General features: G+C 68.6%; 49 protein-coding genes and 1 pseudogene (2 of these 50 cut by a window edge). 32 read left to right on the top strand and 18 right to left on the bottom strand.

The window, feature by feature from the left end:
* From nrfD to fdnG, 3 genes and pseudogenes are all read right to left on the bottom strand, one after another.
* Positions 1 to 572, bottom strand: partial view of an NrfD/PsrC family molybdoenzyme membrane anchor subunit gene (gene nrfD, locus MHY20_RS02615; protein ID WP_239374416.1) — the 5' portion only. Its footprint begins 544 nt before the window's first position; only the first 572 of its 1,116 coding nucleotides appear in the window; its start codon is at positions 570 to 572; its stop codon lies off the left edge, out of view.
* Positions 569 to 1,588, bottom strand: coding sequence for a 4Fe-4S dicluster domain-containing protein (locus tag MHY20_RS02610; protein WP_239374453.1), 1,020 nt, complete (start codon positions 1,586 to 1,588; stop codon positions 569 to 571). The genes nrfD and MHY20_RS02610 overlap by 4 nt, the downstream gene beginning before the upstream one ends.
* 314 nt (positions 1,589 to 1,902) lie before the next feature.
* A pseudogene (gene fdnG, locus MHY20_RS02605) lies at positions 1,903 to 5,040 on the bottom strand (formate dehydrogenase-N subunit alpha); the annotation flags it as partial.
* 186 nt (positions 5,041 to 5,226) lie between these two features.
* Between fdnG and MHY20_RS02600 the strand changes: the two are divergent.
* Complete coding sequence (locus MHY20_RS02600) at positions 5,227 to 6,183, top strand: nucleoside hydrolase (RefSeq protein WP_239374413.1); 957 nt, start codon at positions 5,227 to 5,229, stop codon at positions 6,181 to 6,183.
* A gap of 78 nt (positions 6,184 to 6,261) precedes the next feature.
* Here MHY20_RS02600 and MHY20_RS02595 read toward each other — a convergent pair whose 3' ends face one another.
* Positions 6,262 to 8,064: a DEAD/DEAH box helicase gene (locus MHY20_RS02595; protein WP_239374450.1), complete on the bottom strand. Its 1,803-nt coding sequence runs from the start codon at positions 8,062 to 8,064 to the stop codon at positions 6,262 to 6,264.
* Between the two features lie 517 nt (positions 8,065 to 8,581).
* Here MHY20_RS02595 and aspS point away from each other — a divergent pair.
* A complete protein-coding gene (gene aspS / locus MHY20_RS02590; protein ID WP_239374410.1) occupies positions 8,582 to 10,378 on the top strand; it encodes an aspartate--tRNA ligase in 1,797 nt (598 codons plus the stop codon).
* Positions 10,379 to 10,454: 76 nt separating this feature from the next.
* On the opposite strand, the gene MHY20_RS02585 is transcribed toward aspS, so the two are convergent.
* On the bottom strand, positions 10,455 to 11,105 hold the full coding sequence (locus tag MHY20_RS02585; protein WP_183375290.1) for a DUF3043 domain-containing protein: 651 nt from the start codon (positions 11,103 to 11,105) through the stop codon (positions 10,455 to 10,457).
* Between the two features lie 134 nt (positions 11,106 to 11,239).
* On the opposite strand from MHY20_RS02585, the gene MHY20_RS02580 reads away from it, so the two are divergent.
* The 6 genes from MHY20_RS02580 to MHY20_RS02555 all read left to right on the top strand — a co-directional run bounded on the left by MHY20_RS02580 (position 11,240) and on the right by MHY20_RS02555 (position 16,754).
* Positions 11,240 to 12,610: a dipeptidase gene (locus MHY20_RS02580; RefSeq protein WP_239374408.1), complete on the top strand. Its 1,371-nt coding sequence runs from the start codon at positions 11,240 to 11,242 to the stop codon at positions 12,608 to 12,610.
* Positions 12,607 to 12,873 (top strand): hypothetical protein, encoded by a 267-nt coding sequence (locus tag MHY20_RS02575; protein WP_183374150.1) that lies wholly within the window; start codon positions 12,607 to 12,609, stop codon positions 12,871 to 12,873. The genes MHY20_RS02580 and MHY20_RS02575 overlap by 4 nt, the downstream gene beginning before the upstream one ends.
* A gap of 128 nt (positions 12,874 to 13,001) precedes the next feature.
* Positions 13,002 to 13,364: an iron-sulfur cluster assembly accessory protein gene (locus MHY20_RS02570; protein ID WP_239374406.1), complete on the top strand. Its 363-nt coding sequence runs from the start codon at positions 13,002 to 13,004 to the stop codon at positions 13,362 to 13,364.
* A gap of 325 nt (positions 13,365 to 13,689) precedes the next feature.
* On the top strand, positions 13,690 to 14,598 hold the full coding sequence (gene coxB, locus MHY20_RS02565) for a cytochrome c oxidase subunit II (RefSeq protein ID WP_183374154.1): 909 nt from the start codon (positions 13,690 to 13,692) through the stop codon (positions 14,596 to 14,598).
* Between the two features lie 95 nt (positions 14,599 to 14,693).
* Positions 14,694 to 16,331, top strand: a complete 1,638-nt coding sequence (gene ctaD / locus MHY20_RS02560) for a cytochrome c oxidase subunit I (RefSeq protein ID WP_239374447.1) — start codon at positions 14,694 to 14,696, stop codon at positions 16,329 to 16,331.
* 6 nt (positions 16,332 to 16,337) lie between these two features.
* Positions 16,338 to 16,754, top strand: a complete 417-nt coding sequence (locus tag MHY20_RS02555; RefSeq protein WP_183374155.1) for a cytochrome c oxidase subunit 4 — start codon at positions 16,338 to 16,340, stop codon at positions 16,752 to 16,754.
* A gap of 93 nt (positions 16,755 to 16,847) precedes the next feature.
* Here the strand turns inward: MHY20_RS02555 and trpD are convergent, their stop codons facing one another.
* Entirely contained in the window at positions 16,848 to 17,921 is a 1,074-nt protein-coding gene (trpD, locus tag MHY20_RS02550; protein WP_239374404.1) for an anthranilate phosphoribosyltransferase, read from the bottom strand.
* A 285-nt stretch (positions 17,922 to 18,206) separates the two neighbouring features.
* On the opposite strand from trpD, the gene MHY20_RS02545 reads away from it, so the two are divergent.
* The 4 genes from MHY20_RS02545 to MHY20_RS02530 are packed head-to-tail and all read left to right on the top strand — an operon-like array spanning position 18,207 to position 22,511.
* Complete coding sequence (locus MHY20_RS02545) at positions 18,207 to 18,914, top strand: heme-copper oxidase subunit III (protein ID WP_239374402.1); 708 nt, start codon at positions 18,207 to 18,209, stop codon at positions 18,912 to 18,914.
* Positions 18,915 to 18,966: 52 nt separating this feature from the next.
* Positions 18,967 to 19,767: a cytochrome c gene (locus MHY20_RS02540; RefSeq protein ID WP_183374161.1), complete on the top strand. Its 801-nt coding sequence runs from the start codon at positions 18,967 to 18,969 to the stop codon at positions 19,765 to 19,767.
* A complete protein-coding gene (locus MHY20_RS02535; RefSeq protein WP_239374400.1) occupies positions 19,764 to 20,855 on the top strand; it encodes a Rieske 2Fe-2S domain-containing protein in 1,092 nt (363 codons plus the stop codon). The genes MHY20_RS02540 and MHY20_RS02535 overlap by 4 nt, the downstream gene beginning before the upstream one ends.
* A gap of 6 nt (positions 20,856 to 20,861) precedes the next feature.
* Positions 20,862 to 22,511: a ubiquinol-cytochrome c reductase cytochrome b subunit gene (locus MHY20_RS02530; protein WP_239374398.1), complete on the top strand. Its 1,650-nt coding sequence runs from the start codon at positions 20,862 to 20,864 to the stop codon at positions 22,509 to 22,511.
* Between the two features lie 81 nt (positions 22,512 to 22,592).
* On the opposite strand, the gene MHY20_RS02525 is transcribed toward MHY20_RS02530, so the two are convergent.
* From MHY20_RS02525 to MHY20_RS02510, 4 genes are all read right to left on the bottom strand, one after another.
* Positions 22,593 to 22,874, bottom strand: coding sequence for an Lrp/AsnC ligand binding domain-containing protein (locus MHY20_RS02525; protein WP_183374171.1), 282 nt, complete (start codon positions 22,872 to 22,874; stop codon positions 22,593 to 22,595).
* A 141-nt stretch (positions 22,875 to 23,015) separates the two neighbouring features.
* Positions 23,016 to 24,653 (bottom strand): DEDD exonuclease domain-containing protein, encoded by a 1,638-nt coding sequence (locus MHY20_RS02520; RefSeq protein ID WP_275436441.1) that lies wholly within the window; start codon positions 24,651 to 24,653, stop codon positions 23,016 to 23,018.
* A gap of 6 nt (positions 24,654 to 24,659) precedes the next feature.
* Positions 24,660 to 26,474 (bottom strand): AMP-dependent synthetase/ligase, encoded by a 1,815-nt coding sequence (locus MHY20_RS02515; protein WP_183374173.1) that lies wholly within the window; start codon positions 26,472 to 26,474, stop codon positions 24,660 to 24,662.
* A gap of 83 nt (positions 26,475 to 26,557) precedes the next feature.
* Positions 26,558 to 27,307 carry an alpha/beta fold hydrolase gene (locus tag MHY20_RS02510; RefSeq protein ID WP_239374393.1) on the bottom strand — a complete coding sequence of 250 codons (750 nt, stop codon included), beginning with the start codon at positions 27,305 to 27,307 and terminating at the stop codon, positions 26,558 to 26,560.
* Positions 27,308 to 27,345: 38 nt separating this feature from the next.
* On the opposite strand from MHY20_RS02510, the gene MHY20_RS02505 reads away from it, so the two are divergent.
* Together MHY20_RS02505 and MHY20_RS02500 are read left to right on the top strand one after the other, a co-directional pair.
* Positions 27,346 to 28,206 carry a lysophospholipid acyltransferase family protein gene (locus MHY20_RS02505; protein WP_239374390.1) on the top strand — a complete coding sequence of 287 codons (861 nt, stop codon included), beginning with the start codon at positions 27,346 to 27,348 and terminating at the stop codon, positions 28,204 to 28,206.
* An 81-nt stretch (positions 28,207 to 28,287) separates the two neighbouring features.
* Positions 28,288 to 29,691, top strand: coding sequence for a 3-deoxy-7-phosphoheptulonate synthase class II (locus MHY20_RS02500; protein ID WP_239374387.1), 1,404 nt, complete (start codon positions 28,288 to 28,290; stop codon positions 29,689 to 29,691).
* Between the two features lie 96 nt (positions 29,692 to 29,787).
* Here MHY20_RS02500 and pknB read toward each other — a convergent pair whose 3' ends face one another.
* Positions 29,788 to 31,830, bottom strand: coding sequence for a Stk1 family PASTA domain-containing Ser/Thr kinase (pknB, locus tag MHY20_RS02495; protein WP_239374384.1), 2,043 nt, complete (start codon positions 31,828 to 31,830; stop codon positions 29,788 to 29,790).
* A 118-nt stretch (positions 31,831 to 31,948) separates the two neighbouring features.
* Here pknB and MHY20_RS02490 point away from each other — a divergent pair, with 118 nt between their 5' ends.
* Entirely contained in the window at positions 31,949 to 32,266 is a 318-nt protein-coding gene (locus MHY20_RS02490) for an Rv2175c family DNA-binding protein (RefSeq protein ID WP_183375300.1), read from the top strand.
* Here MHY20_RS02490 and MHY20_RS02485 read toward each other — a convergent pair.
* Entirely contained in the window at positions 32,248 to 33,393 is a 1,146-nt protein-coding gene (locus MHY20_RS02485; RefSeq protein WP_239374381.1) for a polyprenyl synthetase family protein, read from the bottom strand. The two genes, MHY20_RS02490 and MHY20_RS02485, sit on opposite strands and share 19 nt — an antisense overlap.
* A 130-nt stretch (positions 33,394 to 33,523) precedes the next feature.
* On the opposite strand from MHY20_RS02485, the gene MHY20_RS02480 reads away from it, so the two are divergent.
* From MHY20_RS02480 to MHY20_RS02460, 5 genes are all read left to right on the top strand, one after another.
* Complete coding sequence (locus MHY20_RS02480) at positions 33,524 to 34,768, top strand: hypothetical protein (protein ID WP_183374185.1); 1,245 nt, start codon at positions 33,524 to 33,526, stop codon at positions 34,766 to 34,768.
* 48 nt (positions 34,769 to 34,816) lie between these two features.
* Entirely contained in the window at positions 34,817 to 36,022 is a 1,206-nt protein-coding gene (locus MHY20_RS02475; RefSeq protein ID WP_239374378.1) for a homoserine O-acetyltransferase, read from the top strand.
* A 35-nt stretch (positions 36,023 to 36,057) separates the two neighbouring features.
* Positions 36,058 to 36,492 (top strand): universal stress protein, encoded by a 435-nt coding sequence (locus MHY20_RS02470; RefSeq protein ID WP_183374189.1) that lies wholly within the window; start codon positions 36,058 to 36,060, stop codon positions 36,490 to 36,492.
* Positions 36,493 to 36,840: 348 nt separating this feature from the next.
* Positions 36,841 to 38,271 carry an RNA polymerase sigma factor gene (locus tag MHY20_RS02465; RefSeq protein WP_239374444.1) on the top strand — a complete coding sequence of 477 codons (1,431 nt, stop codon included), beginning with the start codon at positions 36,841 to 36,843 and terminating at the stop codon, positions 38,269 to 38,271.
* A 15-nt stretch (positions 38,272 to 38,286) separates the two neighbouring features.
* Positions 38,287 to 38,793, top strand: a complete 507-nt coding sequence (locus tag MHY20_RS02460; RefSeq protein ID WP_183374191.1) for a GNAT family N-acetyltransferase — start codon at positions 38,287 to 38,289, stop codon at positions 38,791 to 38,793.
* A 96-nt stretch (positions 38,794 to 38,889) separates the two neighbouring features.
* Here MHY20_RS02460 and MHY20_RS02455 read toward each other — a convergent pair whose 3' ends face one another.
* Positions 38,890 to 39,108, bottom strand: coding sequence for a hypothetical protein (locus tag MHY20_RS02455; RefSeq protein WP_183374193.1), 219 nt, complete (start codon positions 39,106 to 39,108; stop codon positions 38,890 to 38,892).
* Between the two features lie 172 nt (positions 39,109 to 39,280).
* Here MHY20_RS02455 and MHY20_RS02450 point away from each other — a divergent pair, with 172 nt between their 5' ends.
* The 3 genes from MHY20_RS02450 to MHY20_RS02440 are packed head-to-tail and all read left to right on the top strand — an operon-like array spanning position 39,281 to position 43,118.
* A complete protein-coding gene (locus MHY20_RS02450; RefSeq protein WP_183374195.1) occupies positions 39,281 to 41,419 on the top strand; it encodes a DNA topoisomerase IV subunit B in 2,139 nt (712 codons plus the stop codon).
* Positions 41,416 to 42,201 carry an imidazole glycerol phosphate synthase subunit HisF gene (gene hisF, locus MHY20_RS02445; RefSeq protein ID WP_183374196.1) on the top strand — a complete coding sequence of 262 codons (786 nt, stop codon included), beginning with the start codon at positions 41,416 to 41,418 and terminating at the stop codon, positions 42,199 to 42,201. The genes MHY20_RS02450 and hisF overlap by 4 nt, the downstream gene beginning before the upstream one ends.
* Positions 42,198 to 43,118, top strand: coding sequence for a metallophosphoesterase (locus tag MHY20_RS02440; RefSeq protein WP_239374375.1), 921 nt, complete (start codon positions 42,198 to 42,200; stop codon positions 43,116 to 43,118). Before hisF ends, MHY20_RS02440 begins: the two co-directional genes overlap by 4 nt.
* Before the next feature lie 10 nt (positions 43,119 to 43,128).
* On the opposite strand, the gene MHY20_RS02435 is transcribed toward MHY20_RS02440, so the two are convergent.
* Positions 43,129 to 45,603 carry a DNA topoisomerase IV subunit A gene (locus tag MHY20_RS02435; RefSeq protein ID WP_239374372.1) on the bottom strand — a complete coding sequence of 825 codons (2,475 nt, stop codon included), beginning with the start codon at positions 45,601 to 45,603 and terminating at the stop codon, positions 43,129 to 43,131.
* A gap of 69 nt (positions 45,604 to 45,672) precedes the next feature.
* On the opposite strand from MHY20_RS02435, the gene MHY20_RS02430 reads away from it, so the two are divergent.
* The 3 genes from MHY20_RS02430 to MHY20_RS02420 are packed head-to-tail and all read left to right on the top strand — an operon-like array spanning position 45,673 to position 50,104.
* Complete coding sequence (locus MHY20_RS02430) at positions 45,673 to 48,354, top strand: GNAT family N-acetyltransferase (RefSeq protein WP_239374369.1); 2,682 nt, start codon at positions 45,673 to 45,675, stop codon at positions 48,352 to 48,354.
* A gap of 44 nt (positions 48,355 to 48,398) precedes the next feature.
* Positions 48,399 to 48,959 (top strand): DUF5998 family protein, encoded by a 561-nt coding sequence (locus tag MHY20_RS02425; RefSeq protein WP_183374204.1) that lies wholly within the window; start codon positions 48,399 to 48,401, stop codon positions 48,957 to 48,959.
* On the top strand, positions 48,956 to 50,104 hold the full coding sequence (locus MHY20_RS02420) for a nucleotide pyrophosphatase/phosphodiesterase family protein (RefSeq protein WP_183374206.1): 1,149 nt from the start codon (positions 48,956 to 48,958) through the stop codon (positions 50,102 to 50,104). Before MHY20_RS02425 ends, MHY20_RS02420 begins: the two co-directional genes overlap by 4 nt.
* Before the next feature lie 29 nt (positions 50,105 to 50,133).
* Here the strand turns inward: MHY20_RS02420 and sepH are convergent, their stop codons facing one another.
* Positions 50,134 to 51,537 carry a septation protein SepH gene (gene sepH, locus MHY20_RS02415; RefSeq protein WP_239374366.1) on the bottom strand — a complete coding sequence of 468 codons (1,404 nt, stop codon included), beginning with the start codon at positions 51,535 to 51,537 and terminating at the stop codon, positions 50,134 to 50,136.
* A 262-nt stretch (positions 51,538 to 51,799) separates the two neighbouring features.
* Between sepH and MHY20_RS02410 the strand changes: the two genes are divergently transcribed.
* A complete protein-coding gene (locus MHY20_RS02410; protein ID WP_183374210.1) occupies positions 51,800 to 52,102 on the top strand; it encodes a DUF4193 domain-containing protein in 303 nt (100 codons plus the stop codon).
* A 113-nt stretch (positions 52,103 to 52,215) separates the two neighbouring features.
* On the opposite strand, the gene MHY20_RS02405 is transcribed toward MHY20_RS02410, so the two are convergent.
* Positions 52,216 to 52,671 carry a DUF3093 domain-containing protein gene (locus MHY20_RS02405; protein WP_183374212.1) on the bottom strand — a complete coding sequence of 152 codons (456 nt, stop codon included), beginning with the start codon at positions 52,669 to 52,671 and terminating at the stop codon, positions 52,216 to 52,218.
* A gap of 77 nt (positions 52,672 to 52,748) precedes the next feature.
* Between MHY20_RS02405 and dut the strand changes: the two genes are divergently transcribed.
* The 4 genes from dut to MHY20_RS02385 are packed head-to-tail and all read left to right on the top strand — an operon-like array spanning position 52,749 to position 55,043.
* Positions 52,749 to 53,231, top strand: coding sequence for a dUTP diphosphatase (dut, locus tag MHY20_RS02400; protein WP_183374214.1), 483 nt, complete (start codon positions 52,749 to 52,751; stop codon positions 53,229 to 53,231).
* Positions 53,228 to 53,986 (top strand): DUF3710 domain-containing protein, encoded by a 759-nt coding sequence (locus MHY20_RS02395; RefSeq protein ID WP_183374216.1) that lies wholly within the window; start codon positions 53,228 to 53,230, stop codon positions 53,984 to 53,986. Before dut ends, MHY20_RS02395 begins: the two co-directional genes overlap by 4 nt.
* The gene (locus tag MHY20_RS02390) at positions 53,986 to 54,348 is read left to right on the top strand and encodes a hypothetical protein (protein WP_239374364.1); all 363 of its coding nucleotides are present in this window, start codon (positions 53,986 to 53,988) and stop codon (positions 54,346 to 54,348) included. The genes MHY20_RS02395 and MHY20_RS02390 overlap by 1 nt, the downstream gene beginning before the upstream one ends.
* Positions 54,345 to 55,043, top strand: a complete 699-nt coding sequence (locus MHY20_RS02385; protein WP_183374218.1) for a DUF3159 domain-containing protein — start codon at positions 54,345 to 54,347, stop codon at positions 55,041 to 55,043. The genes MHY20_RS02390 and MHY20_RS02385 overlap by 4 nt, the downstream gene beginning before the upstream one ends.
* Here MHY20_RS02385 and MHY20_RS11710 read toward each other — a convergent pair.
* Both MHY20_RS11710 and MHY20_RS02375 read right to left on the bottom strand, forming a co-directional pair.
* On the bottom strand, positions 55,031 to 55,738 hold the full coding sequence (locus MHY20_RS11710) for a TrkA family potassium uptake protein (RefSeq protein ID WP_183374220.1): 708 nt from the start codon (positions 55,736 to 55,738) through the stop codon (positions 55,031 to 55,033). The two genes, MHY20_RS02385 and MHY20_RS11710, sit on opposite strands and share 13 nt — an antisense overlap.
* On the bottom strand, positions 55,735 to 56,412 hold the full coding sequence (locus MHY20_RS02375) for a TrkA family potassium uptake protein (protein ID WP_239374362.1): 678 nt from the start codon (positions 56,410 to 56,412) through the stop codon (positions 55,735 to 55,737). Before MHY20_RS02375 ends, MHY20_RS11710 begins: the two co-directional genes overlap by 4 nt.
* A 118-nt stretch (positions 56,413 to 56,530) precedes the next feature.
* Between MHY20_RS02375 and MHY20_RS02370 the strand changes: the two genes are divergently transcribed.
* A protein-coding gene (locus MHY20_RS02370; protein WP_239374360.1) for an APC family permease crosses the window boundary here: on the top strand, positions 56,531 to 57,671 show its 5' portion. It continues 977 nt past the right edge of the window; only the first 1,141 of its 2,118 coding nucleotides appear in the window; it begins with the start codon at positions 56,531 to 56,533; the stop codon falls past the right edge of the window.

Here is a 57,671-nt window from a genome sequence, read left to right as displayed (position 1 = left end):
GCCACACCGGAGGTGTCGGCGGCGGTGCGCAGCATCGGGCGCAGCGGCCCCAGCGGCAGCACCTCACCGAGGACGTCGTCCGCCTCGGAGACGGCGGCGATGCCGGTCACAGTGCCGTATGCCGACAGGATCCACGTGCCCCACGACATCGGCGATGTCGGCTTCACCGTGCGCATCATGTTGAGGAAGCGCTCGGGGCGGCCGAGGTCGGCGATCAGGCACACCGTGCCGGCACCGACGGCGCCGAGGGCAGCGAAGCGGGCGTTGCGGCGCAGGTCGTCCAGATCGAACATCTGCGCACCGAACGCCAGCAGGCCCGAACCGCCGGCGACACCGCCGAGGAACAGGTACGCGCTGATCTCGTCGCCCCACGGGGCGGCCTTCACGATCGGCCGACCGTAGTACGAGGTGAACTCGACGTCGTCGACCATGCTCATCTCGCGCCCGCCGTCGTCACCTCCGCGGCGGCGACGACGCAGCATGTCACTGGCGGCGCCGCTCAGGCGGTCGCGGCGGCGCTTCCGGCGCGGCTGCTCCGGCGGACGGTATGCATCGAAATCGGAATTCGTCACTTCCTGCCTCCCAGGAACGCCAGGGCCGCCACGGCGACCATGCCGGCCGAAGCAGCGGCGTAGCTCGCCATGATCTGACCAAGGTGCTTCGTCGGAACGACCGGGTCCGGCGGAAGGCCGTACGTCTCCGGTTCGTCCAGCAGCAGGAACACCGCGCCGGTGCCGCCCACGCCGTCCTTCGGGTTCGCGCCGTACAGACGCGCCTCAGTCATGCCCTTCGCATGCAGTTCGGCCACGCGCTGACGCGCCTTGTCCACCATGTCGGTGTGGTCACCGAACTTGATGGATGTTGTCGGGCAGGTCTGCGCGCACGCAGGGGTCTGCCCGTCCAGCAGACGGTCGTAGCACAGGGTGCACTTGTTGGCGGTGCCCATGTTCTTGACGTCGTCGTGGTCCCCGGGCTCGGACTTCGGCGAAATGGTGCCGTCGTCACGGCGCTGGATCACGCCGAACGGGCAACCCGCCACACAGGTGCCGCAGCCGTTGCAGATGTCGTTCTGCACCACCACGGTGCCGAACTCCGTGCGGAACAGCGCACCCGTCGGGCACACGTCCAGGCAGCCGGCGTTCGTGCAGTGCTTGCAGACATCGGAGCTCATCAGCCAGCGGAAGTCGGGCGTATCCGGGGGAGTGGTGTCCACATTCCCACCGGCGATCGCCGCATCCGCCCTCTGCTCGGGAGTCATCGTGGACTTCGGGCCGATCGACGGCATGCCGAGCGACACCAGGCGCCTGCCCGACTCACGGGCCTTCGCCACCTCGTCCTCGCCCTGTTCGATGAAGGCGACGTGGCGCCAGGTGTTGGCACCGAGTTCACCGGTGTTGTCGTGCGACTGCGAGAGGTATTCGTAGTCGCCGTCCTGCGGGTTCTGGTTCCACTCCTTGCACGCCACCTCGCACGCCTTGCAGCCGATGCAGATGGACGTGTCGGTGAAGAACGCCTTGCGATCCTTGGCGTCGTGAAGGGACCAGCGAGCGTTCTCGATCGGGTCCTCAGCTCCGTAGAGCTTGGGCATGAGAGCAGTCATCGGTCCTTCCTCTTCTCGGTGTCGCCGGACGTCGAGCCGGAGCTGCTGGCGGTGGGGTCCTCGCTGCCGTTCGGAGCCGCGTTCGTCTCCTTGGTGTGCTTCGAGGACTTCGACTCATCGGAGTCACCGCCGGTGGAGCCGGAGGACTCCGTCATCGCGCCCGAGCCCTTCTCACTGTCGTCCCCGCCGGACTGCTTGCCGGCGAAGATCGTCGCGCGGCCCCGGTTGGAGCCGTCCACCACGGTCTGCTCCGCCTGCAGCGGGTTCTCCGGCTGCGCGAAGGAGCGGTCCAGCTGCACCATGCCGGTGTCGACAGTGATGCCGGCGTCCGCACGGTACTTGTCGATCAGATCCAGCAGATCCTCACCCCGCGGGCGTCGACCCGGGCGGATGGCTGCCGCGTTGTGCTTGGAGTCCTGGATCTGGACGTTGTCGTCCAGGGTCAGGCCCAGCAGATCGTTCGCGCTGTCACCGGAGACCACGGCCTCGTCGCCCTGCGCCCAGTGGTACGGGATGCCGATCTGGTGAACCGTGCGGCCCAGCACCTGCAGCGGCTTCACGCGGCGGGTCACCATGACGCGCGCCTCGATCGCCGAGCGGGGCGAGATGATCGTGGCCCATTCGCCGTTGACCAGGCCGGCCTCTTCGGCGAGCTCGGGGGAGACCTCGCAGAACAGCTCCGGCTGCAGCTCCGACAGGTACGGCAGGAAGCGGCTCATACCGCCGGCCGTGTGGTGCTCCGTCAGCCGATACGTGGTGAACACGTACGGGTAGACGTCGTTGCCGGCCTCCCGCACGTGCGGGGCGTACAGGTTGTCCTCGCGGGAGAACAGCACTCGGGTCGGGCTGGACTGGATCGGGTAGAGCGGGTTGCCCACATGGGACTCCGGCGGCTCGTAGTGGGTCGGCATCGGGCCGTCCACCATGCCCTTCGGAGCGAACAGCCATCCCTTGCCGTCGGCCTGCATGATGAACGGGTCGTTGCCGCTGAGGCCCTTCACACCCGTCTCACCCGGCTCGGCTCGGTGGCTCGGTGCGAGCGTGGGCGGGAAGTCGGGAACGTCGTACCCGGTCCACTTGCCCTGCTCCTCGTCCCACCAGACGAGCTTCTTGCGCTCCGACCACGGACGGCCCTCCGGGTCCGCCGAGGCGCGGTTGTAGAGGATGCGGCGGTTGGCAGGCCATGCCCAGCCCCACTCGAGGGCCATCTCGTCCTGCTCCTGGCCCGGCTTGCGGCGACGCGCCTGGTTGACGCCGTCGGCCATCACGCCGGCGTAGATCCAGCAGCCGCCGGCGGTGGAGCCGTCGGCCTGCATCTCGCCGAAGGCGTTCAGGTTCTGGCCCTTCTTCTCACCCGACAGGTGATAGCCGTTGATCTCCCGCAGGACGTCCTCGGCATCGGGCTCACCGTGCTCATCCACGCTGTAGTCCCAGGTGAGGTCCTGGATCGGCTTGTCGCGCGGATCGGTGGAGTCCTTCAGGCGCTCCTTGATCATCAGGCCCAGCTTGTGGAAGAACTCCAGCTCACTGGTGCAGTCGCCCGGCGGGGTGACGGCCTGGTCGCGCCACTGCACCATGCGCTGCGTCTGCGTGAACGAGCCCGCCTTCTCCGTGTGGTTCGCGGCCGGCATGAAGAAGACCTCGGTGTCGATCTCCTCGGTCTTCAGCTCACCGGTGGCGATCTCCTGCGAGTCCTTCCAGAAGGTCGCGGTCTCGATCATGGAGAAGTCGCGCACCACGAGCCACTTGAGGTGGCTGAGCGCCATGCGCTGCATGCGGCCGTTGGCGGAGCCCACGGCCGGGTTCTGGCCGAGGATGAAGTAGCCGTCGACCTTGTCCTCGAGCATCGCCATGGTGGTCTGGTACGTGCCGTGTGCGCCGGAGAGCTTGGGCAGGTAGTCGAACGCCCAGTTGTTCTCCTTCGTTGCGGCATCGCCCCACCACGCCTTCATGAGGTTGATGAGGTAGGTCTCGCCGTTGGCCCAGAAGCCCTTCTGGTCCTTGTTGCCCACAGCCTTCACGTACTCCTCGTACGTGTCGTGCTTGCCTGCGGTCGGCATCGCGATGTAGCCGGGCAGGATGTGGAACAGGGTCGGGATGTCCGTGGAGCCCTGAATGGTGGCGTGACCGCGCATCGCCATGATGCCGCCGCCCGGGCGGCCCATGTTCCCCAGCAGCAGCTGGATGATCGAGGCGGTGCGGATGAACTGCGTGCCGATTGAGTGCTGGGTCCAGCCCACGGCGTACACGAAGCAGCTCGTGCGCTCGCGACCCGAGTTGTCGGTGAGGGACTTCGCGAGGTACTCGAAGTCGTCCTTCGAGATGCCGCAGGTCTCCTCCACCAGCTCGGGGGTGTAGCGGGCGTAGTGGCGCTTGAGGATCTGGAACACCGTGCGCGGGTGCTGCAGGGTCTCGTCGCGCTCACCGGAGTCGTCGTACTGCCAGGACGACGGATCGTACGAGCCGGTCTCCGGGTCGTAGCCGGAGAAGAGGCCGTCGAGGTCCTCAGTGTCCCGGAAGTCCTCACTGATCAGCTGGGCGGCATTGGTGTACGCCGTGACGTACTCCTTGAACCACAGCTCATTGGTGATGATGTAGTTGATGATCGCGCCGAGCAGGACGATGTCCGAGCCCGCACGGATCGGCACATGCTTGTCCGCCAGAGCGGACGTGCGGGTGAAGCGCGGATCCACGTGGATCACGCGGGCGCCGCGCGCCTTCGCTTCAGCGACCCACTGGAAGCCCACGGGGTGGGCCTCCGCCATATTGGATCCCTGGATGACGATGCAGTCGGCGTTCGCCATGTCCTGCTGGGACTGAGTGGCGCCGCCGCGGCCGAACGAGGACCCCAGACTGGGGACCGTGGCACTGTGTCATATGCGTGCCTGGTTCTCCATCTGGATCGCCCCGGCTGCGGTGAACAGCTTCTTGGCGAGGTAGTTCTCCTCATTGTCGATCGTCGCGCCGCCGAGCGAGGCGATGCCGAGCGTGTGACGAAGGGTGCGCCCCTGATCGTCCTTCTCGCGCCAGTGGTTGCGGCGGGCTTCGATGAAGCGATCGGCGATCATCTCCATCGCCGTGTCGAGGTCGAGCTTCTCCCACTTCGTGGATCGGGGAGCCCGGTAGAGCATCTCGGTGATGCGCCCCGGTGAATTGACCAGCTGCTCCGATGCGGCGCCCTTCGGGCAGAGACGGCCGCGCGAATGCGGCGAGTCGGGGTTGCCCTCGATCTGGATGACCTTGTTGTCCTTGGTGTAAACGCGCTGGCCGCAGCCGACTGCGCAGTACGGACACACGGAGTGAGCCATCGAATCCGCAGTCACGGTGCGAGCTGTCAGGTCCTCAGAGACCTGCGACTTCACCGCCGGGCCGCGGCCGAAGAGGTCACCCGATGTCAGCTGCCGAACGGCGGGCCAATTGAGCGGGGTGATTCTAGCCATGACCCGAGCCTACTCCGTGAACGTCGGAATACAACGCCCAGACGCACATCGGCGGGTGTTGCCCACGCCATCCCGAATTATGTGCGCTCGCATTTGCGGAAATGGGCGTCCACCTCGGGTTTTCGTCGGCCGACGGAGGCCGCCGTAGACTGGGTCGGACCCAATCGAGCAGATGGAAGGAACCGCGTGAGCGCGCACAAGATCTACCTGGACTGCGACCCCGGCATCGACGACGCCCTCGCGATCGGTTACCTGCTCGCTGCGGAGGACGTGGACCTGCTCGGCATCGGCACCGTCAGCGGCAACACCAACGCCGCACAGGGCGCCACGAACGCGCTCGCCCTCCTCGAACTCGCCGGCCGCACCGAGGTGCCCGTCGCCGTCGGCTCCAACGACTTCCTCCACGGCAACTACGACGGCGGCGCGCCGCACGTGCACGGCGCGCGCGGCACCGGCGCAGTGGAGCTGCCCGCCCCGTCGGCCTCCCCGGTGGAGGAGAGCGCCGTGGACATGCTTCTGCGCCTCTCCCACGACCACGCCGGGGAGCTGCACATCATCGCCGTCGGTCCGCTGACCAACATCGCCCGCGCGGTGGAGAAGGACCCGACCCTGCCGCGGCGCGTCGCACGGGTGACGATCATGGGCGGAGCAGCCCTCGTTCCCGGCAATGTCAGCCAGGCCGCCGAAGCGAACATCAAGCATGACCCCGAGGGTGCGCAGGTCGTGTTCGGCGCCCCGTGGGACATCACCGTGGTGCCGCTGGACGTCACCCTCACCAACACGTTCGAAGAGGAGGACCGGCAGGCGCTCGCCGCCTCCGGGCAGTTCGGCCGCCATGTCGCCGAGATGCTGGACTACTACTTCCAGTTCTACGTCGGCTTCTACGGCCGCCGCGCTGCCGCCCTGCACGACCCGCTGGCCGCCGCGATCGCCGTGGAGGGCATCAGCGCTGCCGTCGCCCCCATCGTGCGTGTGCGGGTGGACTGCACCACCGGGACTCAGCGCGGTCGCGTGATCTGCGACCTGCCCTCCGATGTGCCGGTGGAGTCCATTCCCGACACCCCAGGTGCGAACGTCGCAGTCGTTCTGCGCACTACCAGCGACCTGGCTCCGCAGCTGCGCGAGGCGCTCGTCTCCCTCTGACGCCCGCGCTCCGCAGACCGGGGCGCACGACGACGGGGCGCCCTTCCAGCAGGAGGGCGCCCCGTCATCTGTGTGCGATCAGAATCGGCGGTCGCGGCCGCGTCCGCCGAAGTTGCGGTCGCGCCCACCGCGGAAGCCGCGGTGTCCGCCCTTGCCGCCGCCGGGGCCGCGGTCCTCAGCGATGCGCATCTGCTTGCCGGCCACACGGGCGCGACCGATCGCCGCGAGCTGGTCCTCGCTCACGCCGTTGCGCAGTTCGACCAGGGAGAACGACGGGAAGATATCGATCTTGCCCACGTCCTTGCCGTTCAGGCCGCCCTCGCCGGCGATGGCCCCGACCACGGCCTGCGGGCGCACCCCGTGGTTGCGGCCCACGCTGATCCGGTAGGAGGTGAAGCCGGGGCTCGTGGTGCGCGGGCCGCGGCTGCGGTCGCGCGGACCGCCGTCACGGCTGCCCCGATCGCCGCGATTCGCGCGATCACGGTCGCGGCCCTGGTCGCGGAACGACGCACCGGTGAACTCCTCATCGTCGCGGCGGGGGCCGTCATCGCCCACCACCATGGCGCCGAGGACAGCGGCGAGCTGCTCGGCAGAGATGTTGGTGCTCTCCAGGTGTTCGGAGATCAGCTCGTGGTAGAGGCTAAGTCGGCCGGCGTCCAGGCGGGTCTGCACCTCGCCGAGGACGCGCTGCATCTTGTGGCGGGACACGTCCAGCGGGGTCGGAACCTGGACCTCGGTGAGCTCCTGGCGCGTCACGCGCTCGATGTTCTTCAGCTTGCGGCGCTCGTGCGGCGCCACGAAGGTGATGGCCTTGCCGGTGCGGCCGGCGCGGCCGGTGCGGCCGATGCGGTGCACGTACGCCTCCGGCTCACCGGGGACGTCGAAGTTGACGACCAGGCCGATGCGCTCCACGTCGAGGCCGCGAGCGGCGACATCGGTGGCGACCAGGACGTCGAGGGAGCCCTCGCGCAGGCGGCCGACGATGCGCTCGCGCTCCTTCTGCGCGACGTCACCGGAGATGGTGGCGGCGACGATGCCGCGTCCCACCAGGGCGGTGCCGACCTCTTCAGCAGCGCTGCGGGTGCGGACGAACACGATCGCAGCGTCTGCATCGCTGGTCTCGATGACCCGTGTGAGCGCACCGGTCTTGTGCTTGAACGGCACCACCGCGTAGCTCTGCTCCACGCTGGTGACGGTGGTGGACTGGCGCGCCACGGCGACGCTGACGGCGCTGGGCATGTGCTCGTCGGCCACACGCTTGATCGCTGGCGGCATGGTGGCGGAGAACAGCGCCATGCGCTTCTCCTCCGGGACGAATCCGAGGATCTCGTCGACGTCCTCGGCGAAGCCCATGCGGAGCATCTCGTCGGCCTCATCGAGCACGAGGGTCTGCAGGTCGCCCAGGCGAAGGTTGCCGCGCTTGAGGTGGTCGATGACGCGGCCGGGCGTGCCGACCACGATCTGCACACCGCGCTCCAGCGCCTTCTCCTGCGGGCCGTAGGGGGAGCCGCCGTAGATGGACAGCACGCGCACGCCCGGCATGTTGCGGGCGAAGTCCTGGATCGCATCGCCCACCTGCATGGCGAGCTCGCGGGTCGGTGCCAGGACCAGACCCTGCGTCGCGGTGGACGAGGGGTCGGTGTGCGCCAGCATCGGCAGACCGAACGCGGCGGTCTTGCCGGTGCCGGTCTGGGCCACGCCGATGACGTCCTCGCCGTTCAGCAGCGCCGGAATGGCCTTCTCCTGAATGGGGGAGGGGGTGACGAATCCGATCTCGGTGACGGCGTCCAGAAGGGCCGGCGGAAGGCCGAGGTCGGCGAAGGTCACGGCCGCATCCTCGGTGGTGGCGGTGGGGTCGGTGGTGTCGATGTTCTCGTTCATACGCTCCTGCGCTTCTTCGATGGACGCGGGAGCCGAACAAAGGGCCTCAGGGGACCCTGCGGAGTCCGCCGATGCGGGCTGGGCGGCTGAATGCGTCGCTGTGGTGGGGGTGGTGTCGTTCGCGGTGGCGGCGGTGGTGGGCAGGTCAAGGGCAGCGCAGGGCTGCTCGAGTGCGGTCAAAGGCTTCCAATCGGGGCAGTGAACGCCCGATCCCAGTAGTCCGCGCGCTCTCGTCGTTCACTTGAGACTCGCGGCGTTCGAAGCGCCGCACGAGCGGTTCGGTACCAGGAGGCGAACCGCGACCCATGGCGTCATCCTCGGTGGTCACCGAGCAGGAGGCCGCCGATCAAGTGCTTCCTCCACACTACCGATCGGACAGCCGTGCGGATAGGCACTCGGGTGGCGACATCCCTCACGTCCTCCGCCGGCCGGTCGACGGAGCCCGACCTCGGCCCGGGGCGGAGGATACGATGGACGCACTCGTACCCTCATACACGCACAAGGCGAAGGATTCTGCATGCTGCGCTCTCACAACGCCGGTGAGCTCCGCGAGGAGCACATCGGACAGACCGTCACCCTGGCCGGCTGGATCGGTCGTCGCCGCGACCACGGCGGCGTCGCTTTCCTCGACCTGCGGGACGCCTCGGGCGTCGCTCAGGTCGTGGTCCGCGAAGAGGACGCCCACCACCTCCGCAGCGAATACGTGCTGAAGGTGACCGGCACGGTCGAGAAGCGCCCCGAAGGCAACGAGAACGATGCCCTGCCCACCGGCACCATCGAAGTCATAGCGGACACGGTCGAGGTGCTGAACCCGTCGGCCGCACTCCCGTTCCAGCTGGACGAGCACTCCGACGTCGGTGAAGAGGCCCGCCTGCGCTACCGCTACCTCGACATGCGCCGCAGCGGCCCCGCGAAGATCCTCCGCCTGCGCTCCGCCGTCAATCAGGCAGCGCGCACCACCCTGATCGACCAGGGCTTCGTCGAGGTCGAGACCCCGACCCTGACCCGCTCCACCCCCGAGGGCGCCCGCGACTTCCTCGTCCCGGCGCGCCTCGCACCCGGCTCCTGGTACGCCCTGCCGCAGTCGCCGCAGCTGTTCAAGCAGCTGCTGATGGTCGGCGGCATGGAGCGCTACTTCCAGCTCGCCCGCTGCTACCGCGACGAGGACTTCCGCGCGGACCGCCAGCCCGAGTTCACCCAGCTCGATGTCGAGATGAGCTTCGTGGACCAGGACGACATCATCGCCCTCACCGAGCAGCTGCTGCAGAACATCTGGGCCACCATCGGCGTCGAGGTCACCACCCCGATCCCGCGCATCACCTACGCGGAGTCGATGCGCCGCTACGGCTCCGACAAGCCGGATCTGCGCTTCGACCTTGAGATCACCGAGATGACCGAGTACTTCCAGAACACGCCGTTCCGCGTGTTCCAGGCCCCGTACGTCGGTGCGATCGTGATGGCCGGCGGTGCCTCCCAGCCCCGCCGCCAGCTCGACGCCTGGCAGGAATGGGCGAAGCAGCGCGGTGCGAAGGGCCTCGCCTACGTCCTCATCCAGGAGGACGGCACCCTCGGCGGACCCGTCGCCAAGAACCTCTCCGATGAGGAGAAGGCCGGCCTCGCCCAGAAGACCGGCGCCCAGCCGGGCGACTGCGTGTTCTTCGCCGCCGGTGACGCCAAGGGCTCCCGTGGCCTGCTCGGCGCCGCCCGCAATGAGATCGCCGAGAAGCTCGGCCTGATCGACGACGACGAGTTCGCGTTCGTGTGGGTGGTGGACGCGCCCATGTTCGAGCCGGCCGGTGACGCCGTCGCCGCCGGTGATGTGGCCGTCGGCTCCGGCGCCTGGACCGCCGTGCACCACGCGTTCACCTCCCCGAAGCCGGAATTCCTCGACACCTTCGACACCGATCCGGCGTCCGCCCTCAGCTACGGCTACGACATCGTCTGCAACGGCAACGAGATCGGCGGCGGCTCCATCCGCATCCACCAGGAGGATGTGCAGAAGCGCGTCTTCCAGGTGATGGGCATCTCCGAGGAGGAGGCGCAGGAGAAGTTCGGCTTCCTGCTGGAGGCGTTCAAGTACGGCGCCCCGCCGCACGGCGGCATCGCCTTCGGCTGGGACCGCATCGTGGCCCTCCTCGCCAAGGTCGACTCCATCCGCGAGGTTATCGCGTTCCCGAAGACCGGCGGCGGCTTCGACCCGCTGACCGAGGCACCCGCTCCGATCACCGCTCAGCAGCGGAAGGAAGCCGGCGTGGATGCCAAGCCGAAGAAGAAGGACGAGGCGGAGGCTGCTGCGGAGAACGCCGAGGCCTGAGAAGCCGTCGCACAGCAGAAGAGCCGGTCCCCGAGGAGGGACCGGCTCTTCTGTTCGTCCGGACGAACGCTGCGGCTCAGGCGCGGGGCGCTTCGCCGCGCTTGATCATCGGGCGCGGCATCCGCAGGCGGCGGATGTTCGTGGCGCGCAGCAGCGCGTAGCTCACCATCCCCGGCGGCACGGAGCCGAAGCGGTCCACCATGGCGCGGCGCACCTTCGAGCGCAGCAGGATGAGGTCGAGCACCGCGACGATCACACCCGCCCACAGCACGATGATCAGCGTCAGCCCCACCTTCGAGTACAGGGCCGGGCTCACCAGCTGCAGGATCAGCGGCAGCGTCAGCGTCACCAGGGCGAACGGCAGCAGCCACTCGGCCACGTTGAAGCGGGAGTCGACCACATCGCGGGCCAGGCGGCGCTCCGGTCCGGCATGCGCCAGCGGGTAGTTCGCCTCGTCGCCGGTCATTAGCGCCCGGTTCTGCTTGCTGCGGGCCTCGTTGACGCGCTCCCGGTTCCGTCGGCGCGCCTCCTTGCGATCCGAGGGCACGAGCGGACGCTGGCGGGCGGCCTGCGCATCGCGGCGCTTCGGGGTGGGGCGGCCCTTGCCCCCGGACTTCGCCGGCTTCTCCGCGGCGACGGGGGTGGGCACTGACTTCTCGGCGCCCGCAGGAGCGGCGCCCACGGCGGTCGAGCCGCCGCGCTTCTTCTTCTCACGACTGGTGTTCATCACGCCGCCCAGTGTAGGCGAGAAGGAGCGGGACCCGGGCAGGGCGGGGGAGTGACTGCGACCAGCGCGATACGGTGGAGCCAGTGCGCCGCTGCACAGGCGGCACCCGTCGGACGAAGGAGAACATCCCAGCCATGACCGTCACCGCGGACCCGAAGCTCACCGCCCGCATCGCGGAGCTGATGCCCGAAGCCGTCGAGGACCTCAAGAGCCTCGTGCGCATCCCCTCGATCGCCTTCGACGGGTACGACCAGTCCCATGTGGCCCGGAGCGCGGAGGCGGTCGCCGGCCTGCTGCGCGAGGCCGGCATGCCCGAGGTCGAGATCGACAGCGTCGACGGGGGAGCGCCCGCTGTGCTCGCCCGGCGTCCCGCCGCGGACGGCATGCCGACCGTCATGCTCTACGCCCACCACGACGTTCAGCCCGTCGGTGACGAGAACGCCTGGACCTCCGCACCGTTCGAGCCGGAGGAACGGGACGGTCGCCTGTACGGCCGCGGAGCCGCCGACGACAAGGCCGGCATCATGGCCCACGTCACCGCCCTGCGTGCCCTGCGCGAGGAGCTCGACGAATCCGGTGTGGGCGTCACCGTCTTCATCGAAGGCGAAGAGGAGTGGGGCTCGCCCACCTTCCGCCCCTTCATCGAGAAGCACCGCGACGCGATGGAGTCGGACATCATCATCGTCGCCGACTCCTCCAACTGGAAGATTGGGCAGCCCTCGCTCACCACCAGCCTGCGCGGCCTGGTGGACGCCGTCATCGACGTCCGCGTGCTCGACTTCCCGGTCCATTCCGGCATGTTCGGCGGGCCGATCCTCGACGCCCCCACCCAGCTGGGACGGCTCATCGCCACCTTCCATGACGCCGACGGGTCCGTTGCGATCAAGGGTTTGTACCAGGCCGAGGAGCCCGACGTCGACATGGACGAAGCGGACCTCCGTCGCGACGCGGGCGTGCCCGACGGCCTCGGCCTGTCCGGCACCGGCTCGCTCACCGGTCGACTCTGGACCAAGCCGGCCCTCTCGATCATCGGGATCGACGCCACCCCCGTGCAGCAGGCGTCCAACACGATCATCGCCTCCACCCGCGCGAAGGTATCGCTGCGCCTCGCGCCCGGACAGGACCCGGAGGCGGCGATGGAAGCGCTGATCCAGCACGTCAAGGAGAACACCCCGAACGGCGCGGAGGTCACCGTGACCCCCGGTGAGATGGGCAAGCCGTTCCTCGCCCCCGCCGACAGCGCCGGCATGAAGCTCGCCCGCGCCGCCTTCGAGGCGTCCTGGGGCGTGAAGCCGGTCGACACCGGGCTGGGCGGCTCCATCCCGTTCATCGCCGACCTGCTCGAGGTGTTCCCGGAGGCGGAGGTCCTCGTCACCGGTGTGGAGGACCCGGATTCGCGAGCGCACGGCATCGACGAGTCGCTGCACCTCGGTGACTTCGAGCACGTCTGCCTCGCCGAAGCGCACATCCTGCGCGGCGCCGCCGCAGCCGGTGGCGGCCGATGAGCAGCCCCCTGCGCGACGAGGACCGCACAAGTCAGCCGGTGCACCCGGCGACCGTCCCGTTCACCTTCGGCGGGCTCGTCCTCGGCTTCCTGCTCGGCTATATCATCGGCCCGTGGGGCGCAGTGATCGGTGGCCTGGTGGCTTTGGGCGGGGTGATGCTGGCCGCCTCGAAGCCGGGGGTGCGCAACCCGGTGCTGATGGGGCTCGGAGGCATGGTGATCGGGTACACCGGCATCATGCTCGTCGCCCTGTTGAATATGTAAAAGATCGTGTTGCACAATTAGCACACACGGCTGTTCCCCATCCTGCGCCGGGACCCTCGGTCCCGCCGACCGCAGTGCTCCGGCGTAGGGTGGGAGGCACGTACTGTCGATCACGGGAGGATCCCTCTATGACCACCACGGCTGGCGAGCAGAAGACCGCACCGGCGCACGGCGTCGAACTGACCGATGTCGCTGCTGACAAGGTGAAGTCCCTCCTCGCGCAGGAGGGACGCGACGACCTCCGCCTGCGGATCGCTGTGCAGCCAGGAGGCTGCTCCGGTCTGATCTACCAGCTCTACTTCGATGAGCGACTCCTCGACGGTGACGCCACGGTCGACTTCAACGGCGTTGGGGTCGTGGTGGACAAGAACTCGGTGCCGTTCCTCATCGGTGCGACCATCGACTTCTCCGACACCATCGAGAAGCAGGGGTTCACCATCGACAACCCGAACGCTGGGAGCTCCTGCGCCTGCGGCGACTCCTTCGCCTGATCGCACGTGGGTGCGCTGCGCGCCCTTCTCGTCTGCACGAATGCGGCGCTCCCATCGCGGGGCGCCGCATTCGGCGTTCTCGGCCGAGGTGCGCCGACGCCGCTGACGGCGGGCATCTCACATTTTTGCGGCACGCGGGGCCTGGAGTCTGCATCGTGCTCAATCTCGCGTATGATGATCGAGCGGAACCATGCTGTCCGCTGGGAAGCGCCGGATCAGTGCGTCCGGCGGGCGAACAGCAGGAACCGATGCCCCTTATACGTCGAGTCGACCGCCTCGCCCCGCTCCTCGGGCGGCTGACGGTCGGTGATTGGAAGGTCAGCCTGTGATTCCCCAAACCACGGAACGCAGCCGCAGGGCTCCGAAGGCGCTCGCTGCCACAGCCCTCGTGTCGCTAGCGCTGGTGGGCTGTACAGCCGAGCAGAAACGTGGATTCCTCCCGCAAAGCACCCCTGAAGAGGTGACTGACCAGACCGGCCGCATCATTTCGATGTGGACCGGATCCTGGATGACGCTGCTGGCTGTCGGCCTCCTCGTGTGGGGCCTGGCCATGTGGTGCGCCATCGCCTACCGCCGGAAGAAGCACGACAAGGGCTTCCCGGTGCAGCTGCGCTACCACGTGCCGATCGAGCTCACCTTCACGCTGATCCCCGTCGTCATGATCATGACGCTGTTCTACTTCACCCAGCGTGACATCAACGAGATCGAGAACCTGAAGGCCGATCCCGATTACACCGTCAACGTCGTGGCCAAGCAGTGGGCGTGGGACTTCAACTACGTGGATGATGACGTCCACGAACCCGCCGGCGTCCAGTCCTTCCGCACCGGCGAGCCCGGCGCCGAGAAGGATCTGCCGGTCCTCTACGTTCCAGTCAACAAGACCGTCGAGTTCCAGCTCGACTCCCGCGATGTCGTCCACTCCTTCTGGGTCGTCGACTTCCTCTACAAGAAGGACATCTTCCCGGGGCACACCACCGTCTTCCAGGTGACGCCGACCGCTGAGGGCACCTTCCCCGCCAAGTGCGCGGAGCTGTGCGGCGAGTACCACTCGGACATGCTCTTCAACCTGAAGGTCGTGTCCCAGGAGGAGTTCGACGCTCACATGAAGGAACTGCGCGAACAGGGCTACGAGGGGCAGCTCAGCAACGACCTCAACCGCATGCAGAAGGATTGGAACATGCGGGACAAGAACCAGGAGACGATCCAGAATCGTCGTGAGGATGGTGCGAAGTGACCACGCAATCAGCACCTCGGGCAGCGACCGGTTCGCACACTCCCGAGCAGACCCAGTTCAAGCCCGCGCGCGCTGAGACCTCGCTCGGCAAGCAGATCATGGGCATGCTCACCACCACCGATCACAAGCTGATCGGCATCATGTACATGGTGATGGCGTTCGCGTTCTTCTGCTTCGGCGGCGTGCTCGCCCTGCTGATCCGCGCTGAGCTGTGGGAGCCCGGCCTCCAGGTCGTCGTCTCCAAGGACCAGTACAACCAGCTGTTCACCATGCACGGCACGATCATGCTGCTGATGTTCGGCACCCCGCTGTTCAACGGCTTCGCCAACTACCTCGTGCCGCTGCAGATCGGCGCCGTGGACATGGCGTTCCCGCGCCTGAACATGTTCGCCTTCTGGGTGACCGGCTTCGGTGCGCTCATCGCCTGCGCCGGCTTCCTCACCCCGCAGGGCGCGGCATCCTTCGGCTGGTTCGCCTACGCCCCGCTGAGCGATACGACCTTCTCCCCGGGCCTCGGCGGAGACCTGTGGGTGTTCGGCCTGGCCATGCAGGGCTTCGGTACGATCCTCGGCTCGGTCAACTTCATCACCACGATCATCTGCATGCGCATGCCGGGCATGACCATGTTCCGCATGCCGATCTTCACGTGGAACATCCTCATCACCGGCATCCTGGTGCTGATGGCGTTCCCGCCGCTGGCCGCCGCCCTGTTCGCACTCGGCGCCGACCGCATCTACGACGCGCACATCTTCAACCCGGCCAACGGCGGACCGGTGCTCTGGCAGCACCTGTTCTGGTTCTTCGGCCACCCCGAGGTGTACGTGCTCGCCCTGCCGTTCTTCGGCATCGCCTCGGAGGTCATCCCGGTGTTCTCCCGTAAGCCGATCTTCGGCTACAAGACCCTGGTGTACGCGACGATCTCGATCGCCGCTCTGTCCGTGACCGTGTGGGCGCACCACATGTACACCACCGGTGCGGTCATGCTGAGCTTCTTCGCCTTCATGACGATGCTCATCGCCGTGCCGACCGGCGTGAAGTTCTTCAACTGGATCGGCACCATGTGGCGAGGCTCGATCACGTTCGAGACCCCGATGCTGTTCACCCTCGGGTTCCTCACGACCTTCCTCTTCGGCGGTCTGACCGGCGTCATCCTCTCCACCCCGGTGCTGGACTTCCACCTCCAGGACACCTACTTCGTGGTGGCGCACTTCCACTACGTCATCTTCGGCACTATCGCCTTCGAGATGTTCGCCGGATTCTACTTCTGGTGGCCCAAGATGTTCGGCTACAAGCTGGATGAGCGCCTTGGCCGCATCCACTTCTGGCTGCTGATGGTCGGCTTCCACCTCACGTTCCTCATCCAGCACTTCATGGGTGTGGAGGGCGCACCGCGTCGCTACCCGAACTACCTGGCTGAGGACGGCTTCGCGTTCATGAACCAGGTGTCCACCGTCGGTGCGTTCATCCTCGGTGCCTCGACCCTGCCGTTCCTGCTGAATGTGGTGCTCACCCACCTCAAGGGCCACAAGGTCACCGAGAACGATCCGTGGGGCTACGGCGCTTCGCTCGAGTGGGCGACCACCTGCCCGCCGCCGCGCCACAACTTCCACTCGCTGCCCCCGGTGCGCTCCGAGCGTCCGGCCTTCGACCTCCGCTTCCCGGATGTCGCAGCGACCGACCACATGCACGCTGATGCTGTCACCGCTGCAGCTGCGGCGCGGAAGGGGAACTGACACTCCATGAATACGTTTGCCCGCATCACCGCGATCTGCGGATTCTTCTTCATCATCGTCGGGGTGGCCTACACCTTCCTCACCGGCACCTATGAGCCGTCCGGCTTCGAATGGGTGGGCGTTCCCGCCATCTTCGGCCTCTCCGGACTGATGTTCATGATGTCGGTCTACTCGATGATGACGAGCCGCCGGTTCAACAAGCAGGCGCAGGACGACCACGCAGGCGAGGTCCATGACGAAGCCGGCGTGCAGGGCACCTTCGCTCCGTACTCCTGGGCGCCGCTCTGGGCATCGCTCGGTGCGTCGCTGGTCTTCATCGGTCTGCCGATCGGCTGGTGGCTGATGGTGCTCGGCTTCATCGTGGCCGCTTACGGCGTGATCACCTGGGTGATGGCGCACTCCACAGGATTCCACGCCCACTGATCGACTGACCCGATCAGACACGAAAGGGGCGATCCATCCTCGGATGGATCGCCCCTTTCGTCATACCCGGGCAGGGCAGCGGTGGAAGCTTCCTCAGCGGGCCGCCAACAGTTCCTGCGACGTTGAGGCCCACGTCTCGATCAGCTCCGCCGGCCGCCCCGAATCCAGCGTCTCCTCCGCACGGGCGAAAGCGGCACTGAAGCGGTCCTCGAAGCCGTCGGAGGGCTCCTGACCGATGCCGGCGGCCGCGGTGATGCCGGCTGCTGCGTTGAGGAGGACGGCATCGCGTGCAGCGGAGCGCTCACCGTCGAAGATGCGGCGGGCCACCTCTGCGTTGTAAGCGGGCGAGCCGCCCACCAGCTCCGACAGGGGAGCCTTACGCAGTCCCAGCAGTTCGGACGGATTGAGCACGTGCGGGCGGATCTCGCCTCCGCGCACTTCCCACACATCGGAGTCGTCGGCGATGGTCAGCTCATCCAGACCGTCGCGTCCTCGGAACACCAGAGCGGACGCTCCGCGCTCCTGAAACACTCCGGCGATCACCGGAGCCATGCTGGCTGAGGCCACGCCGACGGCCGAGGCCTCGACGCGGCCCGGATTCGTGATCGGGCCGAGGATGTTGAACACGGTTGGCAGCCCCAGGCCCTTACGAGCGGGGGCAGCGAAGCGCATGGACGGGTGGAAGACCTGTGCGAAGCAGAAGGTGATCCCGACCTTCTCCACCATGGCGGCGACGTCGCCCGCCGGGAGGTCAAGGCGAACACCGAGCTGCTCCAAGCAGTCGGCGGCCCCGGACTTCGATGAGGCGGCCCGGTTGCCGTGCTTCACCACGGGCAGTCCGCTCGCTGCGATCACCACGGAGGCCATGGTGGAGATGTTGACGGTGTTGGCGCCGTCTCCACCGGTGCCGACGATGTCGACAGCTCCCGTCGGCGCGGTGAAAGTGCGGGCGTGCGCCACCATCTCATCGGCGAGGGCCCGCACTTCTGTCACCGTCGGCCCCTTCGCTTCCAGGGCCACCAGGAACCCGGCGAGCGAGACCGGCTCAACAGCTCCGTCCATCACCTCCGCCATCGCCCATCGGACCGATGCGGAATCGAGGTTCTCTTTGCGCAGGAGGGCGGAGGTGAGTGAACGCCAGGTGGGGGAGGTTCCGGGAGTCGTCATGCGATCATCATCTCATCCTGTCCAGACCGTCTGCGGCGGCGTCCACCCAGGCTCCGTACCGCTGTCACCTCGCACTACGCCCGGTCATGGTGACTTCGCTCTCCTCGCCGGAGCGATCCAATCGACACCGCGGGCCAGGGCTGCTCCGGAGGGCCTCTCCGGTTTCTCAAAGAGGTCGAAGATCGGTATGCTGAACCCCGTCGAGGCGTGGTGTGCCATGCCCTCAGCAGCAAAGTGGGTCTCGGTGCCGTGTCTGAGCCCCATTTCGGCCGATCACACGCGATAATGGGAAACGTGTCTACAGCAAGTCTTACCTCGCATGCTTCGCATGGAGCGCACTCCGCCGCCCCGAGCCCTGTGAGCCGCCCGAACGCCACCCAGGTGGGGACCATCGTCTGGCTCTCCAGTGAGCTCATGTTCTTCGGTGCGCTCTTCGCCATGTACTTCACGCTGTACAGCGTGGTCCCCGAGGTGTTCCTGCAGGGTCAGGAGCACTTCAAGCTGGCCTTCGCGGTCACCAACACCCTGATCCTGGTGGCGAGCTCGTTCACCTGCCAGGCCGGTGTGTTCGCCGCTGAGAAGCGCATCCGCAGCCGTCAGGGCAGCATCCTGAACATCGCCAAGTGGGGCCTGATCGAGTGGTTCACCCTCACATTCATCCTCGGCGCCATCTTCGTGTCCGGCCAGGCCTTCGAGTACGCCGAGCTCGCCCACGCGGGCGCCTCCTTCTCCGCCTCCCCGCACTTCTCCATCTTCTTCCTCGCGACCGGCTTCCACGGACTGCACGTGATCGGCGGCCTGCTCGCCTTCCTCCTCGTGCTGGCTCGTGCGTTCGCCGCCAAGCGCTTCACCCATCACGAAGAGGTCTCTGCGATCTGCGTGTCCTACTACTGGCACTTCGTCGATGTGGTCTGGGTCGCTCTGTTCGCCGTTGTCTACCTGCTCGACCCGGTCATCCTGGGCACCATGCAGGGCAACTGGACGTTCTTCTGAGCCGCCCCCGCATGCGCACTCTTTCCCCATCCCACGAATCGAGGTCTGACCTGTGAAGGCACTAGCCCAGCATCGTCACCACCCGCTGGCGTTCCTGGCCATCCTGCTGATGGCTCTGCTCGCCACCGGCGGTCTGTTCGTTGCTCTGTCCCCGAAAGACGCCTCCGCGCAGTCGGCCAGTCAGGCCGACATCGACGCCGGCCGCGATCTCTTCGTCGCCAACTGCGCCACCTGCCATGGCATGAAGGGCGAGGGCCGCATCGACGGCGAGGGCAACACCTCCGGCCCGTCCCTGATCGGCGTCGGCGCTGCTTCGGTGGACTTCCAGGTCGGCACCGGTCGTATGCCGATGCAGGAGTCCGGTCCGCAGGCGCACCGGAAGCCCGCCCAGTTCAACGATGAGCAGACCAAGCAGCTCAGCGCCTACGTCGCATCCCTCGGCCCCGGTCCGGAGATCCCCTCCGCGGACGCTGTGGACCCCGCCAAGGGCGACCCGGCCAAGGGCGGCGAGATCTTCCGCATCAACTGCGCCATGTGCCACAACGCCTCCGGTTCCGGTGGTGCTCTGACCCGCGGCAAGTTCGCTCCGCCGCTGCTGGATGTCGAGCCGACCCACGTATACGAGGCGATGGAGACCGGCCCGCAGAACATGCCGGTGTTCAATGACAACAACCTCACCCCCGAGGACAAGCGCGACGTCATCGCGTACCTCAACAAGTTGGATGAGAACGGCTCCCCGGGCGGCTACTCGCTCGGTTCGCTCGGCCCCGTGACTGAGGGCCTCTTCGCCTGGACCGTCTTCCTCGCACTGATCCTCGGATGTGCTTACTGGCTGGGAGCTAAAGCAAAGTGACACACAACGACCATTCCCACAACCACGACGGCACGCAGCCGCACCGCGGCGTCAGCGCTGTTGTCGCCAAGGAAGACGGCGGGTTCGTCAACCCGGGACTCCCTCCTCACGAGTACCGTCAGTCCGATCTCGATCCGAAGGCTGAGCGTCGGGCCGAGAAGATGGTGGCCGGGATGTTCATCCTGTCGATCATCGGCACCGCGATCTTCATCGCCAGCTACTTCCTCTTCACCCCGATGGGGTTCAACCTGCTGGCTGAGTCCAAGACCCTGCAGGCGGTGAAGTGGTCGAACCTCTTCACCGGCATCGGCCTGGCCGTCGCCATGTTCTTCATCGGTGCAGCCGCCGTGCACTGGGCGAAGACCCTGATGCCGGACCATGAGGTCACCGAGGAGCGCCACATCTACAGCCGCACCAGCCCGGTGCGCGAAGAGGCCTCGGGCATCATCGTTGATGGTCTGGACGAGTCCGGTGTGGCACGTCGCCCGCTGATCGTCGCCTCCATGGTCGGAGCCCTCGCTGTGCTGCCGATCGCAGTGCTCTTCCCGATCTCTACCCTCGGGCCGCTGCCGGGCAACAAGCTGCACCACACCTTCTGGGCCAAGGCCAAGAAGGAGCCGCTGCGCATCGTCCGCGACCACGACAACACGCCGATCAAGGCCTCCGATGTCACCGTCGGCTCGATCTTCCACGTCATGCCGGACGGTCTGACCCACGAGAACAACGAGCACGACTTCCTTGAGCAGCGCGCGAAGGCCGCTGCGGTTCTGGTCCGCATCGACCCGGCCGATGCCAAGAACCAGGAGTCGCTGAGCAACGGCTACGAAGGCATCCTCGCCTTCTCGAAGATCTGCACGCACGTGGGCTGCCCGGTGGCGCTCTACGAGCAGCAGACCCACCACATGCTGTGCCCGTGCCACCAGTCGACGTTCGACGTCACCGACGGTGCCAAGGTCATCTTCGGCCCGGCCCACCGCCCGCTGCCCCAGCTGCCCATTGAAGTTGATGACGAGGGCTACCTCGTTGCGACCGACGACTTCCCGGAGCCGATCGGACCCAGCTTCTGGAACCTCCACAAGGACAAGTGATTGATCGTGTCGACAACTGAGAAGCAGGGGCTGCTGAACCCCGAAGGCCGCGCTTTCAAGCTCGGCTCCGTCGGTGCCGACTGGATCGATCAGCGCACCAGCATGTCCAGCGTGGTGAAGAACTTCGCCCGGAAGGTCTTCCCCGACCACTGGTCGTTCATGTTCGGCGAGGTGGCGCTGTACAGCTTCGTCGTGCTGCTGATCTCCGGCACGTTCCTCACCATGTTCTTCGTTCCCTCCATGGACGAAGTCACCTACGAGGGCATCTACGAACCGCTGTACGGCCTGGAGATGTCCCGCGCCTACGCGTCCACCCTCGACCTCTCCTTCGAGGTCAAGGGCGGTCTCCTGTTCCGCCAGATGCACCACTGGGCAGCGCTGCTGTTCATGGTCGCGATCTTCGTGCACATGTTCCGCGTGTTCTTCACCGGTGCGTTCCGCAAGCCGCGTGAGCTGAACTGGCTCGTCGGCTTCAGCCTGATGATCCTCGGCATGGTCGCCGGCTTCTCGGGCTACTCCCTGCCGGACGACGTCCTCTCCGGCAACGGCCTGCGCATCGCGGATGGCCTGATGAAGTCGATCCCGCTCGTCGGCACCTACATGTCGATGCTGCTGTTCGGCGGCGAATTCCCCGGCACGGACATCATCCCGCGCCTGTTCACGATTCACATCCTGCTGGTCCCCGCGGCCATCATGGGCCTGATCGCGATCCACCTGGTGATGCTGGTCGTGCACAAGCACGCCCACTACCCGGGCCCGGGCGCCACCGACCGCAACGTCGTGGGCTACCCGCTCTTCCCGGTGTACACCGCGAAGGCCGGCGGTTTCTTCTTCATTGTGTTCGGTCTCATCGCCCTGGTCTCCGCGACCGTGTCGATCAACTCTGTGTGGGCCTATGGCCCGTATGACCCGTCGCCGGTGTCCGCTGGTTCGCAGCCGGACTGGTACATGCTGTTCACCGATGGCGGTCTTCGTCTGATCCCGGGCTGGGAGTTCACCATCTTCGGATACGTGATCTCGCTGAACATGCTGATCCCGATGGTGTTCTACGGCCTGTTCCTCGCTGCTCTGGCCCTGTGGCCGTTCCTCGAGCAGTGGGTGACCGGTGATGACCGTGAGCACCACGTGCTGGACCTGCCGTACAACGCTCCGGTCCGCACCGCTTTCGGCGTCGCCTGGATCACCGAGTACATCCTGCTCGTCCTGGGCGCGACCAATGACCTCGTCGCCATCGCGTTCCACATCTCCATCAACGACCTCACCTGGCTGTACCGCATCGGGTTCTTCGTGGCTCCGGTCGTGGCGTTCATCGTCACGAAGCGGATCTGCCTGGCGATCCAGCGCCACAAGCGCGACCTGGTCCTCCACGGCGTGGAGACCGCCAAGGTGGTCCGGATGGAGAACGGCGAGATGCTGGAGATCCACGAGCCGCTCAACGAGTACGAGCGCTGGACCCTGGTGCAGCACGACACCTTCCGTCCCCTCAAGGAGGGCAACGGTGTGTCGGGTCTGCGCGCGAAGGCATCGAGCTTCTTCTTCAAGGACCAGATCGATCCGGTCACCCCGCGTGAGCTGCGCGCGGCCCTCGAGCACGGTGGCCATGAGCGCCACAAGATCGAGGCGCTGACGGGTCCGTACCGTGAGCTGGAGCCGTGATCCGCTGAGTCACTCTCGTGATGACGAAGGCCCGGTCCCCGTGTGGGGGCCGGGCCTTCGTCCTGTGGTCAGGACTGGGCGTCAATTGACGGCGCCGAGGTCGAACGCGGCGTCGAGATCGTCCGAGGAGTATGTGCGGAACGCGATGTTGGTGGTGGTGGAGACCACGCCCGGCACCTTGGAGATCGTGCCGGCGATGACGTCGGCGAGCTCTTCGTGTTCGCGGACCCGCACCTCCGCGATGAGGTCGACGTCGCCGGTCACCGAGTACACCTTGCTCACTTCTTCGGTGTTCGCGATCTTCTGCGCGACTTCGGGAATCTGATCGGATTCGACGGTGATGGAGACGATCGCGGTGATCATAGGGGAGCCTTTCTGCAGGGTGAGCACCCGTCGGCCGGTATGACGCGACGCAATGGATGCTGCCGGCGCCGAGTGCGGGCGGGTGGCTCCCACACTATCGCCCCGGGCCAGGGAAGCGGAGGCGGACCGTGCAGCGGGTGCTCAATCGGTCGCAGCAGCGGTGCGGGCGAACGCGCGGCTGAGAGCGCCGAGGTCGAACGCGCCAGTAGCGGGGCTCGACCAGTCGCCGTCGACGTGCACGATCCGGACGCCGTCCTGCTGCAGCCAGTGGAGGATCAGCTCTGCCTCCCCCCAGTACCCGAAGCAGAGGGGCGCGTGCTTGTCCGCTTCGTCGGCGGAGATGCGGCGCAGATGCTCCACGGACGCAACGGGGTCCCCGTGGCTGGGGAGGGCGAGGACGGCTCCGAGTCGACCGTGACGGATGGCGAGGGTCTCCCAGATCCACGGTGATGACTCGGAGACGCGGTGGCGCCGGGTGGCGACGATGAACGGAACCTCGGCGATTTCACGAAGGCGCTGTGCGCGGGCAGCCGCCTCGAGGAACGCCTCAGTGCGTTCGCGCAGCTGTGCGGCGTCCTCGAAGCGGCCGGAGGTGGTGAGGGCCCGCAGCCGGTGCGCGACGTCGTCGAGGACCTCCGAGGGGTCCGTTGTCATTGCGCGGCGCATCCGCTGGTGGAACGAGTCGTCACCGCGAGTGGGGCCGAACTGGGCGTCGGGGCCGAGGATCGACCGGTACAGAAGGGAGCGCATCGGCTCCACATGGTGGTGGGAGCGCAGCGGCCCGATCTGGACGGTGCCGTCGTCCTCAGGCTTCGTCGTGCGTGCTGCTCGCAGTCCGGCGGCGCCGGCGCCGAGGCGCAGCCAGTGCCCGGCGCTGGGGCGCAGTCCCTGCCTGTTCGCGGGTGGACGCTGCTCGGCGATCATCCGCAGCTCCCGGATAGAGGCTTCGGTGTCGCTGGCGCATTCGATGACGTCGACCCGTTCGGTGAGCGGGATGATGTCGAGGACTTTGCGGCGGGTTTCGGACGGGGAGAAGTAGGAGCGGACGCGGGACCGGAGGTTCATGGACTTCCCGACGTACAGGACGGCCCCGTCGGCGCCGATGAAGGTGTACACGCCGGGGCCCGGAGGTATGCCGTCGGCGAGGTGGCGTTTGCGCAGCTGGGCCGGGGTGGCCTGCTTCCCGGAGCGGGTGAGGTCGTACAGGTGGGTGCCGCCGATGCCGCCGAGTCGGGCGATGATCTCGTGGAGGACGTCCACGGTGGCGCGGGCGTCGGAGAGGGCCCGGTGGTTGGGGACGACGGTGGCGCCGACGTGGGCGGCGAGGGTGCCGAGGCGGTGGTTCTGCACTTCACCGCGAGGGAAGGTGCGGCGCGCAAGGGTGAGGGTGTCCACCACGGTGTGCTTCGGCCACGCGTAGTCGGTGCGGGCGGCGGCGGCGCGGAGGAAGCCGATGTCGAACTTCGCGTTGTGCGCCACGAGCACGGTGCCGCGGGCGAATTCGAGGAACATCGGCAGCACAGCGCTGATGGTGGGGGCGCCGGCGACCATGCGGTCGTTGATGCCTGTGAGGCGCGCAATGTAGGCGGGGATGGGCCGCTGCGGGTCCACGAACGTCTGGAATTCGCCGGTGACCTCGCCGCCGAGCACGCGGACAGCGCCGATCTCCGTGATGGCGTCGGAATCGGCGCTGGTGCCGGTGGTTTCGAGGTCGACGACCACGAACTCCACGTCCTGGAGGGCGGGGCCGAGGTCCTCGAAGCTGGGTTGGGTGGGCAGCGCCTGTCAGCTCTTCCCGGGCTTCGGGCCGGAGTAGATGCGGTCGATGACCTCGGCGTAGTCCTTCACCACAACGTTCCGCTTCAGCTTCAGCGACGGGGTCAGGTAACCGGATTCCTCGGTGAAGTCGCGGTCGATGATCTCGAACTTGCGGATCGATTCAGCGCGGGACACGGAGCTGTTCGCGGCATCGACGGCGCTCTGAACCTCAGCGAGCACCGCCTCCTCGCGTGCGGCGTCCGTGGCGGACATCTCCGGCAGGCCGTGGTTCTTCAGCCAGGTGGGGAGCATCTCCTCATCGAGGGTGATCAGGGCGGCCACGAACGGCTTCTGGTCGCCGATGACCATGCACTGGGAGATCAGCGGGTTGGAGCGGATCTGGTCCTCGAGCTGGGCGGGGGAGATGTTCTTGCCGCCCGCAGTGACGATGAGCTCCTTGGAGCGGCCGGTGATCGTCAGGTGGCCGTCGTCGTCGAGGGTGCCGACGTCTCCGGTGTTGAACCAGCCGTCGCTGGTCTTCGCTTCGGCGGTGGCCTCGGGGTTGTTGTGGTAGCCCTTGAACACCATGACGCCCTTGGCGTGGATCTCACCGTTGTCGGCGATGCGGACAGCGGCGCCGGGCAGCGGCGGGCCCACTGTGCCGACCTTGTGGTTCCACGGGACGCACACACTCAGCGGTGCGGTGGTTTCGGTCAGGCCGTACCCTTCGAGGATGGTGACGCCGAGGCCGCGGAAGAAATGGGCGTGGCGCGGGCTGAGCGGTGCGCCGCCCGAGATGGCCCATTTCAGGTCGCCGCCCATGAGGGCGCGCAGCTTGGAGTACACGAGCTTATCGAACACGGCGTGCTGCAGCTTGACTGCGAGGGGGATGCGTCCGTTGCTGATGCCCTCGGAGTAGCGGCAGGCGATGTCCACGGCGCGCTGGAAGATCTTCCCCTTGCCGTCGGCGATGGCCTTCTGCTCGGCGCCGTTGTACACCTTCTCGAACACGCGCGGCACGGCGAGCAGGAGGTTCGGCTTGAATGTGCCGAGGTCGTCCAGGAGGTGCTTGGCGTCCGGGGTGAAGCCGGTGATCGTGTCGTCGACGGTGGCGAGGTGCACGATCATCCGGGCGAACACGTGCGCGAGCGGCAGGAACATCAGCAGACGACTGCCCGGCGGCAGGACGAGGTGTCCGAGGAGCGCCTGAGCGTTCAGGGAGGTGTCCATGAAGTTGCCGTGAGTGAGCTCGGCGCCCTTGGGCCGGCCGGTGGTGCCGGAGGTGTAGATGATGGTGGCGACGTCGTCCTTGACGCGGCTGCGGCGCGCCTCTTCGAGGCGGTCCATGTCGAGGACGGCGCGGTCGGCGCTGATGCGCTCGATGTCGCCGGAGTCGATGATGAACACTTCCTGCAGGTTCGGCAGGGAGGAGGCGACCTGTTCGACGTCCTGCGCGTGCCCGGTGGTCTCCACGAACAGGAACTTCGCACCGGAATCGGAGGCGATCCATTCGATCTGGCCGGGGGAGGAGGTCTCGTAGATGGCGACGCTGACCCCGCCGGCGAACCAGACGGCCCAGTCGATCAGGGACCATTCGTAGCGGGTGCGGGACATGATGCCGACCACGTCGCCGCTCTGCAGACCCTGGTCGAGCAGGCCCTGGGCGAGCTGGCGGACCTGGGTGATGAACTGCGACACCGGCAGCGGCGACCAGGTGCCGGGGGTGAGCTGGCGTTCGAAGATGGGGGCGCTGGGGTCGCGGCGCTCCCGCAGGAGCAGGAGGTCGGTGGAGTTCTCGTCATCTCGTCCGCTGGCGGCGATCGGGGTTTCGAACTGCTTCACTGAGAACTCCTCATCTGACAGGGCGCGCGGTTTCGCGGTGCGCATCCGATCCTACGCGCCGGGGGCGATCTGTGCTCGTCGAATCACCGAAGGCGGACCGACGGATTCCGCAGACGCTCCAGTGTACGCGCAGCGAAGCGCTCGGATTCCTCCGCGATCATGTCGGCGTCATGGTCGAGGGTGGCGACATGCCAGCTGTTCTCGGCGGTGACGCGGGTGATGCCGGCGGCGTTGACAGCACCGGATTCGATGTCATCGGAGTCGCTGATGGCGACCAGGTGGTCCACGGTGGAGGTGGCGAGCCAGATGGGGCACCGGATGCGGTCCAGACGAGCGCGCACGTGCGCGGTGTAGCCGTTCAGCTCCGCGACGGACGCGACGGGAACGCGGGGGTAGGCGGGTTCGCGCACCCCGGGCTTCCTGATGTCGGAGGCGATGCTCGGCACGGACGGCACGATGTGCTGCAGCCAGAACGCGAACCGCGCCACGGGGCTCTTCACGCCGAGAGCGGGGTTGACGAGCAGAACGGCGGCAACGAGGTCGGGGTGGCGTTCGGCGAGGGCGAGGGCGGTGGTGCCGCCCATCGACAGGCCCGCCACCACGATCGGACCGCCGGTGTCACGAGCGAGGCGCTTCAGGTCCTCCTCGGGGCCGTGGAGCCATTCGGGCCAGGTGGTGCGTCCCATCTCCTGCCAGGTGGTGCCGTGGCCGGCGAGGGTGGGAGTGCAGACGCTCCAGCCCTGCTGCCGGAAGCGGCGGGCCCACGGTTCGATGGAGCCGGGAGTGCCGGTGAAGCCGTGGAGCATGAGGGCGGTGCGCTGCTGAGGGGTCATGAGACCATGGTGCCATCCCGCTCCCATTCTGAGGTCCCATGCTGATCTACCGCCTTGCCAAGCCTGTTGCGACGGTCCTGGCGCGCCGTGTGTGGCGCGCGTCCCTGACCGGCGAGAACCGCCTGTCCGCCGGGTACGCCGCGGTGCTGTGCTCCAACCATGCGTCGGTGGCGGAGACGTGGATGCTGCCGGCGCTGATGCGCCGACCGGTGCACATCCTCGCGAAGGACTCCCTGTTCACCCGTCCCGGTGCGGCCGGCTGGGTGGCGCGACGTTTCCTGCTGAGCGTGTGCGTGATCCCGGTGAACCGCTCCGGCGGCGGAACCGCCAACGGCACCCTGGACAGCGCTGCCGAGGTGCTGCGCGAAGGCGAGCTGATCGGCGTGTACCCGGAGGGGACGCGCAGCCCGGACGGTCGACTGTTCAAGGGGAAGACCGGTGCGGTGCGCGTTGCTCTCGCCGGCGGCGCCCCGATCCACCCGGTCGCGATCCACGGCGCGTTCCAGGCCGGTCACGGCCGGTCGGTCTTCCCGCGCCTCCAGCCCCGCATCCGGATTGAGGTGGGGGAGGCGATCGATCTGCGCACCGAGCTGGAAGCCCTACGGGCTGAGCAGGTGGGGGACCGGCATGCTGAGCCGATGGGGACCCTGCAGGCTGAGCAGCCGGGCGACCGGCGCGCCGAGCGGTCGGATCCCCCGAAGTCGGGGGAGGGGGCCGACGGGATGCCGGCATCCGTCGGCTGCGCATCAGGTGCTCCCGCCTCGCAGGAGGAGATCCGCGCCCTGACGGATCTGGTGATGGCGCGCCTGGCGGCGATGACCGGTCAGGAGCAGGTGGATGAGTACGCTGTGGATCACCGTGCGCGGATGCGGAAGGCGTCGGCCGTCATGGCTGACTGAGCGGAGTCTGCCCGGGTGTCCGAACGGTGGACGCCCGGTCCCGGAATTTGCCCCGACCGGGCGCCTCGCTACGATCGCAGCGTGACTATTCATTCGCCGCTCAGCGCCAATACCCGCCATGCCTTCGGACTGTCTGCCGAGAACGAAGCCCTCACGGAGCTTTCGGCATGGCGCGAGTATCCGCGCGTGCAGCAGCCCACATGGCCGGATGAGCAGAAGCTCGGCGATGTCTTCGACCGCCTCCGCTCCGCCCCGCCGCTGGTCTTCGCCGGCGAGGTCGACCTCGTCCGCTCCCGCCTCGCGGCGGCATCCCGTGGTGAAGCGTTCCTGCTGCAGGGCGGTGACTGCGCTGAGACCTTCCAGGACTCCACCGCGGACCGCATCAAGAACAAGATCCAGACCATTCTGCAGATGGCTGCGATCCTCACGTACTCCGCGTCCACTCCCGTCATCAAGATGGGCCGTATGGCGGGCCAGTTCGCGAAGCCCCGGTCCTCCGATGAGGAGACTCGCGACGGCGTCACCCTGCCCAGCTACCGCGGTGATGCCGTCAACGGCTACGAGTTCACCCCCGAGGCCCGCATCCCGGATCCGGAGCGGCTGTGGCGGATGTACACGACCGCGGCGTCGTCCCTGAACCTGATGCGCGCCTTCACCGGCGGCGGCTTCGCCGACCTGCGCCAGGTGCACGATTGGAACCGCGGCTTCGTCCGCTCCAAGGGCTACACGAAGTACGAGCGCCTCGCCGATGAGATCGGCCAGGCCCTCCAGTTCATGGAGGCCTGCGGGGTCGACTTCGAACCGCTGAAGCTGGTGGAGCTCTACGCCTCCCATGAGGCCCTGCTGCTCGACTACGAGGAGGCGCTCGCCCGCGTGGACTCCCGCACCGGCGAGATCTACGCCTGCTCCGGCCACTTCCTGTGGATCGGTGAGCGCACCCGTCAGCTGGACGGCGCCCATGTCGACTTCCTGCGGAAGGTCCGCAACCCCATCGGGGTGAAGCTCGGCCCCACCGCCACTGCCGACGACGCCAAGCGCCTCATCGACCTGCTGAACCCCGAGCGCGAAGAGGGGCGCCTCACGTTCGTCACCCGCATGGGCGCCTCCACGATCCGTGAGCGTCTGCCGAAGCTGCTGGAGGAGGTCAAGGCCGACGGGGCCCCCATCACCTGGGTGACCGATCCGATGCACGGCAACACGATCACCTCTTCGAACGGCTACAAGACCCGCCGCTTCGAGGACATCATGGATGAGGTGCGCGGCTTCTTCGAGTCCCATCAGGAGGCTGGGACGATCCCCGGCGGCCTGCACATGGAGCTCACCGGCGATGACGTCACCGAGGTGCTCGGCGGTACCGGTGAACTGGATGAAGAGGGCCTGACCCGCCGCTACGAGACGCTGGTGGACCCGCGCCTGAACCACACCCAGTCCCTGGAGCTCGCGTTCCTGGTGGGGGAGATGCTGCAGCGCGCCAAGCGCGACTGACCCCTGCCGCTCACCGCGGTCGAACCATATGCACAGCGGCCCCGCCTCGAGGATCTGAGGCGGGGCCGTCCTGTGCGCTGCGGGCGGAGCGGCGGGTCAGAACACCCGGATGGTGATGGTGGAGCCCTTCTCCGCTTCGGAGCCGGCGGCCTGGTCCTGTTTGTACACCTTGCCGAACACCGGCTCACCCTTGTCGTGCTCGACCGACACGGTGAAGCCGGCCTTCTCCAGCTCCGCCTTCGCGGCCGCTTCGGGCTTCTCGAACACGTTGGGCACCTTCACCATCTCCGGCCCCTTCGAGACAACGATCGTGACGGCATCGCCGCGGAAGAGGGACCCGTCGGCCGGCTGCTGGGAGGCGACCGTGCCCTTCGGGGCTGAGGAGAACGCCTCCGTCTGCTTGACCGTGAGGCCGGCGGCTTCGAGGCGGGTCCGCGCTTGGTCCGGGCTGGCGCCCGTCACCACGGGGACGGCGATCGGCTCGCGGCCCTTCGAGACCGTGACGTGCACCTCCGCGCCCTTCGGCAGGGCGTCGCCGTCCTGCTGCTGGGAGATGACCGTGCCCTTCGGCACCTTCTCGTCGAACTCGGGGTCGTCCTCCACCACGGTGAAGCCGGCGTCATCCAGAGCGGCCGTCGCCTCCTCCACGGGCTTGCCGGTGACGTCGGGGACCGCGAAAAGCTCCTCGCCCTTGGAGACCACCACGGTGATGGTGTCGCCGCGTTTGATGGTGGCTCCGGCGGCGGGATCCACGCTGATGATGTGCCCCTTCGGCACCTCCGCGCTGAACTGCTCCACGGTCCGGGTGTCGATGTTCTGGGCGGCCAGGACGTTCTCCGCGTCGGTCAGGGGAGTGCCCGCGAGCACGGGGACGGTCCGCTCCGCACCGGGGCCGGCGTAGGCGTACCACTGGCTGCCGGCGACGCCCCATGCTCCGAGGGCCGCGAGGGCGAGGGCGAGGGCTGCGATGCGGGCGGGGACCGAGCGCAGCGGGCCGTGCAGATGTCGGCCGTGTGTCTGGGTGCGGGGACCGAGGGTGAGTTCACGCGCGGATTCGTCGCGCTCCACCGCAGTGGATCCGGTGGCAGCGGCGCCGCCGTCGCCACCGGGGTCGGCGGCGGCGTCGTCATCCGGATCGATCGGGAACGGGACCGGGGCAGCGGCGGGCAGCGTCGACGTCAGGTCGGGGAAGTGCTCCTCGGCCGACGGGATCGTGCGCGTCAGCCGCGGCAGATCATGCGTGGGGGAGTCCTCATCGTGGACTGCAGGCGCAGCATCGAGCTGGGCATCGCTGAGCTGTGCGATCACCTCGTCCAGCGCATCCAGCAGCGCGGCGGCGCGCGACGGACGCGAGGACGGCAGCCGGGAGCACGCCCACGTCACGATCGAATCCACCGACGGCGGCACCGCCGAGTTGATCGTGGACGGCGCCGGCACATCCTCATGCGCATGCTGATACGCCACATGCACCGGGGACTCACCGGTGAACGGAACACGGCCGGTCAGCATCTCGAACAGGAGGATGCCCCAGGAGTAGAGGTCACTGCGGGCATCGCAGAAGCCCTTCGTCACCACCTCCGGGCTCACATACGCCACGGTGCCCAGCAGCGTGCCGGTGGCGCTGGCGGTGGCGGAGTCGATGGCGCGGGCGAGGCCGAAGTCCGCGACCAGGACGTCCTTGTCCTCCGCGACGAGGACGTTCTCCGGTTTGATGTCGCGGTGAATGATGCCGGACCGGTGGGCGGCGTCGATCGCGGCGAGCGTGTCCCGGCCCACTCGCAGAGCACGGCGCAGAGTCAGCGGGCCCTCCCGACGCAGCTCCTGGCGCAGGGTCTCGCCCTCCACCAGCTGCATCGTCAGGTAGACGTGGCCGAAGTCCTCACCCTGATCGAACACACCGACCACATGCGGGTGGGTCAGGCGCGCCGCGGAGCGGGCCTCCCGGGCGAAGCGGCGGATGAAGTCGGGGTTCTCCGCCAGATGCGGGTGCATGATTTTGAGCGCGATGGGGCGTTCCAGGCGCTCATCGAAACCGCGGAACACGGTGGCCATGCCGCCGCGGGCGATCTTGGAGTCCACGCGGTAGCGCTGGTCGAGGATGAGGCCGGCCTCAGGGGAAGGACTCGGCGCACTCGTCACACCCACAGACTAGAGAGTCCGTCCGCACGAACCCTGCATCGACACCGTGAAATATAGTGACAGCGTGAACGACAACGACCTGACCTTCTCTGACCTGACCGCGCTCGTCGGCGAGTGGATGCCTCTGCCGGACGTCGCCGAGCAGCTGGACCTGTCCATCTCCCGCGTGCACCGCCTGCTGGAGGAGCGGGAGCTCATCACCGTCCGCAACGACGACAACGTGCGGGTCACCCCGGCGCTGTTCCTCGACGGCGACCGCGTCACCAAGAACCTCAAGGGCACCATCATCCTGCTGCAGGACCAGGAGCTGCGGGACGACGAGATCATCGAGTGGCTCTTCACCGAAGACGAGACCCTGCCCGGCCGTCCGATCGACCGCCTCCGTGAGGGACAGCGCGGCGAAGTCCGCCGACGCGCTCAGTCCCTCGCGTTCTGAGACCCGTCGGCCTCACACCCGGTCGCCTGAGCGATCAGAGTGCTGAGCATCCGGACGGCGGTCCCGTCGGCGAGCGGTTCCACCCGCTCGCGCAGCGCGGTGTACGCGGCGGCGGCGCCGGCGGCGACGTCCCGCTCTGCGCGCTCCCGCGCCCCTGTCGCAGTGAAGACCTCCCGCACCTGCTCCACATCCTCCGCGCTCGCCTCATCGTTGCCGATGATGCGCTGCAGGACCTCCCGCTGCTCGTCGGTGCCCTGCTCGAGGGCGTGGGCGAGCAGGGTGGTGCGCTTGCCCTCGGTGATGTCGCTGCTGGCTGATTTGCCGATCACGGCCTGATCGCCGAACACGCCCAGCAGATCGTCCCGCACCTGGAACGCGGCCCCCAGCGGCACTGCCGTCCCCTCCAGCGCCGCGAGGAGGTCATCGTCCCCGCCGCGCTGAGCCGCCCCCAGCAGAAGCGGCCGCAGCACGGTGTACGGCACGGTCTTCCACCGCGTCACTCGTTGAGACGCCTCCCGCATGGCGGCCGCCGAACGGAACCCGCCCATCTGGTTGAGGATGTCGAGGTACTGCCCCGCCATCACCTCGGTGCGCAGCGCATCGAACTGGGCCCGTGCCCGGGGACCGCTCAGCACCGAGGACGCGAGCTGCTCCGCCCACGAGAGCGCCAGATCGCCGATGATGACCGCGGAGGCGAGCCCGAAATGGCGGGCGTCGCCGTCGAACCCATCGGCCCGGTGGCGCGTCGCCGCGGCCTCGTGCACAGCGGGTCGGCCGCGGCGAGTGGGGGAGTTGTCGATGACGTCGTCATGCATCAGTGCCGCCGCCTGGATCAGCTCCACAGCGGCGCCGAGGGTGATGAGATCGGCTGGAATCGCGTCGGCGGGCGCATCGCCGGTGGTCGTCGCCGTACTCGCGTCCAGGTCGCCGGCGGGGACGGCGAGGCCGCCGGTCACCACGAACAGGGGCCGCAGGAACTTCCCACCCGCGAAGAAGCCGGTCAGAGTGTCGGTGATGTCCCGCAGCTCCGGTGCGATCGGGGAGAGCGCCTCCGCCTGCTCGGCGATGAAGCGGTCCAGCTCAGCGGCGACACGGGTGCGGACGGACTCGGCGGTGGTGATGGGCACGCGAACCTCTTTCCTTGGGGGCTTCCAGTATCCCAGAGGATCCCGGCGCACTGATGATCCACACCCGCACTCATCCCCACACCGCACGGACTCCTCGCGACAGGCCCGTGCACGAGCCAGGCTGGCGGGCATGACGAACGCACCCAGCAGCGCCTTCACCGGCGACCACCATGATCCCATCACCATCCACGGCGCTGACTCCCGCGAACTCCTCGCCGCCGTCAGCACCCACTACGGCGCTATCCCGCAGCACGGCGTGATCCTCTTCCCGTTCGACTCCGACGGACATCTGGCCGCCATCATGCGGATCCGCGCCGAGTGCTGGAGTGACCCCGGCTTCTACCACTCCGTCCTCGCCCGGAACGTCCACGCCCTCCTCGAACAGGGGTACAGCGCTATGCGCGTGCTCGTCGTCGGAACTGTCCCGGCCGACGGCGACCCTCTTCTCGTCGGCGAGCCGCCCCTGGCCGACGACCCGGGGCAGCTCCTCTCACTGGCTGATCTCGCCGCCTCCACTCATGACGCCCTCACCCTGCATCGGGAGCTCGTCGGCTGCGTCCGCACCTGGCTGATCTCCGGGCGCGTCAGCATCGATGTGGGGGCCGACGGGCCCATCAGCGACCCGGTGCCGTTCGGGGACCTCGCCGACAGTGCTGTCGCAGCCGAAGCGGTCTCCCGCGGGCGGCCCCTGTTCCTCAGGCCCGAGGACGAGGCCGCACTGTCACCCGACCAGCTGAGCCGATTCATCGACGCTCTGCAGCGCCAGGCTCGGTCTGACATACCCGATCTGGACCCGGCGGCGGAGGCCCGCGACCTCCTGGATCTGGCGGCGACCGGACCCGGCTGGTTGCGCCGCGAGGCGCAGGTCCGCACCGCCGACGGCACTCGCATGTCGCTGTATGAACACCTCACCGAATTCCTCCACGCAATGACCGATTCCGCGTTCAGCGATGCATTCTTCACCGCCGTGATGAATCGCGGAATGAATGCTGATCACACGCCGCAGTCACTGCTGCACGCGATCTGCACCGATCCCGACTTTGTGCCGACCGAAGCCGTCCTGCCTGGTGGTTCAGTCGATGTGCTGCTGGGGGAGCTCTGGCGCCTCTGGCAGCTGGCACCGCCGGACGAAATGCCGGACCGAATGGTCGAATCTTTGGCCACGATCGTTCTGCACAATGCCCTCGTCAACTGGTGGACAACCCGACTCGGCGACATGGCGAGACAAGTCGGATCTGTTCTTCTCACCTGTCCCGACCACCGACTGGCAGGCTTGCTCGAGCCGATGATGGAGGGACTCCTCGTCCACCCCTGGCTCGACGCCGATTCGTGCGCACTCGTGCGGAGCTCCAGCACCGGCAGCCGCCTGCTGTGACGCCTCGCGTCCGGGCGGAGAAGACCTCACGTCCAGGGAAGGATGCAGATGACGGCAGTGCAGGACCGCGCCACCCGTCCGACCGGCGCGTGGCTGCCCGGAGACCCTGTCGGCAACCGCCGATTCGCGGACCTCGGTGCACTCGACCTCGAGAACCGGCAGCGCCTCGAGACGGTCCGCCTCGCCTACGAAACCTGGGGCGAGCTCAACGCCGACGCATCCAACGCCGTGCTCGTCCTGCACGCCCTCACCGGCGACTCGCACGTCTGCGGCGACGCGGGGCCGGGGCACCGCACAGCCGGCTGGTGGCCGCACCTCGTGGGGCCCGGCAGGCCGATCGACACGAACCGATTCTTCGTCATCGCGCCGAACATCCTCGGCGGCTGCCAGGGCAGCACCGGTCCCGCCAGCCAGGCCCCCGACGGCGCTCCCTACGGCTCCCGCTTCCCCCACCTCACCACCCGGGACCAGGTCGCCGCCGAGCGCCTCCTCCAGCACCACCTGGGCATCGACGCATGGGCGCTCGTCATCGGCGGATCGATGGGCGGCATGCGCGCCGTCGAATGGGCCGTCACGCACCCCGACGATGTGGAGCGCCTCGCCGTCATCGCCACCTCCGCCCGGGCGAGCGGTGACGTCATCGCCTGGAACAGCGCACAGATCGCCGCGATCGAAGCGCACCCCGGGTTCGCCGGCGGCGACTACCATCACCTCGATGCCGACAGCGGTCCGGCCGCAGCGCTCGGTGTCGCCCGCCGCATCGCCCATACGACCTACCGCACCGCGGTCGAGCTCGACACCCGCTTCGGCAACGGCCCGCAGGCGGACGAGGACCCCGTCGGCACCCGCGACGGCCGATTCCGCGTCACGAGCTATCTCGACCACCACGCCGACAAGCTCGCTCGCCGATTCGACGCCGGCAGCTACACCGTTCTGGCCCGCGCCATGAGCACGCACGACGTCGGCCGCGGACGCGGCGGCATCCCCACCGCCCTCAGCCGCATCACCGCCCGCACTCTCGTTGCCGCGGTCGACTCCGACCGGCTGTTCCCCGTCACCGACTCCCAGCTGATCGCCCGGCACATCCCGAACGCAGACCTGCTCGTGATCGATTCGCCGGCAGGGCACGACGGGTTCCTCCTCGACTCGCCGCCCCTCAATCGCAGGGTCGAGGACCTGCTGCGGGACGCCGATGGATCGGACGGCGAGAGGCCGTCGGCGAAACCGCACCCTGGGGGCGCGACGGCGCGGTAACGTGGGCCCACGACCCTTCGACGAAAGGCAGCGCCATGGCAGTCGTCGCCGCGTACGCCCCTGGTGAGCAGGGCGATGCCGCCCTGCGCGCAGCCGTTCGGGAAGCGCATCAGCGCCAGAGCGATCTCGTGATCATCTCCCACGCGTACCACCACCCGGACCACGGACTCACTCATGCCGAACGCGCCGAAGCGACCCGCGCGCTGCACCGGATCGCCGCTGGATTCTCCCCGGAGATCCGCCGCTACCTCGAATCCCTCGAACTGGTCATCGACGAATCCTCCGACATCAACGTGGGCGATCGCCTCAACGAGATCGCGGAGCGCCGCGGCGCCGAACTCCTGATCGTCGGGCTCCGCCGCAAGTCCCTGACCGGAAAGCTCAACCTCGGGCAGGCTGTGCGCAAACTCATCCTCGGCGCCCCGTGCCCCGTGCTCGTCGTGAAGCCGGACGAGGTCAGCGCCGCCTGATCGCCGCCTGCTGGCCCCGCGCCGCCGGCCCGACGAGAACGAATCTTCTGAGGCGAGGGTCACGCCGTTCTGGACACGGGAATGATTGAGGACTATGTCCCGTTATAATGGACGCTGGACGCAACAGTCCGAGCAGCCCTTCGGTGAGCCGATGCTCGACCGAAGGCCCCAGACCAGCGCCGCCCGCCCGCACAGCGCCGGCCCCTCCGCCGCAGTCGACGCGCCGCGCGGACCGGTTCGCAGCCCGAGCCGATGGCAATCCGAGCCGTAGAACGAAGGAACTCTGTGTCAGACGCCACGAAGACCCCCGATGATGTGAAGGAACTCGTCTCCACGGTCATGAAGGAGATGGGCTCGCCCGCCTCCGTCGACTACGAAGACCTCCGCGCCACAGCGCGCTCCCTCGGGGTGTCCCCGTACCGCGTCGCCTTCCTCTCCAGGAAGCTCGAAGAGCTCGAAGGCGTCGAGATCACCGGCCGCCCCGCCTCCCGCGGCAAGAAGAAGGCCGCCGCTGCCGGCGAATCCGCAGAGGAGAAGGCCGAGCAGAAGGCGAGCACGCCGAAGAAGTCCGCCGCCGCGTCGTCCACGCCGAAGAAGAAGTCCGAGGACGTCGACGAGGACGTGGCCGAGCCGGAGGACCTCGAGGACGAGGAGCTCGACGAGGACGCTGACGCCGTCGAGGACGCCGAGGACGCCGATGACTCGGATGACGACACCCCGCCGGAGCAGAAGGATGACGACGTCGTCGGCGCCGCCAAGATCAAGGGCACCAAGAAGTCCGATGACGACGAGGACGACGGCTCCAAGGGCTTCGCCATCCGCAACACCGAGGACGACTCCCCGGCGCAGCAGGTCGTGACCGCCGGCGCCACCGCCGACCCGATCAAGGACTACCTCAAGCAGATCGGCAAGGTGGCGCTGCTGAACGCCGCTCAGGAGGTCGAGCTCGCTGAGCGCATCGAAGCGGGCCTGTACGCCGAGCACAAGCTGAAGCAGAACGAGTCCGGCCGCCGCTCCAAGGCGGGCCGCGAACTCGCCCTCATCGTGGAGGACGGCCGCGCCGCGAAGGACCACCTCCTCGAGGCGAACCTCCGCCTCGTGGTGTCCCTCGCCAAGCGCTACACCGGCCGCGGCATGCTGTTCCTGGACCTCATCCAGGAGGGCAACCTCGGCCTGATCCGCGCTGTTGAGAAGTTCGACTACGCCAAGGGCTACAAGTTCTCCACCTACGCCACGTGGTGGATCCGTCAGGCCATCACCCGCGCCATGGCCGACCAGGCCCGTACCATCCGCATCCCCGTGCACATGGTGGAGGTCATCAACAAGCTCGCCCGCGTGCAGCGCCAGATGCTGCAGGACCTCGGCCGCGAACCGCTGCCCGAGGAGCTCGCCAAGGAGCTCGACATGACCCCGGAGCGCGTGGTCGAGGTGCAGAAGTACGGCCGTGAGCCGATCTCCCTGCACACCCCGCTCGGCGAGGACGGCGACAGCGAGTTCGGTGACCTCATCGAGGACTCCGAAGCCGTGGTCCCGGCCGATGCCGTGTCCTTCACGCTCCTGCAGGAGCAGCTCCACTCGGTGCTGGACACGCTGTCCGAGCGCGAAGCCGGTGTGGTGGCGATGCGCTTCGGCCTCGAAGACGGGCAGCCGAAGACCCTGGATGAGATCGGCAAGGTGTACGGGGTGACCCGTGAGCGCATCCGCCAGATCGAGTCGAAGACCATGTCGAAGCTGCGCCACCCTTCCCGTTCGCAGGTGCTGCGCGACTACCTCGACTGATCCATGGAACCCGCTGTGCGGGTCGTTGACCAGCGGCACCTGGAGTCGCACCGGCGGCTCCGCCGCGAGATGCTGGTCGACGCCCCCGACGAGTTCTGGGAGACCCTCGCCGAAGCCGACGCCCTCACCGACGCCGACTGGCGACGCGACATCGAACTGCGCACCTTCCTCCAAGCGCTCGATGAGACCGGCGCTGTCGTGGGGCAGGTCGGCGTGCTCGATGAGCCGTACACCGACGAGCACGACCTCCCTGCGGACGCGGTCAACATCGTCGGCATGTACGTGAGTCCCTCGGCGCGCGGCAGCGGCGTCAGCACCCGACTGATGCAGGCGGCGGCCGACCTCGCGCGCGACCGGGGACGGCCCGTGCTGATGCTCGACGTCTCCAGCGGCGCCGCTCGGGCGATCCGCTTCTACGAGCGGATGGGCTTCCAGCAGACCGGCGTCACCGAACCCCACCCGCGGCGCGACGACCTCGTCTGGGTGCAGTACCGCCTGGACCCCTCCGCACTCAGCGGCTGACAGCACGCGTCAGCGCGCACAGACAACGGCCCCTTCCGCTGCACGGAAGGGGCCGTTGTCACATCAGTGGCGCCGCCGACGGGGCAGCGCAACCGCTCAGTCCTCGATCGAGGGCGGTGCCGGGTCCAGGCGCTCGGTCTCGTCGATGACCTGGCTGCTGATCGGAGTCAGCGCCTCCGCATTGGCGCGGGAGTGGTGAGCGCAGAAGGTCAGCTCACCGCCGGCCTGCAGAACATACTTCACGAACGCCTGCGCACCGCAGCGGTCACAGCGGTCGGCCGCGCTCAGGACAGGTGCTTCAAGAGTCTGGTTCATACGGCCATTAGAACAAATGACCGGCCCCCGTGCACCGAAACAGTGGGGAGGTTCGCTCTGCGCGCAAACACCCCGGGTCGGACCCCGACACGAGGGCGGCATCCGTCGGCCCGCATCACATCCGCCGTGGCGCGCCCAGCCTCCAGCGGCGAACATCCCTAGAATCGAGACCATGGCCGCCACGAAGAACACGTCCGCATCCCGCTCCCGCGCCTCCTCCTATGACGCGCGGAACCTGCAGGTCCTCGAAGGACTCGAGGCAGTCCGGAAGCGACCCGGCATGTACATCGGGTCCACGGACTCCCGCGGCCTCACCCACTGCCTGTGGGAGATCCTCGACAACTCCGTGGACGAAGCGCTCGGCGGTCACGGCGACACCATCCGCGTGATCCTGCACGCCGACGGCTCCATCGAAGTGCGCGACACCGCCCGCGGCGTCCCCATCGACAAGGAGCCCCGCACCGGCCTCACCGGCGTCGAAGTGGTCTACACCAAGCTCCACGCCGGCGGAAAGTTCGGCGGCGGCTCCTACGCAGCCTCCGGCGGTCTGCACGGCGTCGGCGCCTCGGTCGTCAACGCCCTCTCCTCCCGCATGGAGGTCCAGGTGGACCGCGGCGGAAGGACCTACGCCATGAGCTTCTCCCGCGGCGTCCCCGGCACCTTCGCCGATGGGCACCCGTCGGACCCCGACCCGGCCGCCGAGTTCACCCCCGCGAAGGGCCCCGGTGTCCTCGATGAGATCGGGACGGTGAAGCGCGGCGTCACCGGCACCCGCGTCCGCTACTGGGCGGACCCGCAGATCTTCATCAAGGGCGCCCACGTGACGCTGGACGAGATCCAGCGCCGCGCCCGCCAGACCGCATTCCTCGTGCCCGGCCTCACCCTCACCGTGGCCGACCAGCGGCCCGAGCGCGCCCCCGAACAGCCCGAATCCACCACCTACCAGTACGACGGCGGGATCAGCGAGTTCGTCGACTACCTCGCGCAGGACGAGAAGATCACCGACATCATCCGCCTGTCCGGCTCCGGTGAGTACACCGAGACCGTCCCCGTCCTCGACTCCAAGGGCCAGATGGTGTCCAAGGACGTCAAGCGCGAATGCGCGGTCGACATCGCCCTGCGGTGGGGAACCGACTTCGACACCACTGTCCGCTCCTTCGTCAACATCGTCTCCACCCCCAAGGGCGGCACCCACATCCAGGGCTTCGAACTCGCCCTCACCCGCACCATCCGCTCCGCGGTCGAGGCGCAGGCACGCCGGGTGAAGTTCAACGCGAAGAAGGAGAAGATCGAGAAGGACGACGTCCTCGCCGGCATCACCGCCGTGGTCACCGTCCGTCTCGAAGAGCCCCAGTTCGAAGGCCAGACCAAGGAGATCCTCGGCACCCCCGCTGTGCGGCAGATCGTCGCGAAGGTCGTGGACCAGGAGCTCGGCGCCTTCCTCACCAGCACCAAGCGGGAGGAGAAGCAACAGGCCGCCCTCGTGGTGGACAAAGTGGTCTCCGAGATGCGCGCCCGCGTGGCGGCTCGCATGCACAAGGAGGTCTCGCGCCGCAAGAACGCTCTGGAGTCCTCCACGATGCCGACCAAGCTCGCCGACTGCCGCTCCACCGACATCGAACGCTCCGAACTGTTCATCGTGGAGGGCGACTCCGCGCTCGGCACCGCGAAGAACGCCCGCGACTCCGAGTTCCAGGCCCTGCTGCCGATCCGCGGCAAGATCCTCAACGTGCAGAAGGCATCCATCACGGACATGCTGAAGAACGCCGAATGCGCCGCCATCATCCAGGTGATCGGCGCCGGCTCCGGCCGCACCTTCGATCTGGAGACCGCCCGCTACGGCAAGATCATCATGATGAGCGACGCCGACGTCGACGGCGCCCACATCCGAACCCTCCTGCTCACCCTGTTCCACCGCTACATGCGGCCCATGCTGGAAGCCGGCCGCATCTACGCCGCGGTGCCGCCGCTGCACCGGGTGGAGATCATCCACGGCGGAAAGAAGAAGAACGAACTGGTCTACACCTATTCCGAAGCGGAGCTCACGACCCTGCTGAAGAAGCTGGAACGCTCCAAGAAGCGGTACAAGGAGCCGATCCAGCGGTACAAGGGCCTCGGTGAGATGGACGCCGACCAGCTCGCGGACACCACCATGGATCCCTCCCAGCGCCTGCTGCGCCGCGTCACCATCTCCGATGCCGAAGCCGCCGACCGCATGTTCGAACTGCTGATGGGCTCCGAAGTGGCGCCCCGCAAGCAGTTCATCGTGGAGGGCGCCGACGACCTCTCGATGGAGAGGATCGACGCATGAGCCTCGCGATCCGAGTCATCCCGTGCCTGGACGTCGACGCCGGCCGCGTGGTCAAGGGCGTGAACTTCCAGAACCTCCGCGACGCCGGCGACCCCGTTGAGCTCGCCGCCGAATACGCCGCGCAGGGCGCCGACGAGCTCACCTTCCTCGACATCACCGCCACCAGCAGCGGCCGCGGCACCATGATGGAGACGGTGCGCCGCACCGCGGAGACGGTCTTCGTGCCGCTGACCGTCGGCGGCGGGGTCCGCTCCGTGGAGGACGTGGACCGCCTGCTGCGCGCCGGGGCGGACAAGGTCGGCGTCAACTCCGCCGGCATCACCCGACCCGACCTCATCAGTGAGATCACGGACCGCTTCGGATCCCAGGTGCTCGTGATGTCGATCGACGCCCGCCGCGTCACCGACGACACCCCCGACGGTCCCGCGCGCACCGGCTCCGGCTTCGAAGTCACCACCCACGGCGGCCGCCGCAGCACCGGCATCGATGCGATCGAATGGATCCACGAGGTCACCGAGCGGGGTGCGGGGGAGATCCTGCTGAACTCCATGGACGCCGACGGCACCCAGCACGGCTTCGATCTGGAGCTGATCCGCCTCGCGCGCAGCGCCACCACAGTCCCGGTCATCGCGTCCGGCGGTGCCGGCAGTGCCGAGCACTTCCCGCCCGCGGTGGAGGCGGGGGCCGATGCTGTCCTCGCCGCATCCGTCTTCCACTTCCGCCAGGTGGAGATCGCCGGTGTGAAGAGCGCGCTGGCTGCGGCCGGCCACGAGGTGCGATGAGCAGGCGCAACCGCCGACGCAGCTGCGTCTCCGTGGTCCTCGCAGGTCTGCTGGTGCTGGCCGTCGCCGTCACCGGCTGGTTCGTGTACGACAACACGGTCAGCCTGTCCACCACCCGCTTCGAGGTCACGTCAGCATCGAAGGACAGCCCCGTCCCTGCCGCCTTCGACGGGTTCACCATCGCGCAGGTGTCCGATCTGCACGCCTTCGAGCACGGCTCCGGCAACCGGAAGCTCATCGCCGAGGTGCAGAACGCCGATCCGGACATCATCGCGATCACCGGAGACCAGATCAGTGCCGACTCCACACCCGGCGAGGTGGAGCTCGCGGTGCAGACAGCGAAGGACCTCGCCGACGTGGCGCCCACCTATTTCATCACCGGCAACCACGAAGCCGGATATCCCCAGGTGGATGAGGTCCTGCAGCGCCTGGAGGACGCCGGCGTCGTTGTTCTGCGCAATGACGTGCAGCGGATCGAACGGGACGGTGAGGCGATCGAGATCGCCGGCATCGACGACCCCAACATGGACTGGGGCACAGTCGCACAGCACCAGGACCACACGGTGGTGACGCGCAGCAACCTCGCGAAGCTGCGGACGTCCCCGGAGACGTTCACCGTGCTGCTGGCGCACCGTCCCGATGACTTCCCGGAGTACACGGCATCCACGGTCAGCGCGGAACTGGTGCTGTCCGGGCATCTGCACGGCGGTCTCATCCGTGTGCCCACGGCGCCGAAGCGCGATGACCAGACCGGTCTCGTCGGTCCCGGAGGGGAGGTGCTGCCGCCCTACACGGCGGGTATGCACACCTCCGGGGACACCGCGATGATCATCTCGCGCGGACTCGGCAACTCGGTGGCGCCGCTGCGACTGAACAACCCGTTCGAACTCGTCGTCGTCACACTGCGCGCCTCCTGAGAGTCCCCGCTCAGAGCGCAGTGCCCGGGCCCACCGCAGCGATCGGGATCGCGGTGGGGGAGCCGGAGCCGTCGCGCCGCGCGATCGGGGACGGCAGGTCGATCGGCGCACCGGCGTCACTGGACGCCATCGCCGGGGCGTTCACCACCCATCCCTTCAGCAGGACGTCCTCACCGCGCAGGAACCGGTGGCAGCGCATTCCCGCGGTGGCGCGGCCGCGCGCGGGGAAGTCAGCGGCGTCGGACACCTTCAGCGACCCGGTCTGGACGTCTGCGAGCGCACCGGAGGAGCCGGAGATCGTCACCACGGCGGCGTCCTTCGTGATGGTGAACGCACTGAACCCGATGACCTCCGCCCCGTCGGCCAGCCGGATGCCGGCGACCCCGCCGCCGGCGCGGCCCTGCGGCCGCACCCCCGAGGCGGGGAAGTGCAGCAGCTGGGCGTCGGAGGTGATGAACGCGAGGTGGACGTCCTGATCGTCCTCCATGTCCACAGCTGCGACGACCTCGTCGCCGTCCTTGAGGGAGATGATGTCGAACCCGTCGGACTTCGGGAACGCGGGGGAGACCCGCTTGACCACGCCGCCGCGGGTGCCGAGGGCGATTCCGCCGCGCTGCGTGTCGTCCTCGTCCACGCGCACCAGGCCCACCACGCGTTCGCCCTTCTCCAGGGAGACCAGGTCGGTCAGGCGGGTGCCGCCGGCCATCGAGGTGGAGCCGGCCGACGGGGCCAGCGCGTGCAGCTCCACCACGTTGACGTGCAGCAGGCGGCCCGTGGAGGTGACGGCGCCGATGAGGGCGCGGGTGGTGGTGCGCACCCGCGCGACCACCACGTCATGCTGGGAGCGGGTGGCGCCGGCGGGTGTGGCGGCCGGGTCGTCGGTGTCGGTCGCGGGGATGCGGGCGATCAGGCCGGTTCCGGACAGGACCACCTGGCAGGGTTCGTCCTTCACCTCGAGGTCGAGGGACTTCGGATCCACCTGCGCGGCCTCCGAATCCAGCAGGATGGTGCGGCGCGCCGTCCCGTGCTCCTTCGCCACCTCAGCGAGCTCGCTGGACACCAGCTGGCGCAGCAGAGCATCGGAGCCGAGGATCTCCTTGAGGCGTTCGATCTCCCGCAGAAGCTCGTCCCGTTCGGACTCCAGCTCGATGCGGGAGAACTTCGTCAGGCGGCGCAGCCGCAGCTCCAGGATGTACTCCGCCTGGATCTCCGACAGGTCGAAGATCTGCATCAGGCGGGTGCGGGCCTCCTCGGAGGTGTCGGAGGAGCGGATGATCTGGATGACCTCGTCGATGTCGAGGATCGCGATCAGCAGGCCCTCCACCAGGTGGAGGCGGTCGCTGTGACGACCGAGGCGGAATTCGGTGCGCCGGCGCACCACGTCCAGACGGTGCGCGATGAACACCTCGAGCAGCTGCTGCAGGCCGAGGGTGCGCGGCTGGCCCTCCACAAGGGCCACGTTGTTGATGCCGAAGGACTCCTCCAGCGGCGTGTGCTTGTACAGCTGGGCGAGGACCGCCTCCGGGTTGTAACCGGACTTCAGCGCCAGCACCAGGCGCATGCCGTTCCTGCGGTCCGAGTAGTCCTGGTAGTCGGTGATGCCCTGCACGCGCTTGCGCTGCACCGCATCCCGCAGCTTCTCCGCGAGCCGCTCCGGGCCCACCTGGTACGGCAGTTCGGTCACCACGATCGCCTTGCGGCGACTGGTGATGTTCTCCACCGTGGTGGTGGCGCGCATGCGGAAGGAGCCTCGCCCGGTGCGGTACGCGTCCCGGATGCCGTCCAGGCCCACGATCTTCGCCCCCGTCGGCAGGTCGGGGCCGGGCACGAACCGCATCAGGTCCTCAAGGGTCGCATCCGGGTGCTCCAGCAGGTGGCGGGCCGCGGCGATGACCTCCACGAGGTTGTGCGGCGCCATGTTCGTCGCCATGCCGACTGCGATGCCGGCGGCGCCGTTGACCAGCAGGTTCGGGAACTGCGCGGGCAGCACCTCCGGCTGGGTGAGCTGGTTGTCGTAGTTGGGGACGGTGTCCACCACGTCCTCATGCAGGGACGAGGTCATCAGGAGGGCGGCGGGGGCGAGGCGCGCCTCCGTGTAGCGGGCGGCGGCCGGGCCGTTGTCGAGGGAGCCGAAGTTGCCGTGGCCGTCCACCAGCGGCAGGCGCATGGAGAAGTCCTGCGCCATGCGGACGAGGGCGTCGTAGATGGCGGAGTCGCCGTGCGGGTGGAGCTTGCCCATCACCTCGCCGACGACGCGCTGGCTCTTCACGTGCCCGCGGTCCGGCCGCAGCCCCATCTCATCCATCATGTAGAGGATGCGGCGCTGCACCGGCTTCAGACCGTCGCGCGCATCGGGCAGGGCGCGCGAGTAGATCACCGAGTACGCGTACTCGAGGAACGACGTCTCCATTTCACTGGTGACATCGATGTCCTGGATGTTCTCCTTGATCGGAGGCGGCGTCTGATCAGAGCGTGTGCGGGCCATGGCCACCATTCAAGCAAACGCCGGGCCCGAATCACGGGAGCGCAGGCCCGGGCGGCGTAGGATCACATCATGGCCCTTGGACGTCTTCGCGGCTCAGCGCGCCGCCGACAGCCCGCCTATCCCGCTCACTGGGAGGCGGACATCCCCCTGCGCGACGGGTCCGCCGCCCATCTGCGCCCCATCACCCCGGGCGACGCGGATGCCCTGCAGACGTTCCACCGCGGCCAGTCCGAACGCTCGAGGTACTTCCGCTTCTTCGCTGCGAAGCCGGAGCTCAGTCCCTCCGATCTGGAGACGTTCACCCAAGTGGACAACGTCAACCGGGTGGCCTTCATCGTGGAGATCTCCGGGGCCCTGGTCGCGGTGGCCCGCTACGACCGGGTGGGGCCGACGGAGGCCGAAGTGGCGTTCAACGTGGCCGACTCCCTGCAGGGTCGGGGCCTCGGCTCCATCCTGCTAGAGCATCTGGCAGCGGCGGCGCTGGAGAACGGCATCACCACGTTCGTGGCGGAGGTGCTGCCGCAGAACAAGCAGATGCTGTCCGTCTTCGCCGATGCCGGCTTCGATGTCCGCCGCACCTATGACGACGGTGTCTTCCAGGTCGACTTCGCGATCACCCCCACCGCGCGCAGCGTCGAAGTGATCGCCGAACGGGAGCGACGCGCCGAGGCCCGTACCACGGAACGGCTGCTGCACCCCGCGTCCATCATGGTGGTGGGTGCGAGCCGTGAGCGGGACCGCATCGGTGCCCGCGTGATCCGCGCGATCCTCGACTCCGGCTTCGACGGTCCCGTCCACCCGGTGAACCCGGAGGCGTGGGAGATCGCCGGTCTGCGCGCCTACGCGCGGGTGCGGGACGTGCCCGGGCCCGTGGACCTCGCGGTGCTGGCGATCAGCCCCGAGAAGTGCATCCGCATCGTGCCGGACCTCGCCGCCGCAGGCGTGCAGGGCATCGTGGTGCTGTCCGGTGGCTTCGCCGACGCGGCGGAGCGCGGCCGCGAGCTGCAGCGGGAGCTGGTCGCCACGGTGCGCGCGCACGGGTTGCGCCTGCTCGGGCCCGCCACCCTCGGCTTCTTCCGCAACGGCGGAGAGAATCCCCTGAACGTGTCCCTGATCCCGCGCACCGGCCAGGCGGGTGCGGTGGCGCTCGCCGCCCAGTCCAGCGCCCTGTCCGCGATGGTGCTCGCCGCCGCGGACGAGCGGGGTGTGCGGCTGCACGAGTTCGTCTCAGCCGGCAACCGCGCCGACCTCTCCCTCAACGACACCCTCCAGCACTGGGAGGACGACGCCAGCGTCGACCTGATCGCAGTGGCGCTGGAATCCGTCGGCAACCCCCGCAAGTTCACCCGCATCGCCTCCCGCATCGCGCAGGTGAAGCCGCTGCTGGTGCTGCGCCCGCCCGGTGTGGACGACCAGGCCCCGCCCGGGCACCAGGTGCGCCCCTCCGCTCTGCCGCGCGCGGCGCTCGACCAGCTGCTGGAGGCCGCCGGCGTCATCCAGGCGAAGACCGTGGACCACCTCATGGACATGGTGGACGTGTTCGCCCGCGAAGGCACCGTGAACGGCACCCGCATCGGCCTGCTGTCCAACTCGCCGGGCCTCGGCGCGGCCCTGCGCGGCGCCGCCGAAGACCTGGGCCTCAGCATTGCGCACGAGAACCTGCGCGTCCCCGTCGGTGCGGACCGGCGCCTCATCCCGCGCGCCTTCACCTCGATGGCGGGGCCGGGTCACGCGGACATCATCGTGGTCGGCATCCTCGACCCCATGGTGGGGGACCTGCTGGAGGTGGCGCGGGAGATCGAAGTGCTCGCCCGCAACAGCGCCGTCCAGGTCGTCATGGTGGTGGTGGCGCCCGAGGAGCGGATGCGGCCCCTGCGGGAAGCGGCCGCTGAGTCCGCGTCGATGCCGCCGGTGTTCTCCATCCCCTCACGCGCCATGGGCGCCGTCTGGGGACTGGTGCGGTTCGCCCAGCGGCGAATCACCGTGCTGGACGGGGTCGACCGGGTGGACGGCACCGATGCGGCTGCTGCCCGCGCCGTCATCACCCGGCACCTCGGTGACGAGCCCGTCCGCCTCGATGCGGAGGACACCGCGGAGCTGCTCGGCGCTTACGGCATCCACGTGCTCCCGTCCGTGCATGCCACCGGCCCCGAGGAGGCGCGTGCCGCCGCGGACGAGATCGGCTACCCCGTCGCCCTGAAGCTCGCCGACGGGCCCCTGCGCCACCGCACCGACCTGGGCGGAGTCCGCCTCGACATCACCTCGCCGCAGCACCTCGATGCGGTGCTCGCCGACATGCGCCGAACCCTGCCCGCCGCCGCGGACTCCTTCATTGTGCAGTCGATGGCGCCCCCGGGCGTCTCCACCGTCCTGACGATGCGGGAGGACCCCTCACTGGGGCCGGTGCTGGCGTTCTCCATCGCGGGCGATGCCACCTCCAGGCTCGGCGACATCGCCTATGGCATCCCGCCGCTGACCCCCGAATCGGCGCTCGCCCTGATCCGTCGGCCCGCCGCCGCCGGCAAACTGTTCGAAACGATCGGCGGCCACCGGCCCGACACCCCCGCCCTGCAGGACCTGCTGGTGCGTGCCGCCGCTCTCATCCACCAGCACCCCTCGCTCGCGCAGGTGGAGCTGAACCCCGTCATGGTGGGCGCCGACGGCGTCAGCGTCATCGACGCCGCCGTCACCGTGCAGCGCACACCGAACCGACTGGACTCCCTGCGCCGCACCCTGCTGCCGAGCTCCTGAACCGGCTCTGCGGCCCCGGTGCAGCACGGCCTACACTGGAGGGCATGACTCTGCCTGCATCCCTGATCGACCAGATCGAGCGCGCCGGGTACTTCCCGCAGACCGCCCTCGCCGCCCTCGAACGCGCCGCCAGCAGGCACGAGGTCACCTCCTTCTTCGTGCACCCCGCCACCACGTTCGACGGCCCGCAGGTGCGCCGTCACCTCACGGTGCTGCTGCTGACGCCGCGTCACTTCATCGTGCTGCACCTCGATGACGAGTCCGAGGACACGCTCAACCCGAACCAGGTGATCGTCGGCACCGAACGGATCCGCCACGAACGCATCCACAACATGGGGCTCGCGCAGGCGTACAACACCAGCGGCGACGGCGTCGTCAGCGACTCGCAGGCGGAGATCACCATCGGCATCTCCTGGGGCGCGACCCGCCGCGTCGACCTGGAGCGCGCCTGGTGCGACGACCCGAACTGCGACGCCGACCACGGCTACACCGGCACGATCGGCCCCTCCGACCTCGCGCTGCGGGTGTCCGCGATCGTCGACGGCCCCGACGCGATCGACCGTGCCCTCGAATTCTTCGACGACCTCAACCTCGTCACCGCATGACCCGCCCGGACGGGCTGATCACCCCCGCCGGGTGGGGGAGAGACGGGGCCCTGCCGCCCGCTGCCGCTGCGATCCACGACGCCGTCACCGGTGACGACGGCGCCCGGACGGGCCTGGACCTCGTCATCCTCGTGGACGGCCTCGGCGCACAGCTGCTGGAGCAGCACCGAGCGCACACCCCGACCCTGCGCCGCCTCGCCCCGCACACCGACACGGTGCTGACCACCGCGCCCTCCACCACAGCCGCCGTGCTCGCCAGCATGCTGACGGGTCTCAGTCCTCTGCAGCACGGAGTGCTCGGCTACACCGTGTTCGCGGGAGCGCCCGGCACCGACGGCGGTGACCGGGCGATCTCGCAGCTGACGGGCGCGCCCGGAATCCTGCCCGAGCGATGGATGCCGCTGAAGAACCTCGGGCAGGCCGCGAAGCGGAGTGGCCGGTACGCCGGACAGGTGGGGCCGGCGCGGTACCGACGCAGCTTCCTCACCGAGGTGATGCAGCGCGGCTGGGAGTTCATCGAACTGAAGGGCTCCGGCCAGCGGCTCGCCGCCGTGAAGCGGGCACTGCGCCGCGCCCACGGCAACGGCGTGGTGTACGTGCACCTGGCCGAGGTCGACAAGGCCGGCCACAACGACGGCCCGGGATCACCGCGCTGGTTGCAGGCCCTGGAAGACGCCGACCAGGCCATCGGTGCGTTGCTGCGCGCCGCGGGCGATGACGTCCGCGTGACGATCACCGCCGACCACGGCATGGTGCCCGCGAACCGATCCCAGGTGCTGGACCTCGCCGAGATCGACGGCGTCGGCCCGGCGGTGCGGGCTGTGGCGGGGGAGCCCCGAGCCCTGACACTGCGCCTGCACGGCGATCAGGATCCCGACGTGGTCGCAGCACGGCTCCAGGACCGAGTGGCCGAGCGCGGCTGGGTGATGACCCGCGAGGAGCTGCTCACCTGTGGTCTGCTCGGGCCGGCGAGCACGGCAGCGCCGCACGCACTGGAACGGCTCGGCGACCTGCAGGTCTGGGCGAACGGGGCGACGCTGCTGACGCACAGCGGATTCGTCAGCAGCGCGGTCCTCGATCAGCGCGGAGTGCACGGGTCGCTCAGCTCTGCGGAGCTGGAGATCCCACTGATCCGACTGGGCTGACGGGGCCCAGCGGGCCGGTCGGGTGAGGCTCAGCGGTCCTTCGTGCCGAACACGATGTCATCCCAGCTCGGGATGGATGAGCGGCCGCGACGCCTCTTCTCCGGCTTCTTCTTCGGCTTCTCGAACCCAGGCAGCGGTTCGAGATCCTCCGTGCTCAGACCTTCGTCCTCGGACTCCTGGGGGTCCTCATCGGCGCCGGCGCTGCCGCTGTCATCGCTGCTGTGATCGTCACCGTCGTACTCGTCGCTGCTGCTGTGGCCGGAGCCCGAGTCGCCGTCCGGATCCTCCTGTGAGTCGGCATCCGCATGCTCGGAGCGGGCGGATTCCGCAGCGTACTCCGCGGCGGCGTCGTCATCAGCGGTGTGCGCCGGATGCACCGGGGTGGGCACGTCCGCGGAAGTGGCCGCGTCGCGCTGCGCGCGGGCGCGGTCGATATCGGAGTCCAGGTCATCGGGTGCGGTGATCGCGGACATGTCATCGGTCGGCATGGTGCCGAGGTCCTCACCGGTGTCACGGCTCGGCAGATCATCCGACTCCGTCAGCGACACCCACGGAGAGGACGCGGACGCGGAGCTCTCGGAGCCTCCCCCGGCCCCCGGGGTCGGAGCATCGGACTGAGCCTGCGGGACCGGGCGGACTCCGCGCTGCGCGTTGATGCGGTCCAGTTCCTCATCGGTGATGGGGCGGGGGCCCTGCTGACCCTGCGGGCGCGCCTGGCCGGCGGCGCCCTGCTGGGCCGACGGATGCTGACCGCGCACCGGGGCCGGGACGTCGGCCGCACCGCCGCGGCCGAGTCCGCGGTCTGCGGCCTCCACATCGAACACCTGGTTGCGGACAGCGCGCAGGCGCGTGCGCGGCTGGTCCTCGGCGATCGCCTCCTCCGAATCGGACAGCCAGCGCGCCTCGTCGTCCTCCGCATGCGCGATGCGGTTGGGAACATCGAGCTGCCACTGCGCGGTGCGCGCACGGGAGCCCGCGGAGAACTGCATCAGCAGGGTCCAGGTGCCGTCCGGGCGGCGCCACGCATCCCAGTTCGGCTCCTGCTCCACGCGCCGGGCATGCAGACGAGAGGTGACGACCTCGCCGAGCTTGTCGGAGGAGCCGCGGCCCAGGTGGAACTGCTGCGCCTGGCGGGCCATGTAGGAGCGTTCGGCGAGCACGGGGCCCTCGAACCGGCGGATGTCCTCGGCGGCCAGGCCCGACATCTCCGAGATCTCCTCCACGGTGTGACCGGAGCGGAGCATCGCCTGGATGTCCTTGGGCCGGACCGAGGACGCTTCGGTGGCCTGGATCAGGCCAAGGGCGGGGCGGTCGCGGCGCACAGCGGCGCGCAGCGCTTCATCGATGGTGAGCAGGTACGAAGCCCCGTCGGAATCGTTGAGGACGAGGTGCTCCCCGTCATCGTGGAGTCCGTGAAGAGTGAGCTCGCGCATCTGCTGTCCTTCCGTTGGCCGTGTGCCCCACGATCATACGGGTCGGCCCGCCCATCCTGTGCGGACAACACTCAGCCGCTTCGCCGCGACCGGGGTCGAAGGGCCCGCACGGAGGGCCGCGCCACACCCGAGAAGCCGCCGATCCGAACCATTTGCGCAGACCCTCCCCGGGTGCAATAATCCTTCGCGTTTACCCCAGATTCGCGTGAGCACCCGGTGGTCCCGCGCGAAGTTCAGCAGAGACCGTCGATGGGATCCACTCATGGCAACTGACTACGACGCCCCGTTCAAGAAGGATGAGGACTCCTCGGAGGACTCGATCGAGGAGCTCAAGGGCCGCCGAAACGACAACTCCTCCCCGGAGGTGGATGAGGACGAGGCCGAAGCGGCCGAGGGCTTCGAGCTTCCCGGTGCCGACCTCTCCAACGAGGAGCTCAGCGTCCTCGTGCTGCCCCGCCAGGCCGACGAGTTCACCTGCGGCTCCTGCTTCCTGGTGAAGCACCGCAGTCAGATCGACCACCTCGAGGGCAAGATGATCATCTGCAAGGAGTGCGCCGCCGCCTGAGCGCGCACCCTGCCCCTCCGGCGCACGGCACCGGATCAGACGACGGGCGGCCACCTACTTCGAGCATGTGCTCGGCGGTGGCCGCCCGTCGTCGTTCCCGGGGTGCCGCGCTCTCAGGCGCCCTGCCGCTGAGCGGCCAGGATTGCAGTGCGGCACTCCTCCGGACTGCGCAGCGAGAGGACCCATGCGGGGGCCGGGTCCTCCTCATCGAGGATCGGCACCTGCAGGCCGGTGCGGATCCAGCCGCGGGTGCAGCGGTAGGCGTCGGGCCGGATCTCCGGTCCCATCACGCGGCGCATCCGCTCGGCGTCGAGGACCTCCGGCTCACCCAGCAGGTCCGTGCTGATGTGCGCCGGGCCCGCGTGCAGAGCCTCCCGCGTCACCCGCACCACGGGGGAGGTGAGGATGAGGATCGCCGGCACACCGATCAGGCCGGCGATGCCGACGGCCAGACCCGCTGCAGTGGACAGCACGGTGAGGATCATCCCCAGCAGGGCACCGAACACAGCGCCCGCGATGAGTGGGACGGGGCCGGGGGAGAGGCGTTCGCGGAAGAGGTCATCGTTCATTCCTCCATCATCACCCACCACCGGGCCTGCACTGAAGTCGGAACGGAGAGGGGAGATCCAGGCGATAGGCTGGGCACATGTGTCCACCCGATGACCGAGCCAGTCTGCAGATCGCCGCGAGCGATCCCGCGCTCATGCCCAGCCGCGCCCACGCCGACGACGCGGGCCTCGACCTGCGCGCCGCTGACGCGGTCCGCCTGGAGCCCGGCGACCGCGCCCTCGTGGACACGGGCCTGAGGATCGCCCTGCCCACCGGCACGGTCGGCCTGGTGTGCCCCCGCAGCGGGATGGCGGCGAAGCACGGCATCACCGTGCTGAACGGCCCCGGCATCATCGACGCCGGCTACCGCGGCCCCCTCAAGGTCGCCCTGGTCAACACCGATCCGCGCGAGGCGTTCGAGATCCAGCGCGGCGACCGCATCGCCCAGCTGCTGGTCACCCCCATCATCATCCCGGAGATCCAGCGGGTGGACGCGCTCGGCGAGTCCGCCGGCCGCGGCGTCGGCGGCTTCGGATCATCCGGCGGCTTCGGCGCGCAAGGAAGCGAGGACACCAAGTGAAGCGACTCTTCTCCCGCAGGAAGAAGGACGAGACCGCTGCTGAGGCCAGTGACGCCTTCGTGCAGCCCGCGCAGGCCGACGGGGCCCCCGACCCCGCTGCGGCCGCTGAGGAGACGGCGACCGACGCGCCCGCGACCGAGCCGATGCCGGCGGGTCCGTTCGACATCGCCGACGCCCCCGAGGGCCAGGCCCGCATCGACTTCGGCGGCCTGCAGGTCCTGCCGATCGACGGCCTGCAGATCTCCGTGGACGCCGAACGCGAGACCCGTCGCCTCACCGGCCTCAACCTCGTCTACCGAGACACTCTGATCCAGCTGCAGGCATTCGCTGCGCCCCGCCGCGGTGGCCTCTGGGAGGACGTCCGCGGTCGTCTGCGCGCCTCGCTGACCGCCCAGGACGCCACCACGGAGACCCGTCAGGGCGAGTTCGGCACCGAACTGCACGCCCGCATCCCCGTGTCGTCGGAGAACTCCCAGGCCCGCACCTACCGCCCCATGCGGTTCATCGGCGTGGACGGCCCGCGGTGGATGCTGCGCGCCGTCGTCTCCGGTCAGGCGCTGCGCGATGATGAGATCCGCGAAGACGTCGAACGGATCATCCGCTCCACCGTGGTGGTCCGCGGCAGCGGACCGATGGCGCCCACCGAAGTCATCGAACTGTCGATGCCCGGCGCCACCACCGACACCACGGAGCGCAATCCCTACGCGGACGTCGCCCACATCCAGCCCGGGCCGGCGATCGCGGAGACCCGCTAGTGCTCAGGTGGCTCGAGCGGCTCCTGAACCCGTCGGCCCAGCAGCCGACGGGGCCCGCGGACGCCCCCTCCCGCCACCAGCGCATCGCCTCCATCCACGGGCGCGACAAAGTCCGCCTGCGCGGCGTGATCTCCTCCCTCGTGGTGCGGCCCGCGCACGCCACCCCCGCCGTGGAGGTGGAGCTGTTCGACGGCACCGGCGTCATCACCGTCTTCTGGCTGGGCCGCGAGAAGATCACCGGCATCGCACCCGGAGTGCGCCTGGAGGTCAGCGGATTCGCCGCCGTGCGCGGCGGCCTGCCCGTGATGTACAACCCGCGCTACAGCATCCTGGGCGCGGACGATGAGGAGCTCGAAACATGACCCCCGACAACGACCGGCCCGTCAGCGAGCGCGGCAGTGAGAAGGGCATGCGCGCTGCCTTCACCCAGGACGACTTCTCCGTCTCCGACGCCATCGGCGGGCCGCGCGGCATCCTGGAGTCCGTGCTGCCCACCCTCATCTTCGTGGTGCTGTACGTCATCACGCGCGACGTCACCGTACCCGCGGTGGCCGCCGTCACGGCCGTGATCGTGCTGCTGCTGGCGCGCCTCGTGCAGCGCCAGTCCGTCTCCACTGTCCTCGGCGGCGTGGTCGCGGTCGCCGCCAGCGCCGTCCTCGCCGTCCGCTCCGGTGACGGCTCCGACTTCTTCCTCATCGGCATCATCACCAACGCCGTCAGCTGCACGGTTCTCGTGGCGTCAGTGCTCGCCGGGTGGCCCCTCGTCGGCGTCCTCGCCGGGATGATGGATCAGCGCATCGCCGACTGGCGCGAGCATCCGTCGGCCCGCTCCGTGTACCGCCGCGCCACACTGGTGCTGGCGGGCCTGTTCGCCGCGAAGGTGGCGGTGCAGGCGCCGCTGTACCTCACCGATCAGGTCGAGGCGCTCGGGGCGGCGAAGCTCGTGATGGGGCTGCCTGCGTTCGCGCTCGTGGTGTTCTTCATCTACCTGATGCACCGGGCGCTGCTGCAGCGGCTCGGCCGCGCGGAGCAGCCGCCCACCGATCAGTCGACCTGATCCTCCGGCACCACCGGCAGCGTCGCGGTGACGTGCTCCAGCGCCTCCGGCACAACGAGGGACTGCAGGTCATCCGTGGAGGCGCCGCCCTCGGAGAGGAACAGCAGCTGGTCGCGGGACTCCAGGCCGTCGCGCGGCTGCGGCGCCATCGGGCGGCCGCCGCGGATGATGCCGACCAGCACCGCGCCCGCCGGCCAGCTGATCGACGCAACCGTGCGGCCCACCAGCGGGGAGGTCTCCGGCACCGTCACCCCGACCATGTTCGTGGCGGTCTTCGCGAACGAGAAGAGGGTGACGATGCGGCCGACGCTCACCGCCTCCTCCACCATCGCCGTCATCAGGCGCGGGGTGGACACTGCGACGTCCACGCCCCACATGTCGTCGAACATCCATTCGTTGCGGGGATGGTTGACGCGGGCGACGGTCCGCGGCACCCCGAACTCCGTCTTCGACAGCAGCGACACCACGAGGTTGACCTTGTCATCGCCGGTGGCGGCGACCACCACGTCGGCGTCGGACACACCGGCCTGAGCGAGGGTGTCGAGCTCGGCGGCGTCGCCCTGCACCCACACGCCGTCGGTGAGGTCCGCCTGGGGCTCGTCCTGGTCGATGAACACGACGGTGCGGTTCTCGTCAGCGACCTCGCGGGCGATCGAGCGGCCCACGCTGCCAGCTCCCACGATCACGATCTTCACAGCTTGTCCTCTTCGTCGATGTTCTTCGTGTGGGTCAGCATCGACTCCACCGCGTGCAGGCGCTCCGTCTCGATCAGCAGGTGCAGCAGGTCCCCGTCCTGCACGCGCATCCCCGCCTGCGGCAGCATGCCCTCACCGAGCCGCGTCACGAAACCGACGCGGACCGTGAGCATCCCCTCCAGCTCCGTGATCGGGGTGCCGACCCACGAGGCGTCGAACCCGGAGGTGACCATGGTGACGGACCCGGTCACATCCTGGAACTCCAGCTGCGAGGAGCCCGGCAGGAGACGGTCCATCATCTGCCGGGTCGTCCAGCGGACCGTCGGGACGGTCGCAACGCCGAGGCGCTCATACACTTCGGCGCGGCGCGGGTCGTAGATGCGCGCCACGACGGTGCGCACGCCGTACAGCTGACGGGCAGAGCGTGCGGAGATGATGTTGGAGTTGTCGCCGCTGGAGACGGCGGCGAATCCCGCCGCTCGATCCGTGCCCGCCTCAGCGAGGACGCGGCGGTCGAAGCCGAGGCCGGTGACGGTGGTGCCCTCGAAGTCGTCGCGGAGCCGGCGGAACGCCTTCTCGTCCTTATCGATGATCGCCACGGAGTGCCCCATCGAGGACAGCTGCTGGGCCAGTGCGGCGCCCACGCGTCCGCAGCCCATGACGACGAAGTGCACGGTGGCCTCCTGAAGAGTGGGGTGCTCGGCTGTCGGCGGGGCTGTCCTCGTGGACGCCGCCGCCGACCCCGACCAGCCTAGTCGCAGATCCCGTGGCCAGCGCGCTAGAGTTTGACCCGTGCCAGGGATTTCCGGATCGCTCAAGCGCCTCGTGGTGGGGCGGCCGTTCTCCTCAGACCGGCTGTCGCGCGAGCGTCTGCCCAAAAGGCTCGCCCTGCCCACCTTCGCCGCTGACGCCCTCAGCGCCGTCGCGTACGCGCCCGACGAGATCCTGCTGACCCTCGCCGTCGGCGGCGTCACCACCTATGCGCTGAGCCCGTGGGTCGGGCTTGCGGTCGTCGCGCTGATGGCCGTGGTGATCATCACCCACCGCACGATCATCCATGAGTATCCGTCGGGCGGCGGCGACTTCGAAGTCGCCCAGAAGAACCTCGGACCCCGCGCCGGCCGCGTCGTCGGCGCTGCGCTCCTCGTGGACTATGTGCTCACCGTCGCGGTGTCCGTGGCGCAGGCGTCCACCTACGCGGCCTCCACCACCTCATTCCTGCACGGCTACGAAGTGCCGATCTCCCTGGCGGTGATCGCGGTGATCGCCGTGGTCAACCTGCGCGGCGTCCGCGACTCCAACGTGGTCCTCGCCGTCCCCGTCTACCTGTTCATGGCCGCGCTCGGCGTCCTCATGATCGCCGGCGCCTACGGGACCATCACCGGCACCCTCGGACAGGCTCCCAGCGCCGGGCTCGACCTCGTGGTCACCGACCCGGTCGAGGAGGGGCTGACCGCGCTCGGCGGCGTGTTCCTCATCCTTCGCGCCTTCACGTCCGGCTGCGCCGCCCTCACCGGCGTGGAAGCCGTGTCCAACGGCGTGCCGTCCCTGCAGCCGCCCAAGTCGCACAACGCCAGCATCGTGCTCGTCATGGTGGGCATCGCCGCCTCCGTCCTCATCATGGGCGTGATCTGGCTTGCGGGCGCCACCGGCGTGAAGTACGTGGAGAACCCGGCCGAGCAGCTCGCCCGCAGCGGTGAGCCGGTGGGGGAGGCGTACCACCAGGTGCCCGTGATCGGACAGATCGCACAGGCTGTCTTCGGCGGCACCGGAGTGCTGTTCGCCCTCGTCATCCTCGCCACCGTGCTGGTGCTGTGCATGGCGGCGAACACGGCGTTCAACGGCTTCCCGATCCTCACCAGCATCCTCGCCCGCTCCCGGTACCTGCCGCGGCAGTTCGCCGTCCGCGGCGACCGCCTCGCCTACTCCAACG

This window comes from Helcobacillus sp. ACRRO, from assembly GCF_022347125.1.
GTDB classification, from domain to species: Bacteria; Actinomycetota; Actinomycetes; order Actinomycetales; family Dermabacteraceae; genus Helcobacillus; species Helcobacillus massiliensis.
The sequence above is the reverse complement of the archived record's forward strand: the minus strand, read 5'-3'. Positions and strand labels throughout refer to the sequence as shown.

Coding starts and splice junctions, on each gene's coding strand:
- MHY20_RS02610 (WP_239374453.1), bottom strand. CDS start 1,588: ATGCCCAAGCTCTACGGAGCTGAGGACCCGATCGAGAACGCTCGCTGG.
- MHY20_RS02595 (WP_239374450.1), bottom strand. CDS start 8,064: ATGAACGAGAACATCGACACCACCGACCCCACCGCCACCACCGAGGAT.
- aspS (WP_239374410.1), top strand. CDS start 8,582: ATGCTGCGCTCTCACAACGCCGGTGAGCTCCGCGAGGAGCACATCGGA.
- MHY20_RS02585 (WP_183375290.1), bottom strand. CDS start 11,105: ATGAACACCAGTCGTGAGAAGAAGAAGCGCGGCGGCTCGACCGCCGTG.
- MHY20_RS02580 (WP_239374408.1), top strand. CDS start 11,240: ATGACCGTCACCGCGGACCCGAAGCTCACCGCCCGCATCGCGGAGCTG.
- MHY20_RS02575 (WP_183374150.1), top strand. CDS start 12,607: ATGAGCAGCCCCCTGCGCGACGAGGACCGCACAAGTCAGCCGGTGCAC.
- MHY20_RS02570 (WP_239374406.1), top strand. CDS start 13,002: ATGACCACCACGGCTGGCGAGCAGAAGACCGCACCGGCGCACGGCGTC.
- MHY20_RS02555 (WP_183374155.1), top strand. CDS start 16,338: ATGAATACGTTTGCCCGCATCACCGCGATCTGCGGATTCTTCTTCATC.
- trpD (WP_239374404.1), bottom strand. CDS start 17,921: ATGACGACTCCCGGAACCTCCCCCACCTGGCGTTCACTCACCTCCGCC.
- MHY20_RS02545 (WP_239374402.1), top strand. CDS start 18,207: ATGGGAAACGTGTCTACAGCAAGTCTTACCTCGCATGCTTCGCATGGA.
- MHY20_RS02525 (WP_183374171.1), bottom strand. CDS start 22,874: ATGATCACCGCGATCGTCTCCATCACCGTCGAATCCGATCAGATTCCC.
- MHY20_RS02510 (WP_239374393.1), bottom strand. CDS start 27,307: ATGACCCCTCAGCAGCGCACCGCCCTCATGCTCCACGGCTTCACCGGC.
- MHY20_RS02505 (WP_239374390.1), top strand. CDS start 27,346: ATGCTGATCTACCGCCTTGCCAAGCCTGTTGCGACGGTCCTGGCGCGC.
- MHY20_RS02490 (WP_183375300.1), top strand. CDS start 31,949: ATGCCTCTGCCGGACGTCGCCGAGCAGCTGGACCTGTCCATCTCCCGC.
- MHY20_RS02480 (WP_183374185.1), top strand. CDS start 33,524: ATGACGAACGCACCCAGCAGCGCCTTCACCGGCGACCACCATGATCCC.
- MHY20_RS02475 (WP_239374378.1), top strand. CDS start 34,817: ATGACGGCAGTGCAGGACCGCGCCACCCGTCCGACCGGCGCGTGGCTG.
- MHY20_RS02470 (WP_183374189.1), top strand. CDS start 36,058: ATGGCAGTCGTCGCCGCGTACGCCCCTGGTGAGCAGGGCGATGCCGCC.
- MHY20_RS02465 (WP_239374444.1), top strand. CDS start 36,841: ATGGGCTCGCCCGCCTCCGTCGACTACGAAGACCTCCGCGCCACAGCG.
- MHY20_RS02455 (WP_183374193.1), bottom strand. CDS start 39,108: ATGAACCAGACTCTTGAAGCACCTGTCCTGAGCGCGGCCGACCGCTGT.
- MHY20_RS02450 (WP_183374195.1), top strand. CDS start 39,281: ATGGCCGCCACGAAGAACACGTCCGCATCCCGCTCCCGCGCCTCCTCC.
- hisF (WP_183374196.1), top strand. CDS start 41,416: ATGAGCCTCGCGATCCGAGTCATCCCGTGCCTGGACGTCGACGCCGGC.
- MHY20_RS02440 (WP_239374375.1), top strand. CDS start 42,198: ATGAGCAGGCGCAACCGCCGACGCAGCTGCGTCTCCGTGGTCCTCGCA.
- MHY20_RS02435 (WP_239374372.1), bottom strand. CDS start 45,603: ATGGCCCGCACACGCTCTGATCAGACGCCGCCTCCGATCAAGGAGAAC.
- MHY20_RS02430 (WP_239374369.1), top strand. CDS start 45,673: ATGGCCCTTGGACGTCTTCGCGGCTCAGCGCGCCGCCGACAGCCCGCC.
- MHY20_RS02425 (WP_183374204.1), top strand. CDS start 48,399: ATGACTCTGCCTGCATCCCTGATCGACCAGATCGAGCGCGCCGGGTAC.
- MHY20_RS02420 (WP_183374206.1), top strand. CDS start 48,956: ATGACCCGCCCGGACGGGCTGATCACCCCCGCCGGGTGGGGGAGAGAC.
- sepH (WP_239374366.1), bottom strand. CDS start 51,537: ATGCGCGAGCTCACTCTTCACGGACTCCACGATGACGGGGAGCACCTC.
- MHY20_RS02410 (WP_183374210.1), top strand. CDS start 51,800: ATGGCAACTGACTACGACGCCCCGTTCAAGAAGGATGAGGACTCCTCG.
- MHY20_RS02405 (WP_183374212.1), bottom strand. CDS start 52,671: ATGAACGATGACCTCTTCCGCGAACGCCTCTCCCCCGGCCCCGTCCCA.
- dut (WP_183374214.1), top strand. CDS start 52,749: ATGTGTCCACCCGATGACCGAGCCAGTCTGCAGATCGCCGCGAGCGAT.
- MHY20_RS02385 (WP_183374218.1), top strand. CDS start 54,345: ATGACCCCCGACAACGACCGGCCCGTCAGCGAGCGCGGCAGTGAGAAG.